The organism is Tahibacter amnicola (assembly GCF_025398735.1).
Lineage (GTDB): Bacteria > Pseudomonadota > Gammaproteobacteria > Xanthomonadales > Rhodanobacteraceae > Tahibacter > Tahibacter amnicola.
The window spans coordinates 57,672-115,342 of sequence record NZ_CP104694.1; the positions used below are offsets into that span (position 1 = coordinate 57,672).

Consider the following 57,671-nt stretch of genomic DNA (forward strand, 5'->3'; position numbering starts at 1 on the left):
TTGACAGCCTGGAGGCGGCCGTCCGCCATTACCTGGCGTCGGTGCGCGCGCAGCCCACGCGCGCGGCGATCGCCGTCGCCTGCCCGGCGGACAAGGACGACATCCAGTTCACCAATTCCGCCTGGTCGTTCAACCGGCGGCAATTGCAGCGTTCGCTGCATTTGCAGCAACTGGAGATCCTCAACGATTTCGGTGCCGTCGCCCGCGCCGTCCCGCAGCTGGCACCGTCCGACGTGGTCACGCTCCACGGCACGCTGTCGCCGCTGCGGGGGCCGGTGACGGTGCTGGGGCCTGGAACAGGGCTCGGCGTCGCCCAGTTGGTCGGCAGCAGCGCGCAAGGCTGGGCCGTGGTGGAAACCGAAGGCGGCCACGCCGGCTTTGCCCCCATCGACGAGGAGGACCGGCGCATCGCGGCCTGGCTGTCCGAACGCGTCGGGCGGGTTTCCAACGAGCGCATCCTCTGTGGAAACGGCTTGTCGCAGGTCCATGCGGCCCTGCGCGGCGATGCGGACCTTACCGATCCCGCCCGGATCGTCGCCGCTGCCCTGGCGGGCGATCCGGACTCGGCGAAAACACTACAGCGATTCTGCGCCATCCTCGGCAGCGCGGCCGGCGACGCGGTGCTGCTGCAGGGCGCCCGCACCCTGGTGATTGCAGGCGGCATCGTGCCCCGTTTCGTGGAATTTCTGCGCCAGAGCCCCTTCCACGCGCGATTCCTGGCCAAGGGACGGCTCGCGGCGTATCTGGCGGACGTGGCCATCCACGTCGTCGTGCACCCGTCGCCAGGCCTGCTCGGGGCCGCGCTGGCCTTGCCTGACCGGACGATCGACTTGCCCTGACACGCGGTGCTTCCGCCGGCGCCGGTCTGCCCCGCAGAATAGGGGATCAGCTGGCGGGGGTGTATGAAAGGCAAGGCCACTTCCTTCGATATCGCGTACCGGGCCGGTGTATCGCAGGCAACCGTGTCGCGCGCCCTGCGTGGCAGTCCACTGGTGAATGAGGAAACCCGCCGGCGTATCGAAGCCATAGCGCGAGAGCTGCATTACACGGTCGACAAGAACGCATCGAACCTGCGCCGGCAGCGCTCCGGCACCCTGGCGCTGCTGCTGTTCGAAGATCCCACCTCCGACGGCTCGCTGATCAACCCCTTCTTTTTGTCGATGCTCGGCGCCATCACCCGCGCCAGCGCACGCCAGGGGCATGACCTGCTGATTTCTTTCCAGCAGCTTTCCCACGACTGGCATGCGGACTACCACGACAGCCACAAGGCAGACGGGCTGATCCTGCTCGGTTACGGCGACTACCTGGCCTCCCGCGGCAAGCTGGAACGCCTGGAGGAACAGGGCACGCCGTTTGTGCGCTGGGGCGCGGTGGATGACGGCCAGCCCGGCATCGCGATCGGCTGCGACAACGCCGGGGGAGGCCGGGCGATCACGGAGCATCTGCTGCGGCTGGGACGCCGTCGCATTGCTTTCCTCGGCGATGCATCACCCCATTGTCCAGAGTTTCTCGACCGGTATCGTGGCCATTGCGCCGCGCTGGCAGCGGCGGGGCAGACATCCGACCAGGCCCTCCAGATCGATGCCGCCGACTCGACCGAAGAGGTCGGCTACACGGCGACGCTGGGCTTGCTCGATGCCGGGACGGCCTTCGATGCGATCTTCGCGGCCAGTGACCTGCTGGCGATCGGCGCCATGCGTGCGCTGGGCGAACGGGGCCGCCGCGTACCCGACGAGATCGCCGTTGTCGGCTTCGACGACATCCCCCTGGCCCGCCTGGCCAGCCCACCGCTGACCACGCTGCTGCAGGACACGAAGATCGCCGGTGAAATGCTGGTGGATACTCTGCTGCGCCAGATCCGCGGGGAAACCGTGCACAACCAGGTACTGCCGGCGCAGCTGGTCATCCGCCGTTCCTGCGGAACCGGTCGAGCGGCCGAAGACGGGCCACCAGATCCGGCTGCGTGACCGGCCCGTCGTGCACGAACACCGCGACCCCGTGGGCGGGCACCGTGGCCTGCAACGCTTCGCCTGCGTCCACCTGCTGCGTCGCCGCCCCCAGGACGTCCCGCCATTGCCCTGGCTCCAACGCCTCGGACACCCGGAAGGCCGCCGCCGCATCGCCCTTGTTCAACAGCACCAGCGCGATCTGTGCGGTGCCGCCCTGCTGGTAGACGCGATAGAACGCCGCGCGGTCGCCGGCAAGTTCCAGAGTGACCTGCAACCCTTTCTGTAGCGCCGGCAGCTCCCGGCGCACGGCGCCGATGCGGGAAAGCTGCTGCTGGATGGGGTGTCGCACCGCTTCCGCGATGCGCGCTTTCCCGAAGTAGTTGCGATTGCCCGCGTGTTCGGGCCGGCCGCGCATGAAGCCGATCTCCGAACCGTAGTAGATCACCGGAATGCCGCGCGCCGTGAACAACCAGTGGTGCGCATCAATGAAGCCCTCGTCCGTGGCGTCCAGGCGCGCCATGTCGTGGTTGTCGTAGAAGGTCATCAGTTCGTAGGGATTGCGGTAGACCGCATCCTCCAGGTGCAGCGCCGGCGCCAGGATCTCGAAACCACGGCCCTTTCCAAACACCTCGACCAGGCGGTCCTTGAGCGGGAAGTCCAGTACCGACATCGCCCCGCCTTCCGGATGCGTGTACGCCGCAATAGCCTCGGCCTTCGAATCGAACACCTCGCCAAACAGGAAGAATCCCGGATGCCGTTCGCGGATCCGGTTCGAGAACGCCTGCCAGAACGCCGGCGGCATGTGCCGCACCGTGTCGATGCGGAACGCTCCGGCGCCCTCGTCGATCCACTTCAGGTACGCACCGACCAGGTAGTCGAGTACCACGGGCGAGGAATCGTCGAAGTTGGATAACTGCACCAGGTCACGCTCGGCGTGGAAAAAGCGATGCAACGGCTGGCGCGGATCGAGTTGTTCGGGCGGCAGGTTCTGGTGATCGGCGACCAGTTGCCCGGATGCATCGTAGATTTCGCCGAACTTGGGCTGGTCTGTCGGCATCGTGTACGACGGCGAGCCGTGATTGGCGACGATGTCCAGCACCGTGACGAGGCCGTTGTCGCGCAAGGCTGCCGTCAGCGCACGGAAATCCATCCCCGGGCTCGGCAGGTGCTCGTCAAGCGCATAGAAATTCACGCCCCAGTAGCCGTGATATCCCGCCTTGCCCCGGTCGGTGAGGAAGCTGCCCCAGCGCACGGGGTCACCGCCGGTGAAGGCCTCGTCCGGGTTGTCCACGATGGGCGTGAGCCAGACGGCACCAAATCCCATGTCGCGGATATAGCCGGCGTGATCGGCCAGTCCCTTGAAGTCACCGCCGAGGTAGCCGATGTTGTCCGATTCACCGTCCGGACCGGAAACGGGAATATCAAACGTGCGGTTTACGCCGCCCTGTTCACGGTGATCATTGGCCGGGTCGCCATTGACGAACCGGTCAGTCACGACGAAGTACACGGCGTTCGCCGCAAACGGTTCATCCGTGCCGACATAGACGTCACGGGATACCGGTGCGGCGGCGCACCCGGCGAGCAGGCCGGCCACGACCAGGGGCAATCGCCGGCTAGTGCGCCAGGCCATGGGCCATCGTCTCCCTTCGCGTCGCGCCAATCCGCAGCATGCTCAAAGCCGCCACCACCAGGCTGACACCGCCCAGCGTCAGCGCGTGGATCGGCGCGCCGCCGAACAGGCTCTTGAGGGCAAACCCCAGCACGGTGGCGGCCACCAGCTGCGGTATCACAATAAAGAAATTGAAGATTCCCATGTACACGCCCATCTTCCGCGCCGGCAGGTGATCGGACAGTAGTGCGTAGGGCAGCGACAGGATCGAAGCCCAGGCCACGCCGATGCCCATCATCGGTACCAGCAGCCAGGTTGGCTCGGGAATCAGTCCGATCGACAGGAACGATGCCGCACCCACCAGCAGATTGACCGCATGAGCGCCGCGCGCACCGATCCGCCGGGCCAGCGGGGGAATGGCCATCGCCGCCAGCATCGCAAAGCCGTTGTAGGCGGCGAACAGCACGCCCACCCAATTGGCACCCTCGTTGTATGCCGGCGACCGCGCGTCCGTCGCTCCGAAGTGCACCTGCGCAACGGCGGCGGTGGTGTAGATCCACATGGCGAACAGGGCAAACCAGGAAAAGAACTGCACCACCGCGAGGCGGCGCATGATGTCGGGCATGTCGCGCAGGTCCGCCAGGATGGTTGCGACCATGCCGGACGAACGGCGGCGCGCCAGGACGCCGACCAGCGCGCCGTACAGCAACAGGCCGGCGCCCAGCAAATAGAGCTGGCGATCCAGTCCAAAACGGTACACCGCCGTGCACGTCGCGGCCCCTGACAGCAGCCACGGCCAGGCGCGCGGCAAGGTCGATGCCGGTCGCGACAGTGACGCGGGCAGCACCGGGTCACTCGCGTCCAGCGCCTCGGGCGTCGCCTCGCGCGTCCGCAGCACAGTCCAGCCGACGGCACCCACGAGCACGGCGGCGCCGAGATAAAAGGCGTAGCGCACCGCATCCGGAACGACGCCCGCCGGCGCCGTGTTGGCCACTCCGGCATGGGCCAGGAACCATGGCAGGGCACTGGCGACGACGGCGCCCGCGCCGATGAAGAAACTCTGCATGGAAAAGCCCGCTGCACGCTGCGCCGGGGGCATCTGGTCGCCGACGAAGGCACGGAACGGTTCCATCGCAACATTGATGGCTGCGTCGAGTACCCAGAGCAAGCCAGCCGCGACCCACAGCGTGGGCGAGTTGGGCATCGCGATCAGGGCCAGGGAGGCGACCAGGGCGCCAGCCAGAAAGTAGGGACGCCGGCGGCCCAGCCGTGTCCAGGTGCGGTCGGAAAAGTAGCCGATCACCGGCTGTACCAGCAGGCCGGTCAGCGGCGCGGCGATCCACAGGGCTGGCACATCGTCGATGGAGGCACCGAGGGTCTGGAAGATCCGGCTGACATTGGCGTTCTGCAACGCAAAACCGAACTGGATCCCCAGGAATCCGAAACACATGTTCCAGATCTGCCAGAACGTCAGCGACGGGCGCTGTATCCGCGTCGACGCGGGGTTCTGCTCCATGACCGGCTTCCTCCTGGGCGGGCGGCGTGCTGCGGCGTCTGTTCGTGGTGCGGCAAGGATTGCAGCTTGCGGCGGTGCCGGCGGCCGCGCAAGGGCGGCCGCCGGCCAGCGATCAGAACTTCGCGGCGAACTGCAGGCCGTAAGTCCGCGGCGTGTTGAGATAGCGCAGGTTGACCGAATCGTTGATAAAGCCCTTGCCGGAATAGGCCTTGTCGGTCACGTTGGCAATGTAGGCGGACAGCCGGAACTGGTCGTCATCGCCCATCGTCATGCCCGCGGAAAGGTTGAATACCGCAAAGGCGTCGACGCGATCGGAAAGGGCCAGTCCATTGGCCGCCGGGCCGATCTGCGCCGGATTCGAACCGTTGTTCACCGGCATCTGCGCCAGCGGAATCTCGATCACCTGGCCGTTGGCATCGCGACCGAAACCGCGGTTGTTGAAGGCCGTGAGGTAATAGTCCGAGCGATACAGCATGTTCATCGTCCAGTCGATGCTGTGCACGGCGCCCCACTCCACGTCGATGATCTGGCTCAGCACCAGATTCACGTTGTGCGTGGAGGTATTGGGCAGGCGGTTGCCTCCGATCGGCACGATGAGGTTCTGGCCGCCGGCACGCGTGTCGAGAATCGAGGAATCCTTGAACTGGCTGTCGAGGTAGTTGTAGTTGAGCGATACGTCAAAGCCATGCGCCAGCTTGATACCGGCCTCGATTTCAAGGCCGAGCACCTCCGCGTTCGCCGCGTTGTCGCTGAAGACCTGCAGTGTGGTCGCCGCCGGGTTCGTCGGCGTGGGGCTCGGAATCGCGATCAGGTTCTGCACGACCTTGTTCTGATAGTCGTAATAGAACAGCGAACCATTCAGGCGTACCGGGCGGCCGTTCCAGTTGAAATCGTTCTTGCTGCCGACCTCGTAGACCAGCAGCTCCTCCGGTTTCCAGGTGCGCGCCAGGACGGTACCGTCGCCCAGTACCAGCGGACGATTGATGCCGCCCGAACGCGTACCTGTGGAGATCGTGCCGTAGAGCATGGAACGGTCGGCGATGTCGTACTCGAACCCGGCACGCCAGTCGACGAAGTTATCTTTATACACATTCGCACTTCTGCCGTCGGGATAGTCGGACCGGATGATCAGCTCGATCTGGTCGCGGTAGCGCGCCAGGAAGTCATCCCAGTTGTCCTGGGTGCCGAAGCGCGCGATGCCGTCGAGGAAGTAGTCGATGGAATGGTTGCTGCCGCCATTGCAGGTCAACGCAGCGGGGCTCCAGCCCGAGCAGATGCGCGGATCATTGAGCAGCCGGCCACCCGGATCACGCAGCTGGAATCCGGATGAACCAAGGATCAGCCCCGTCGTATAGGGATTGGTCGTGAGATTCGGATCCAGCCCGAACTGCGCGAACAGTTCCTCGGGGATCACGAACTGGTACTTCATGTTGGATTCGCGCGCTGTCTTCTTGTCGTCCGTGTAGCGCAGGCCGCCGATGAAGCGCAGGTCATCGTTCCACTTGAACGTGAAGTCGCCGTAGGCCGCATTGGACCTCACGCGCGAATCGTCGCCGCGATTTTCACCACCCAGTCCATCCTGCCAGCCGCAGATGGTGCCGGGTCGATACCAGTCGCAATCGCCGAAATAGCCATTGCCCACGTCCCACGACAGATAGTCGAACTTCTCGCCGAAGAAGAAGCCGCCCGCCGACCAGATCAACCGGTCGGTTTCGCCGAAGAATCGCAGCTCATTGATGCTGGAGCTGGATTTCTCGGCCTGGTAGAACGTGTCGTACCAGGCCAGCCGTTCGGGATTGTGATACGCCTCGCGTTCGGATCCGGGATAGACGAAGCCCAGCTGCCATTCGCGCGACGCATTGCGGTTGTAGAAATCGTATTCGCGCCAGGAGCCGTTGTACTCGACCGAGAACCGGTCGAAGGACCAGGTCAGGGTTCCGGCCACGCCCTTGATGTCGTTCGCCGTCAGGCCTTCCGTCCGGAAATACTGCCGGTACGGGTCATCCAGATCGTCGATGTCATAGCCTGCCGCCAGCGCACGGTTGGCGAAGACGCCCGGGTCTCCGCTGCCGTTCTCTTCGACGCGATCAACCATCAGGTTGGCGGAGAAGGACTCAGTGGGCTGCCACAGCACGGACACCCGCGCCGCCTGGTTGTCGATCGCACCCGGTGGTTCAAAATGCGATGGATAACCGTTGGTGTAGTACGAATCGTGCTTGTCCGAGTACAGGGCGGCGCGCACGGCCAGCGTTTCGCCCAGCGGCAGGTTGACGACGCCTTCCTGCGTCTGCGCGTTGTAGTCGCCAAATCCGATCTTCACGCTGCCGCCGAACTGGCCGAGTTCCGGCAGGTTCGGAATGATGTTGATCGAGCCGCCGGTGGCGTTGCGTCCACGCACGGTGCCCTGGGGCCCCTTGTTCACTTCGATGCGTTCCACGTCGAAGAACATCGGCCCGATCGAACGCGGGCGCGGCAGGTAGATACCGTTGTAGTACGTCGCGATAGACGGATCAGAGGAGAAATCCGAGTCGGCCGCGCCAATGCCACGCAGGAAGATCTCGTACTTGCCTTCCTGGCGCGTGATCTGCAGGCCAGGCACGACCGCCTGGAGATTGGTGAAATCCGTGTTGACGCCCAGACGTTCGATATCCTCGCCCGTGAAGCTCTGGATCGTACCGGCGTACTCCTGGATGCTCTGCACGCGGCGGTTCGCCGTGACATTCACGCTTTCGAGCACCTGCGTGTCTGCCGCTTCGGCCGCGTCAGCCGCCGTGGTCGACACGTCCGCCGCGCACGCCATTCCGGCCACGCCGTAACCTGCCGCTGCCAGCGCAAGACTCAGCAGGTTTCGCTTCAGTTGCATGCTTCTCTCCCGGATGACATCGCAGTCGGGGCGGGATGCTAAGGCCGGAAATCCCGGTCGCACAGGGATTTGCATACGTATTCATGCGTGCCATCGGCCATCGTGGTGAATTTGTCGCCATGTGCGACTGCAACATCGCAACGGGCGAACACCGTCGTCCGCTGTCGCCGGGGGCGTGCTGCGCCGCGACGACGCGCAGCCCTCTGCCCCGCCGTGACGGCAGGGGCTGAATACGTTTTCACAGAGCCCGCGGAACGCGGATGTCAGAGTTTTCGTTCGAAGCTGAGCCTGATGCCGCTGCTGCCATCGCTCAGTTCTTCCTGCGAGCGCGTGGCCCGGGCGTCCTGGTGCCAGGTGGTGATGCTCTCGGGCTGTTGCAGCACATCCGATAGCGCGAGGCGCCATTGGGTACGTTCATCCGATTTCCACAGCGCGTAGATATCCAGACGTCGCTTCAGTCGCGTACGCCGGCTCACCGCCAGGTCGGTGTAGCTGAACTGGCTGCCTTCGATGCTGAAGTCCGCACCGACTGAAAACGCCGCTGTCGCACGCCAGTCGAAACCCACGCTGCCGCTCACCGGCGTCTGCGACGTCAGGCGGTTGTAGGGCGGCGGCAAGGCGTCGACCGTCGACCAGTTGCGCGTGGCGTTGCCCCGCAGGGCGATCTCCGGGCCAGCGGGCCACCAATGCCGCAACGGGATCTTCACCTCGACCGTCACACCGCGCGTGCGCGCGCTGCCGCTGTTGATGGGCATGGTGAGCCACACCCCGTCGCGTTCGAATACCGGATGCGTCGTGACATCGTCGATGCGCCGGAGGTAGCCGCTGATGCTCCACAGCCCGTCGTCACCGATGTAGTGCTCGTAGGCAACATCCAGGCCCCACGCCTTTTCCGGCCGCAGGGCCGGGTTGCCCTCTTCGTCGGGATTGGCCGGGCCATTGTTATTGTTGGACGGATAGCGCCGCGGGACCAGATTGCGCGGCTGCGGCGTCGTGTACGTGCGCGCGACGCCGATGCGGACCTGGTCCGTGTCATTGCCCGGCCGTTTCCAGACCAGCTGGCCGATCGGGCTGAGCACATCGGCATGACGGCGGGTGGTTTCGATGGTGCGGCCGGACACTGCCGATCGCCATCCTTCCCAGCGCAGGCCGAGATAGGACTGCCAGTCGGGCGTGATCTGCCATTCATCCTGGCCGTAGAACGCAAGCCAGGTCATGTCCGCGCGGAAGTCTTCGTCGATCGTGTCGAGCAGAACGCCCTCGCCGCTCCGGTCGTGCTGCAGCCGGCTTTCCGTGCGGCGCGTGCGGGCGAGATCCCATCCGGCTCCCAGATTGTGCTGGTCGCCCAGGCTGAGGCGATATTTGCCGGTGCTGAAGGTGCCCGTGTCCGTGACGCCGGAAATCACGTTTCGGTCGAGCAACAGCTGCGAAGAAGCATCGTAGCCCAGGAAATTGAGACGGGTATCGCGGTGTGCGGTGTTGAATCCCGCATTGACGTCCAGCGTGGCGCCTTCGCCGATCGGTCGGGTCCAGGTCACGTCGCTGCGCGTCGAGCGGCTGCCGGAGTCCGTGTTGCGCTGGTTGACGGGGTACATCGTCGGCCTGCCCTGCAGGGTCTGCTCGTGCATCTGGCGCTGCCAGAGGTCGTCGGTTTGCTGGAGCAGTGTCTGCCAGGCGACCGAACCGCCACCGGGCAGCTTCCAGGTGAATCGGGGCGCAAGGTTCAGCCGTCGGCTGTCGCTGTCGATGCGGTCGCGCGTGTGGCGCAGCCGGGTCGGTTTTCCCGTCTTGTCCCAGGCACGATCGATGCGCCAGCCCTCCGGCTGATTGCGTGTCTTGAGGGCGGTGCCGGTCACGCTGTAGGAGAAGTCCTCGTATTTGTCCGCTATCGCCAGCGTCAGGTCCGGATACCAGGGGCCACTGTCCTGGCCCAGGCCGACCTTCAAGGTCTGCTCGCTGCTGCGCAATTGCCGGCGTAGCACGATATTGATCGTGCCCGCGACGGCCCGCGTGCTGTACTCGGCAACGGCCGCGGGAAGAATCTCGATGCGTTCGATCAGGTCCGGCGCAATCGACTCGAGGGCAAAGTCCGGCGGCGTCGGATTGCCGTCGAGCAGGATCTGCGTATAGCGCCCGCCCAGTCCCCGAAGCCGCACGCCATTGGCAGTGACCGTGATGCCCGGCTGGCGTCGCAGTACATCCAGCAGGGTGTTGTCGCCGTACCTGGCAATGTCATCGCGCGATACGACGACACGACGGGTCGAATCCACCTTGCGCATCTGCAGGCGCGTCGGCGCCTTTACTCCGATTGCGCCCAGCGGCGTGGCCTCGGCCGGCTTCGGCGCTGCTGAACCCGCCTTGTCCGCCGCGTGCGCCACGGGCAGCAAGCTGCAGATCACGACCACCACGCTTCCACCACGAGCGCGGCGTCGCGCCCCGCCCGGGCGTCCACGCCCTTTCCCCCGATCCTTCACGCCATCCCCCTGAAAATCCGACGCCGGACGGATACCACGGCGTCGCCACCGTCCGCTGTGATGCGCTCGCGGTTGCCTTGCGGCCCCTGCTTGCGTGTACGAAATGACGCGTAGTTTGCCATGAATTCGTGGCGCCGGACGGAAAGGCCAATCCACGCCCGCCGCCCCGATCGGAGCCATGAATACGATTTCAGAAACCTTTGCGGTGGCGGACCTGCGGGTATCCTCAGCGCCTCATCGAGGTATTGAATCCCTGCCCATGAATTCGCCGGACTGGTGGCGCGGCGCCATCATCTACCAGATCTATCCGCGCAGCTTCCAGGATGCCAACGGCGACGGCGTGGGCGACCTGCGTGGCATCACGCAACGGCTGGACTATGTCGCAAGCCTCGGCGTGGACGCCATCTGGATTTCCCCGTTCTTCAAATCGCCGATGCATGACTTCGGCTACGACATCGCCGACTACCGCGCCGTCGATCCACTCTTCGGCACGCTGGCCGATTTCGACACGTTGCTCGAACGGGCACATGCGCTGGGACTGAAAGTCATCATCGACCAGGTGCTCAGCCATACCTCTGCCGAACACCCCTGGTTCCTGGAAAGCCGCGAGGACCGTCTCAACCCGCGCGCCGACTGGTACGTCTGGGCCGACGCACGCGCGGATGGCTCGCCACCGAACAACTGGCTGTCGATCTTCGGGGGCGTGGCATGGCAATGGGAGCCGCGGCGGGGCCAGTACTACCTGCACAATTTCCTGGCATCCCAGCCCGACCTGAATTTCCACCACCCGGATGTGCGACGCGCCACGCTCGAGAACGTGCGCTTCTGGCTGGAACGCGGCGTCGACGGACTGCGCCTGGATGCGATCAACTTCTGCTTCCACGACCGGCTGCTGCGCGACAATCCGCCCAAGCCGGCCAGCGAACGCAGCGGCCGCGGCTTTGGCGTGGACAATCCCTACGCGTTCCAGTACCACTGGTATAACAATACGCAAACGGAAAATATTGCTTTTCTGGCGGAACTGCGCGCCCTGATGGACGCGTTTCCCGGCACCGTGACCCTGGGCGAGATCTCCGCGGAGGATTCGATCGCCACCATGGCCGAGTACACCCGCCATGGCCGTCTGCACATGGGCTACAGCTTCGAGCTGCTCACCGAGGATGGATCGCCCGGCTATATCCGAAGCACCGTCGAACGCCTCGAAGCGCAGATGGACGAGGGCTGGCCATGCTGGGCGATCTCCAATCACGACGTGGCACGCGTCGCCAGCCGCTGGCACGGCGATGCCACCAGTCACGCGCGTGCCGCGCAGCTGACGGCGTTGGCCGCATCCCTGCGTGGATCCGTCTGCGTCTACCAGGGCGAAGAGCTGGGCCTGACGGAGGCGGAGCTGCCCTACGAGGCCATCCGTGATCCCTATGGCAGGGCGTTCTGGCCGCGGTTCAAGGGTCGTGACGGCTGTCGCACGCCCATGGTGTGGGATGACAGTGAAGACGCCGGCTTCACCGCGGCCCAACCGTGGTTGCCGATTCCCGCAGCGCACCGCGAACGCAATGTGGCGCGGCAACTGGCCAGTGCGGACTCCACGCTGCGGCGCCTTCGCCGTTTCTTGCGCTTCCGCTCCGGCCAGCCGGCATTGCGCACCGGGGCCATCACCTTCGTGCCCACGCCAGCCCCCGTGATCATGTTCTATCGCCGCAGCGCGCAGCAGACGCTGCTGGTGGCGTTCAACCTGTCGGCGCAGAGCCAGTCTGTCGTACTGCCCGGCGGCGACATAACAGGGCACCGCGGCGATCACGGCCTCGACGATGGTGTGGTGACAGATGGCGTGTTGCAGCTGCCTGCGCACGGCGCGTGGTTTGGCGAATGCGGTTCGCTACCCGTGTAGTAGCGTCGACATGACCGCGTGCGCGAGTGGATGCCGTCGGTGTAGCTGTTTAGCCTGCAGTACGTAAAATCATCCCTGCATCTGCGCCAGCGCGAAAAGAAGAAACGCGGCGATGGCGGTATCCATCGGTACCGGCTTCATCGTGGCGTGTCCCTGGGTGAATACGGGCTGCGACACTTCCGCGACGCGGTGTCCCGCCAGTAGCAGATCCGACCGGGGCGCCAGCTTGCCGCGCGGACGAAGGACGAACGCCACGGCGGCCACCTCCAGCGTCAGTTTCACGCTGTCATCGTTCGCCCGAAGCGACCAGTCCCGGCTTACCCGGGCCAGGCACTGTCCATCCTCGTGCAGCGAATAGCGCCGGCTCAGACGCGCGGCCTCGTAGATCGTGCGCAGCAGGCTGCGACCTTCGCGCGCGGCATCCGCGCCCCGGTCGTTGCGCAACAACAGCCGCCGCTCACCGAGGTACAGCCCTGATTCGCAGGGCGTCGACAACGGGCGGATCTCACCGATCTGCCCGGCCTCGCTGCGGATCACGGCTGTAGTGACAGCATCCTCGACGAGGGTGACAGTCAGCGAGGAAAGCATGCACGGTGCTCCGGCATCGGGGGCGCGGATTATAGACAGGCCACGGCACTTGATCGGATGCCGCCATTGCGCCTTTGATAGCGCGCAACGGGTGTTTCGTCGCCCGGGCGCGGCGGGTAGGCGGGCATCACGAGGCCAGCGATGGGTGAACAGGAACGGTGGGCGCACGTACGGGTGTTGTTTGACCAGGCGGTCGAGCTGTCGGGGCCTGCCCGCGACGACTTCATCCGCATCCACTGCAATAGCGACCTCGCCCTGGAGGCCGAGCTCAGAGCCCTGCTCGACGCCGATGTGGGCACCCAGGACGCGCACGGGCTGCGCCACGCCACGCCAGCGAACTACGCCGCCATCGCCGACCGCACCGATGAGGCAGCCATTCACGCCCGCATCGGTCAGCAGCTGGGCGCCTACCGGCTGGAAAGCGTGCTCGGCGTGGGTGGCATGGGCGCCGTGTACCGGGCGGTTCGTACTGACGGGCAGTTTGACCGTGCTGTCGCCATCAAGCTGATCCGGCGTGCACTGGCCGCCGCAGATCTGATGGCACGCTTTGCGGTCGAGCGCGCGGTGCTCGCGCAGCTCGATCATCCCCATATCGCCCGCCTGCTCGATGCCGGCATGAGCGCGGCCGGCGAGCCGTATCTCGTGCTGGAGCTGGTCGACGGCACGCCGCTGCACAGCTATTGCGACACGCACCAGCTGGATATCGATGCGCGGCTGGACCTGTTCCTTTCCGTCGCCGGCGCAGTCGAACATGCACACCAGCGGCTGGTCGTGCACCGGGATCTCAAGCCCTCGAATATTCTCGTCACCACGGACGGCCAGGCCAAGCTGCTGGATTTCGGCATCGCCAAGCTGCTACAGGCCGGCACGGCGACATCCCACGACACCGCTGCTACCGCCGAGCGCCTGCTCACGCCCGACTACGCCTCGCCCGAACAACTGCGTGGCGAGGCCGTCACCACCGTGACAGACGTCTACCTGCTGGGCATCGTCCTGTATGAGCTGCTCACCGGCCATCGCCTCTGCCAGGAGCGTTCGCACAGCCTCTATGAACGCGAGCAGTGGCTGGCGACCGGTGCGATCGTGCGGCCGAGCCAGCGTGTGCTCGCGGCCGATGACGCGGATGCCGTCGCGGCGCGACGCGGGCTCTCGCCGGCCCGCCTGTCACGCCGGCTGCGCGGTGACCTGGATGCCATCGTTCTCAAGGCCTTGCGCCCGGAAGCCGGCCAGCGCTACGCCTCCGTCGCTGCGATGGCCGACGACCTCCGCGCACACCGGCAGGCTCGTCCGGTACTGGCCCGGCGCGGCGGCTGGCGCTATCGCGCGGCGCGGTTTCTGCGCCGGCACGCACTGGCCAGCGCCCTGGCCGCAGCCACTGCAGCGGCGCTGGTGCTGGGTCTGGGCACAGCGCTCTGGCAGGCGGAAAACGCGCGGCGCGAAGCCGTCACCAGCCGGCAGGCGGTGGCCTTCCTGGTGGAAGCCTTCCGCCTGTCCGATCCGGAAAATACCCGGGGCGACACGGTCACCGCGCAGGAAATCCTGCAGCGGGGTGCCGAGCGGATCGGTCGCAGCTTGCAGGAGGCACCCCAGGCTCGCTTCACCCTGCAGATGGCGCTGGCCGAATCGTTCCTGGGGCTGGGGCTGCCCAAGCAGGCCATTCCACTGGCCGCCGACGCCGTGGCGCTGCAGGAGTCACTGCCCGGTCAGGACGCGACGGAACTGGGCCGCGCCCTGGTCCTGCTCGATGTCGCCCGCGGCAACGCTGGCGAACCACGCGACAACCTCGCCCTCGCCGACCGGGCCCTCGCGCTGGAGTACCCGGATACTGAGGCCGGGCAGGAGCAGCTCGTTCGCGCACAAATGCACAAAGCGACGCGACTGGCCTCGCTCACCCGCTACGACGACGCCGAACCCCTGTATCGTGCCGCGTTCCAACGCCAGCTCGCCTTGCGCGGCAAGCGCAATCCCGAGGACCTGATCACCTTCTCCGCCCTGCTCAACGGCACCGGCCGCAGCCGTGAGGCGGAAACCTTCCTGCGCGAGGCCGTCGCGACGCTGCGCGCCGATCCGGACCCGCATCCCCACGCGCTCGCATCGACGCTCGCTTCGCTGGGCACCAACCTGACGCGGCAACAACGAGCGGAGGAATCGGTCCCACTCTACGAGGAAGCGCTGGCGCTGAAGACGGCCGTATTCGGTGAGAAACACCCGAGCACCCTGATCACCATGGGCAACCTCGGGCGCGTCATGGTCGATCTGGAACGACCAGAAGCGGAAGCACTGCTGCGCAAGGCCATTGCGCTCAGTACCGAGGTGCGCGGGGCCGGGCATCCGAATACAGCAGCGTCGCAAGCCGCACTGGCGCGCTTTCTGGCCGATAGCGGACGCGCCGCGGAGGCGCTGCCGCTGTGGATGGCCGCACTTGCCAGCGCCGAGAAGGCCTTCGGCAGTCGCGATGGCGCAACCGGCATCAGTGCGGTCGGCCTGGGGCGCGCCTACCTGGCACTGGGCCGAGCCGGCGACGCCGAGCCGGTCCTGCGCAAGGCCGTGACCATCTACGAAGCCCTGGGACGGCACGGCGAGGAGCGGCTGGCCCGGGCCCGCGTGGAGTGGACGCGGGCGCAGCTGGAAATAGGCGCGCCGCCGGTTGACTGCGCCACCGTGGAGGATGCCTGGCACCGTCTGGAACGCATGGCGCATCCGGATGCCGTCGCCGTGGCCTACGCCAGTGCGGTTGCGGCGACGTGCCGCCTCCGGCGTGATCCCGGCGATCGCGATGCCCGCCAGTGGCGGGATCAGGCACGCACCGTGCTCAGTCAATCCTCACGCAGGGCCGTGCTGGAAAAGACGTACGTCGGTGCGGGCCCGCCGTAGCGCCTCAGACCGTTGCACCCGCGTCGTCGAAGATCCGCATCGTGCCGACGGAGATCACCTCGGTGACATCCTGGGCAATGTTGGCGACGCTGTGCGGCTGATGCGCATCAAAATGCAGGGAATCACCCACCGCAAGGTCATAGCGCGTGCCGGCCACGACGTAGCGCGCCTGGCCGCTGAGAACGTATACAAATTCATCGCCATCGTGCGACACCTCTTCGGAGGTGTAGCCGACCGGCATCGTCATCTTCACCGCATTGATCTGGTGACCCGGGAAGCGGCTGGAGAGCCGTTCATAGGTCTGGCGCTGGCTGCCCACCGCATAGCGCTGGCGCTGGCCCTGGTGCGAATCGGGCGCATCCTGCGAGGGTTGCTCCAGCAGCGCGCGCATCGGCACATTCAGCGCCTTGGCGATGTTGGCCAGGGACGAAATCGAAATGCCGGTGAGGTTGCGTTCGGCCTGGGACAGGAAACCCACGGAGACGCCGGCGGCGCTGGCGACATCGAGCAACGTCTTCTTGGCTTCGCGACGATAGCGCCGCAGGCGCTCGCCGATGTGCGGGTGGGACATCGCTGGGTTCCTCGCGGGCAAGGGTCGATTGTATGGCGCGGCGGCGTCCGATCCGCAGCCCTGGCCATGGAAATTCAAACGAACGACCGACTGTGATCCGGACGCCGCCCGACTCGCGCCGGTCGCCGATTTTAGCATCGCTTAAATGTCGGGTTGACACGCTATTTAAGTCCGACTAAAAAATGGCGCTCACCGGACGGACGGCGCACTATCGCCATCCCTCCGTCGTGGCGGACACGGGCCGGCCGCCTCCCCCTTTCTCCAGGAGCGCATATGACGATCGGTGTCGGCGGCAAGAGCCGCGAAGAAGCCTTGGCCAGCCTTTCCAACCGGATGGCGGGCGCCGTGCCCATTGGCCGTGAGGAGTACGAAGCGCGCATCGCGCGGGCCCAGGCGCTGATGCGCGACCAGGGCATCGCCGCGATCTACATCAACGCCGGCGCCAACCTGGCCTACTTCACCGGCACGAAATGGAAGGCCAGCGAGCGCATGGTCGGCGCCATCCTGCCTGCGAGCGGCGCACTCGAATACATCGCGCCGGCGTTCGAGGTCGGCACGCTCAATGACTTCATGGTCGTAAAGGGCACCATCAATGCCTGGCACGAACATGAAAGCCCCTACCAGCTTTTCCTCGACGCCCTTGCCCGCATGGGCGTGCGGCCGAACGGCCAGACGCCGCGCATCGGCATCTGCGAAAGCGCTGCATTCTTCATCTTCGATGGCATCCGCCAGCTTGCCGCCGGCTACGAGTTCGTCAACGCCAGCGCGGTGACGGCGCCCTGCCGCATGCGCAAGTCGCGCAATGAAATCGCCCTGATGCAGCGCGCGCATGACATCACGCTGGAAGTCCACCGCGCCGCGGCCAGCATGCTCCACGCGGGCATCACCACGACCGAAGTGGAAGAATTCATTCAGCTGGCGCATCGCCGGTCGGGCGCTTCCGGGTCGTATTTCTGCATCGTGCTGTTCGGCGCTGCCACGCAGTTCCCGCACGGCGTGAAAGATCCGCAGGTGCTCAAGGACGGCGACATGGTGCTGATCGATACCGGCTGCCTGGTGCACGGCTACATGTCCGACATCACCCGCACCTATGTGTTCGGCACGCCCACCGAGCGCCAGCGCTCGGTCTGGAACAGCGAGAAGGCCGCCCAGGCCGCCGCCTTCGCGAAGGCGCAGCTGGGCGTCCCGTGCAAGGACGTGGACGCCGAAGCACGGCGATCCCTGGCCGCCGACGGCTTCAGCGCCAACTACGACCTGCCCGGCCTGCCGCATCGCACCGGCCATGGCATCGGCCTGGACATTCACGAATGGCCCTACCTGGTCGGCAGCGACACCACGCCGCTGGACGTCGGCATGTGCTTCAGCAATGAGCCGATGATCTGCGTGCCGGGCGAATTCGGCATCCGCCATGAGGATCACTTCTACATGACGGAAGACGGCCCGCGCTGGTTCACCCAGCCGGCGCACTCGATCGACGATCCGTTCGGGCTCGCCGTCGCGAAGTGATGCCGGATACGTGGCCTGTAACGGCATATGGCCGTTACAGGCCGCTACAGCTGCGTTCCCAGCATGACCTGCGTCTCCAGCCGCGTCGATTCCGGGTAGGGCGGCACGTCAGGCCGCTCGCCCTGGGACAGCTGGCGCTGCAGGTCCAGCCACCAGCGCACGTCAAAAATATCGCCATGCACCTGCCGGAGCAGCGCCAGGTGGTCCTCGCGCAGGCCGAGGAAGCGCGGGAACTGCTCCGGAAAGACGTCGTGCGGGCCGACGTACATGGCCTCGCCATGGGGGCGTCCCTCGTCGTCGTCGTCCGGCATCGCGCGGAACCGGCATTGCTCGACCAGGCAGAGTTCGTCGTAGTCGTAGAAGATGGCCCGGCCGTTGCGCGTGATACCGAAATTCTTCAGCAACAGGTCACCCGGAAACACATTGCTGCGCGCCAGATCCTTGATCGATTGGCCGTAGTCGAGCACGGCGCGCCGCACCAGGTCCGCCTCGGCCTCGCGGATGTAGAGATTCAGCGGGCGCAGACGGCGTTCGATGTAGCAGTGGGAAATCACCAGGTCCGTGCCGTCGACATAGGCGCTCTCCCGGCATTCGGCGAGGATTTCCGCCAGCAACGGGGCATCGAAGCGCATTTTTGGAAAACGCAGGAAGCGGAACTCCTGCGCATCCACCAGGCGCCCGGCGCGATCGTGGTGGAAGACCAGGCGGTACTTCGCCATCACCTCGTCACGCACGGATTCCTTCGGAAACGCAAAGCGGTCGCGGATCAGCTTGAACACGAGTGGATACGACGGCAGCGTAAAGACCAGCATCACCATGCCGCGCTCGCCCTCGGCGTGAATCAACGGCTCATCCGGATCGCGCGCCATATGGCGGAAAAAGTGGCGGAAACGCTCCGTCTTGCCCTGCTTGGCCCGTCCCAGCACGGTATACAGCTCGTCGATCGGCTTTGACGGCAACAGCGTGCGCAGGAACACCACCGCATCGCCGACGGTCGCCAGGTCGGCGTGGAAATAGCTGCGCGCATAGCCGAATACCTGCGCCACGTGCTCGCGCTCGGTCAGCACCGCGTCGGCACGGATCCCACCCGGTTCATTCACCAGCGCGATCACCAGCGGTGCGATGCGGTCCACACCGAAGACCCGCCCCACCAGGTAGGCGCGACGCTCCCGGTAGAACACGGTCTCCATCAGTTCAATCGCGCGTACCGGGTCGCTGCCCCAGTGCTCCAGGCGCCGCGAAATCGCTTCCGCGATCCGCATAGCGCACAGGCCGGCATGGGCATAGGCCGTCGCGAACGGGTAGTCGTCCAGCACCGCCTGGCAGACGCGCGCCAGGTTGCTCCACACTGCGTAGCTGTGCCGGCTGACCGGATGCGTGATGCGGTCCGTCGGCTCGATGTCCAGCGCGACGAACTCAATGGCGGCATCGACGCCGCGAATGCGGAAGAAACGGCGCGTCAGCGTGTTGAACCAGGTTTTGTACAGTTCCTGGTCCAGGAGGTTGCCGATGGTGACGGCATAGGCGTCGCGAATGAGTCGCCATTGCTGGCGATCGGCAAGGCTCTCGCCCAGCAGGGCCTCGATCCGCCCGGCCATCTCGCCGATGCAGACGTCATAGAGTTCGATGCGTTCCACCGCGTCCGCACCGGCGCCGTTCCAGTCGCGATTCTCGAATCGCCGCTGCGCGCGCTGGGTGATGGATCGGAAACGGGCGTGGTAGTCGTCAAATCCGGCGCGCAGCGCCTGGGCAGCTTCCTGGTGCATGGACGATGCGGTCTCCGGCAAGGCCGGCCCGCAGTATTACCCAGGCCGGGGCTGCGCCGTAAAGCCGTAGTGGGGTGCCGCCTGCGGTGCGATACTGGGTCGTTCCCCACCGCCGACACTCATGCTGATCACCATAGCGACCCGCCATTCTCCGGCCACCGACCTGGGCTACCTGCTCTCCAAGCACCCGGACCGTCTCAACCAGTTCGAGCTCGCCTTCGGCAAGGCCAGCGTATTCTTTCCGCACGCCAGTCACGACTATTGCCAGGTGTGCCTGCTGCTCGAGATCGATCCCGTCAGCCTGGTCCGCGGCAGCACCAACGAAGGTGGACCTCTTGCCCAGTACGTCAACGACCGCCCATATGCCGCATCGTCATTCCTGGCCGTGGCCCTGGCGCGGGTGTTCAGCACCGCGATGAACGGCGAGTGCAAGGGTCGCCCCGAACTGGCGGCCACGGAGATTGCCTTCGAGATCGACGTCCCCGTACTGCGCAGCCGCACCGGCGAGGCCGCCATCCGCCGCTGCTTCGAACCGCTGGGCTACACCGTTCACGCCGACGCGCTGGGCGAAACGCCCGTGAACGATTCCCCTGCATCGTATTTCCGCCTCCGCATGACCGGTACGCAACGCATCAGCGCGCTGCTGCAGCACCTGTACGTGTTGCTGCCGGCCATCGACGGCGACAAGCACTACTACATCGGCAATGACGAAGTGGACAAGCTGCTGGCCAAGGCCTCCGGCTGGCTGCCGTCCCATCCAGAGCGCGAATGGATCACCCAGCGCTTCCTCAAGCGCCAGCGTTCCCTGGTGCGCGCGGCACTGGCGCAACTGCTCGAATCGGACGAAGACGACGTCGAGACGCAGGAACAGACGCGCGAAGCCCGTGAAGAAGGCATCGAGCGTCCCCTGAGTCTCAATGAGCAGCGCATCGGTACCGTACTGGCCACGCTGCGGGCCGTCGGTGCCGGCAGCGTGCTTGACCTGGGCTGCGGCGAAGGCCGCCTGCTGGAGGCCCTGCTCGACGATTCCCGCTTCACCCGCATTGCCGGCGCAGACGTATCACTGCGCGTACTCGAGCGCGCCGCCGATCGCCTCAAGCTCGAACGCATGGCGCCGCGCAAGCGCGAGCGGTTGTCCCTGTGGCAGGGCTCCCTCACCTACCGGGACGCGCGTTTCGCGGGGTTCGATGCCGCCTGCGCCGTGGAAGTGATCGAGCACATGGACCTGCCGCGACTGGATGCTTTCGAGAGCGTCGTGTTCGCGCACGCACGGCCGTCAACCGTCGTGATCACCACGCCCAATCGCGAGTACAACGTGAAATTCGAAACGCTGCCCGCCGGCCAGATGCGCCACCCCGACCACCGCTTCGAATGGGATCGGGAAACGTTCCGCCACTGGGCCGGGTGCGTCGCGCAGCGGCATGGCTATCACGTCGAATTCCTGCCGATCGGCGCGGATGATCCGGTCGTCGGAGCACCGACCCAGATGGGAGTGTTCCGCCGATGAACGTCAAGATTCCCCAACTGTCGCTGGTCGCCCTGGTGGGCGCGTCGGGCAGTGGCAAGTCGAGTTTCGCACGCCGTCACTTTGCGCCTACCGAAGTGCTTTCCTCTGACGTGTGCCGCGGCTGGGTCTGCGACGACGAGAATGACCAGTCCGCCTCGGCCGATGCCTTCGAGGTGCTCTACACGATTGCGCGCAAGCGCCTGGCCGCGGGTCGCCTGACCGTGGTCGACGCCACCCATGTTCGCGCCGAGGACCGCAAGCAGCTGGTGGCGCTCGCGCGCGAGTATCACGTCCTGCCGGTTGCTCTGGTGTTCGATCTGCCCGAATCCGTCTGCCACGAGCGCAACGCCGCGCGACCGGGCCGTCAGTTTGGTTCCCATGTCGTCCGACAGCAGACCCAGGCCATGCACCGCGGGCTGCGCGGACTGGCGAAGGAAGGGTTCCGTCACGTACATATCTTCAAGAGCGTGGCCGATGTCGACGCGGCAACGATCACGCGCGAGAAACTGTGGAACGACCGGCGCGACGACACCGGTCCGTTCGACATCATCGGCGACGTGCACGGCTGCTACGCGGAACTGTGCACACTGCTGGAAAAGCTCGGCTATTGCATCGAAGGCACCCGCCAAGCGCCTGAAGTGACGCCTCCCCGGGTCGCCGCGCGCTTTTCCTCGGGGACCTGGTCGATCGCGGCCCCGATTCGCCCGGCGTGCTGCGCCTGGTCATGCACATGGTTGGCGCCGGCACGGCGCTGTGCGTGCCCGGCAATCACGACATGAAGCTGATGCGCAAGCTCAACGGCAAGGACGTGCGCATCACCCACGGCCTGGCGGAAACGCTGGCGCAGCTGGAACACGAACCGGCGGAATTTGCCGACGCCGTGCGCCGCTTCGTCGACGGCCTGGTCAGTCATCTGGTGCTCGACGAGGGCCGGCTGGTGGTGGCGCACGCCGGCATGAAGGAATCCATGCAGGGTCGCGGATCTGCCGCCGTGCGCGAGTTCGCCCTGTACGGCGAGAGTACCGGCGAAACCGACGAGTACGGCCTGCCCGTGCGCTATGACTGGGCGCGCGACTACCGCGGCAAGGCCATGGTGATCTATGGACACACGCCAGTGCCGCAGGCCGAATGGGTCAACCGGACGCTGTGCATTGATACCGGCTGCGTCTTCGGCGGCGAGCTGACCGCGTTGCGCTATCCGGAGAGGGAGCTGGTTTCCGTGCCTGCGCAGAAGGTGTGGTACGAACCTGTCCGTCCACTCGCGGCGGAACCCGCGGCACCGCAGCGCGAGCTGACCTTGCTCGACTACGACGACGTCGGTGGCAAACGCGTGGTGAACACGCGCATTTTCCATAAAGTCACCGTCCGCGAGGAAAATGCCGCGGCCGCGCTGGAAGTGATGAGCCGGTTCGCGGTCGATCCGCGCTGGCTCGTCTACCTGCCGCCGACCATGGCGCCCCCCGAAGCCGCTCCGGACGGTGACTCGCTGGAGCGCCCGGAAGAGGTATTCGCGTACTACCGGCACGAAGGCGTCGGTCACGTCGTGTGCCAGGAAAAACACATGGGATCGCGGGCTGTGATCGTGCTGTGCCGCGACGAGTCGGTAGCCCGTCGGCGCTTCGGTATTGGCGGCGACGGCCGCGGCGTGATCTACACCCGCAGCGGCCGCCGCTTCTTCGAAGACGGTACGCTTGAACAGGCTTTGCTCGATCGTATCGACACCGCGATGGATCGATCCGGCCTGTGGGACGCGCTACAGACCGACTGGATCGTGCTCGATGCCGAACTCATGCCCTGGTCGGCCAAGGCGCAGGAGTTGTTGCGTGCGCAGTACGCACCGACGGGCATCGCCGGTTGCGCCGCCCTTTCCGTGGCCGATACTCTCCTCGCCGAAGCCGGACGACGCCTGCCGGAGATTGACGCGCTGCACACATCTGTACGCGAACGGCGGGATGCCGTCGAACGGTACGTGACGGCCTATCGCCGCTACTGCTGGACGGTCAACGGCATTGACGATCTACGCCTGGCGCCGTTCCACATTCTCGCGACGGAGAACTCCGTCGGGCTGGCCCGCGACCATCGTTGGCAGATGGAAACGCTCGCCACGCTCTGCGCCACCGATCCCGGCTTGCTAAACGTCACGCAGCATCGTTTCGTGGACCTGGCAGACCCCGCCAGCGTCGATGCGGCGGCGCAATGGTGGCTGGCGCTCACCGCCGCAGGCGGCGAAGGTATGGTGGTCAAGCCGGTGGACGCGATTGCCCGCGGCCGTCGCGGCCTGGTCCAGCCCGCACTCAAATGCCGTGGCCGCGAGTACCTGCGCATCATCTATGGCCCCGAGTACACGGATCCGAAGCAGCTGGAGCGACTGCGTCATCGACGCGTCGCGGCCAAGCGGTCGCTCGCCATCCGCGAATTTGCGCTGGGGATCGAAGCCCTGCACCGGTTTACGGAGGCAGAGCCGCTCTACCGCGTGCACGAGTGCGTGTTCAGCGTCCTGGCGCTGGAAAGCGAGCCGGTGGATGCGCGACTCTGACGCCGGCACAGGACCAGATACGAAGAAGGGCTGCCGAAGCAGCCCTTCTGGTCACAGCAGGCGTAACTGGCGAACGATCAGAGTGCCTTGATCAGCTCGTCGGCGAATTCCGAGCACTTGATCTCCTTGGCGCCGTCCATGAGACGGGCAAAGTCGTACGTGACGGTCTTGTTGCCGATGGCCTTGTCCATGGCGCCGATGATCGCGTCGGCCGCTTCGGTCCAGCCCATGTAACGCAGCATCATTTCGCCCGAGAGGATGACCGAGCCCGGGTTGACCTTGTCGAGATTCGCGTACTTCGGCGCCGTACCGTGGGTGGCTTCGAACACCGCATGGCCCGTGACGTAGTTGATGTTGCCGCCCGGCGCAATGCCGATGCCGCCGACTTGCGCGGCCAGGGCGTCGGAGAGGTAGTCGCCGTTGAGGTTGAGCGTGGCGATGACGTCGAATTCGTCCGGACGCGTGAGCACCTGCTGCAGCGTGATGTCGGCAATGGCGTCCTTGATGAGGACCTTGCCCTTGGCCAGCTCAGCCTTCTGCTCGGCGTTGGCCTCGGCCTCGCCCTTGGCAGCCTTGGTGCGCTCCCACTGTTCCCAGGTGTAGACCTGGTCGCCGAACTCTCGCTCGGCCAGGGCATAGCCCCAGTTGCGGAACGCGCCTTCGGTGAATTTCATGATGTTGCCCTTGTGCACAAGGGTGACCGAACGGCGCTTGTTGATGACGGCGTATTCGATCGCGGCGCGGATCAGTCGCTCGGAACCATCCTTGGAAACCGGCTTGATGCCGATGCCAGAGGTTTCCGGGAAGCGGATCTTGCCGAACGCCTTCGGGAAGGCTTCCTTGAGCAGCGCCTGGAACTTGGCGTTTTCTTCCGAACCGGCTTCGAACTCGATGCCGGCGTAAATGTCTTCGCAATTCTCGCGGAAGATCACCATGTCGACCTTGTCCGGCGACTTCACCGGCGAGGGCACGCCCTTGAACCAGCGCACCGGGCGCAGGCAGACGTAGAGGTCGAGCATCTGGCGCAGGGCGACGTTCAGCGAGCGGATGCCACCGCCGACCGGCGTGGTCAGCGGGCCCTTGATCGAGACGAGGTAGTCGCGGCACGCCTGGACCGTGGAGTCAGGCAGCCAGGTGCCGTACTGGTTGTTGGACTTCTCGCCGGCGTAGATCTCCATCCAGTGGATCTTGCGCTGCCCGCCATAGGCTTTCTCCACCGCCGCATCAAATACGCGGACCGAGGCGCGCCAGATATCGGCACCCGTGCCATCGCCTTCGATGAAGGGGATAATCGGGTTGTTGGGGACGTTCAACTTGCCGTTTTCGATCGTGATCTTGGCGCCACCGGCGGGGGCGGTGAGAATGGGCTCGGCCATGCGTTGCTCCAGACGAAGAGGTGGCAGCAGGCGCTGCCAGATGGGTAAGCGGGGTATTTTCCCCATTGGCCGGCACGGCGTCCATCGCTGGCGCTGCCGCGGCGCGCAACGGTACTGCCGGCAGCCGTTCGACAACCGGCAGATCCGGCCGCCCGGCGCAGCCCCGGGAACTGCACCATGACCGGACAAATCCCCGGGCCCGACACCTATGCCGTCACCACCGAGCCACGGCGGGACTACCTGCGCGTCGTGATGAGTGGCGTACGCAGCACGGTCGAGGCCAGCATCGAGGCCTGGCGCGAGATCGGCCGCCAGGTTCAGGCACACGGGGCCCGGCGCGTGCTGGTCGTGAGCAAGCTCAGCGGCCCGCTGCCGACGCCAGCGCAGCAGCTACAGATTCTCCACGCCCTGATCGGCGCAGGTTTTGAAGGGGTCCGCACCGCCTTCGTGCTGGACGATGTGGTCAATGTCGTTGCGCTGGAGTTCGGCGAGATCATCGCGCGCGAACTGGGACAGGAATCGCGGGTTTTCGGCTCCGAATCGGTCGCCGAGCTATGGCTGCGCCATGGCGAGGCCAGCAGCGACTACGATCGCTGATCGTGTCATCAGCTCGCGCCACCGCCCGCCTCCGCTGGCCGCACATGGGCGCGAGAGGCCTTCAGGCGCCAGCCGGTGCCGTCCTTCACGGCGATAGTGTGGTTGATGAACTGCCGGACCAGGATCCGTTCTCCCGACGGAAGCAGTCGCTCCAGGCGGACGTCGTTGTCGGTCAGCACAAGGTCCGGCGCCAACGCCTGCCATCGCACAATGCGCGTCACGTGGCGCAAATCATCGGACATCGCCGAGAACGACTTCTGAAAATAGATCTCAATGGCGTCGCGCAAAACCACCGTCTCGCGACCGGCAATTTGAAGGGTTGCATCGGTGGCGAACAGGGCGCTCAATCCTTGTGCGTCACGGGCATCCCAGCGGCGGTCGGTTTCGGCGGCCAGCTCGCGCAGCGCCTGTTCCAGCGTGTTGGTCGACGAACCGGCTGCCGCGGGGCGCGTTGCCACGAAGAGCATGATCAGCGCAACGAGGCAGGCCAGCAGGCGGTTCATGGCAACTCCGGACCCCAGTGATGGAAGCGTGACATTACGTCGACAGCGCCCGCCGGGCCAGGCCGGATGCGTTGAACCGAAGCAATTGCGTGCCGGGTCGAATCATCTTTCCGTGTGCTACGTACGTAGTAGCGAAATTGTGCGCGACCACGCCTCGCCCACTCGACGAAAGTCGAAATCAGTGCGGCCGGCCGGAACTCGTCTGCTGGGCGCTGTGGCCGCACAATACCGGCGCGACAGATCGTGTCGATCAAAGCAGTCCACAGGGGATATCCATGATGACGTCAATCGACCGCCTGCTTTTCCGGACCCGCGCGCTTCGTCGGCAACTGGTCCGCCTGGCGGTCGCCGGTGTGGCTGCCTGCCTTCCGTTCATGGCGCAAGGCGAGGAGCCGGCGGTCGTTGTAGCCACCTACCACTACGCCCGATACGACCGCGCCGCGGCGTTGCAACCCCTCGCCCGACACCTGGCGGACACGCTCGGCCGCCCCGTAACCGTGCACGTTTCCGACTCGCCACGGGCACTGGCCCGATCCATGGCGGAAGGCAGCGTCGACATCGCCATCACAAATACGTTCGTTCATCTTGCCACTCGCGCACTGTCCACGCTCAAGCCCGTGGCCGTGTTCGACGTCCCGCAGCACACGCTGGAGCGATATCGCGGCGTCTTGATTGGCCGGAAAGACGGTCCAGTGACCCACGCGTCGGACCTTGCCAACGCCAAGCCCGGCATCCGCTACGTTCAGACGATTCCCGGCTCGACATCCGGCGGCCTCGTGCAGGATCTCCACCTCGCCGCGATCGGTGCCGCCCACCCTTTCGGCCAACCCACCTACGCCGGCACGCACGAGGCAGTTCTGGAGCAGGTCCGCCAGGCACAGGCCGACCTCGGCGCATTGGCCGAACCGCCGTGGCAGAAATGGCAAGCGGAGAACTCCGCCGTCGCCACAGAAATCGTGGAACTGTGGCGTTCTCCACCTATTCCGCCAGGCCCTGTTGTCTGCCGTACGGACGCCGCCATCGATTGCACCGCCGTTGCAGATACGCTCCTGGCCCTGGACAAGGCAAACCCCGCCGCCCTGGCGGCGCTGACCGCCGCGTGGTCCGAAGCCAGCGGTACGACCCGGCTGCGTCCTGTCGATGAATCGGCGTATGACGCACTGGTGGCCCGATTCCGCGACGCTCAGCGGATGAAGGCGGTACTGGAGCAGTTGTTGTAGGGGACCGGGTGACGGTTCAGGCGTGGTGCGCATTTCGATGGCGCGGATGGAGCCAGGCATCGTAGGCAGACGGTGCGTAGTGGCACATGGGGCCAGGCATCGATTGGCTGGGCATCGATTGGCTGCCAGGCGTCGGTCGATGAAGGAGGGGTTGGTGCCAGGCATCGATTCGGGAACAGGGCACCGCGGAAGCGAGTTGTCCGGGCGCTTTCCATGGCGCCGGTGCATCGTTAGACGGTGACAGACATCAGTCCCCTTCCGTCCGAAGAAGTCGCGTAACGCTGCGAATCAGAAGATTCCGAGGCCACCCTCAGAATTTGGCCGATTCGCAACGCGACATGCGCTGCCACAGTGTCCGGATGAGGCAGCCCCGATACCAGCTTGTCAGCACATCAGAACGACGCTTTTATCATTGCGTCTCCCGTTGCGTACGTCGCGCCTACCTGTGCGGATTCGACACGGCAACCGGGCAATCTTTCGAGCATCGCCGTCAATGGGTCGAGGAGCGCCTTCTCGCACTGGCCGACATTTTCGCAGTCGGCATCTACGCCTACGCTGTGATGGAGAATCACGTCCACTTGGTCCTGATGGTGGATCCCGCCGTCGCAGCGACCTGGTCCGCCGAGACCGTGGCTGAACGTTGGGTGCGTCTGTGCCCCGTCCGGACAAACGGAAAGATCGACGCGGACGCATGCCGGATGCGTCAGGATCTCATCGCGTCCGATCCCGTACAGACCGCCGTCTATCGCCATCGCCTCGTCGACCTCGCCTGGTTCATGCGAAGCCTCAATGAACCCATTGCGCGACGGGCGAACAGCGAAGATGCCTGCACTGGCCATTTCTGGGAGAGCCGTTACAAATGCCAGGCGCTGCTCGATGACGCGGCGATCGTTGCCTGCATGACCTACGTCGATCTCAATCCGGTTCGTGCCGGAATCGCATCCGACCTTGCCTCATCGACACACACGTCGGTGACGCGTCGACTGCGTTCGGCACGGCCGGCAGGCCATGCACTGCGACCGATCCGCGGGATTCCCGCCAAGTCCTTTCCGATCACGACCATCGCATACATCGACCTGGTCGAATGGACAGGCCGCCAGTATCAGCCAGGCAAGCGCGGACGCATCAGCGAGGCACCGCCTTCCGCGCTGCGTCAGCTGGCGATCGACGAAGTCCAGTGGCGCCGGCAGGCCATGGCAGTTGAGTCCTGCTACTGGCGCGCCGTGGGTTCGATGCAGCGCTTGATCGATAAGGCACACGCCATTGGCCAGTCCTGGCTCAAGGGTACTGGTCGAGTCGCGCAGGCGAAGCGTTGCTGATCCTCGTGATCGTTCGGCACGCAGATTGAATTTCCCCCTGAACCCGGCCGCAAATCGAACAACAAGATCGGCACCAGATCGCCCCCCGGGCGACGCAGCTGCGGGTCCGACCGGTTTTCTGCAAGTCATCCAAGGCATCGCCACGAACGACGCGGGGCATCCGTCAGGGCCTACGCGAATAGTACCTGGCACCAACGTCGTTCATGCCTGGCACCAACCGCAATCTTGGCTGGCGCCGAATGCCTGGCTGGCACCGAATGCCTGGCTGGCGCCGAATGCCTGGCTGGCGCCGAATGCCTGGCTGGCGCCGAATGCCTGGCTGGCGCCGAATGCCTGGCTGGCACCGAATGCCGGCCACAATCCTGGCTAGCACCGAATGCACGGGTACCTAAAGCGCACCACCCGGAGCCGACAGTTCCATTGCTCCAGACGTCAAACGGCCGGAGCTTTCGCCCCGGCCGCTGGACAGGTGCCGCCGATTGCCCGGTATCCAGGGCGATTCGTCGGGTTTACGGGGTCGGATCGAAACCGTTGCGGAAGATCAGATCCGGGTCCACGCCGCACATGCCTGTACCGGTGGCACACACGGCCGGTGCAAAGCCGGCACTGAGGCGTGTACCCGGCGCGACACTGTTGGTGTTGTGTGAGTACGTGGTGAAGGTTGGACCGGTCGAGGCAGCCTGGACGCCAATCGTCGCCGCGGTACCGTTCGCCGCCGCCGCGTTGTTGTAGATCAGCTCGAATGCGTTCGAACCTTCGTGGAACAGCACGGCGAAGTTCACGGTGGTCGCCGCCGAGCTGACCAGCACGCCACGCCATTCGATCTTCAGGGTGCGATTGGGCGCGGTACCGGTGATATCGGTAAACACACCGGTGTTCGCAGGACGCGTGTCGAGATCGTCCCAGAACGCGAACAAGGTCGGAGCGGAAGCCGGGAAGCTCTGGCCGTTGTCGCCACCGCCGGCACCGGCCACCGGAAGCATGGCATTGCCCCAGGCGTTGGAACCATTCGGAGCGAACATCACGAATCCATTGGAGCTGATCGAGATCGTGCTGCCGCCGGTGACTGCCGTACCGTAGACCGAGAAGCTGAAGTCGGCCGGCAGCGTGAACGGTGCCACGACGTCGTCACCATTGCTGTTCGCCAGGAGCGTTCCGCCGGCAGGGATCGTCGCGCCAGTGCTGGAAGTGAACGCGTAATTGGTTCCCGCCGCCCGTCCAACGGGCAAGTTGTAGTTGAGCACCGTCGGCGAACCATTGCCGGCATAGGTAATGGTCTGAGTCAGCGCAATCGTGCTGAAGCAGGCCACGTTGCTGGCCGTGCTGATCTTGAAGGCCGTGCTGTTCATGCCCGTGCCACCCGGCACCACATCCGGATAATTCGAGCTCGCCTGCGTGATCGTCACGCCCGGCGTCGTCGTGCTCAAGGTGCTCGACACCGCCGTCGCGGTTCCGCCGCCACCGTTGTTGACGGACACCGTCGTGTCATTGCACTCGTTCGGTTCGATCAAATTGTTGCCCGTCGTGACCGCCGTGGTACCCAGGGTGAGCAGCGGATCGGGCACCGTCACCTGTGCAGTGAACTCATGCGTTTCCGTGCCACCGCAAGTGTCCGTGGCGCTGGCGCGGATCTTGTAGCTGCCGAACGTGGTGTTGGCATCTGTGGTCACCGTGACCGTACCGTTCGGCGCGATCGAAACCGTGCCACCGCCCGGCAAGGTCGTCGGCGAAACCGTGATGCCCACATAGTTGCTGTTGGCGTCGGCCGGAGCCTCTGTCGGCGCGACACTGCGCGTGACGTTTCGCGACAGGATCTGGTTGGCGTAGGTACCCAGCGTCGGCACCTGGTTGGCGCCGACATTGATATTTACCAGGGCCGAGGCCACCGCCCCCTGGCTGTCCGTCACTGTCACCAGGACCGGATACACCTTGTTCGCGTTGACGTTGGTCGGTGTCACCAGGCTGCATGCGGCCGTCGCCGTCAGGCTGATGTTGCCTCCGTTGTTGGCGACCGACACGCCCAGCTCCGGCGGCGCGCCGCTCACGCTGACCGAGAGATTGCCGGCGCCATCCTGCGTGTCGCTGACGGTCGCGACCGTCGCCGTCGCAGCCGGGCTGCCCTGGCGCGTGTTGACCGAGCCGGTGACGTTGATCGACGGTGCCGAGTTCACCGCCGAGGTGACTGCCAGATTGACGTCGGAGACGTCGAAGAAGATGTTGCCGACCGCTTCCACTTTGACGCGGGCCTGGGCTGTTGCCGGCGTGCTGGCAGGAATTGTCACCGTCGCCGAACCATTGTTCGGAACGCTGGCCGCCAGTTCGACCGGATGGGTGTAACCACCGTCGAGCGACAGCGTGATACGCACGTTGACCGTGCTGATCGGCGCGGCGTCGGTACTGGCCACGCTCCAGGTGACGGTCTGCTCGGAACCGGCGGCCCAGCTTACGGCGGTGTTCGGTGAGGTGACCGCGAATGGACCCGCCGTACTTACCACGCTCACGGCCGTGGAGGCTTCGTTCGTGCCGCCGGCACCGGCACGGTTGTCGCGAGCGGTAACGCGGAAATTCAACGTGCGGCTGGTAGTCGGCAAGGTTTCGCCTGTATAGACCAGCGGCGCATCGGTGCCCGGCAGGGCGGCGGTCGTCGGCGGAACGTTGGCGTTATTGAGGATGTAGCGCAGGCTTGGGAAGACACGAACGGGACTGTGCACCGGATCGAAACCGCGGAAGATCGGCCGCGTGCCGTCGTCCACGAGTGCACCACCGGTCGTTGCCGCGCCGAGGTTGAACTGCTCCCAGAGGTAGGTGAGCGTGTCGTTGTCTGCATCTGAGCCCGTAGCGGTCAGTGCGAATGGCGTGCGCGCGGGAATCGAGAAGGCAGCGGGCGTATTGACCACCGGCGGCGTGTTGCCGGTCGCCGTGGAGACGGCGCAGGCACCGCCGGAGCCGCCGATGAATCCGAGGATCGAGTTCAGGCTGGCGCGGTGGAAGTAGTCCTCGCTGTTGGGCTGAAGATTCTCCGCCCCGCAGATGCCGGCATAGGCCATGATGCTGACGCCGCTGCCACTCTCGTAGGCATTGGCGGGGCTGCGGTTGGCGCCGCCGCAGGAGCCGACCGAGCTGTTGAAGGTATGCGGGCCGCCGAACTGGTGCCCCATTTCATGGGCGACGTAGTCGACGTCGTAGGCGTCACCGGTCGGCGCGCCGGAACCGGTCACACCACGAGCCTTCGTGCTGGTGTTGCACACGGACTGGAGCGTCGCCAGGCCGCCGCCGCCGGTGCTGAAGATGTGGCCGACATCATAGTTGGCGTTGCCGATCACCGCGTCCACATTGGTCTGGTTCTCGCCGATCAGCGAACTGCCACTGGAATTGGTGTACGGATCGGTGTTGCCGTTGGTGTAGATGATCTGGTCGGTATTGCCGACCAGCACCATGCGGACAGCCAGCTCACGCTCGTAGACACCGTTGACGCGCGCCATCGTCGTGACCATGCCGGCCAGTGCGTCGGCGACGGTTCCACCGTGGAACTGCGTGTATTCACCCGTGGCGGCCAGCGCAAGGCGATAGGTGCGGAGCGTTCCGCCGGAGGAGACTTCCGGTACGGGCGACATCCCGGCATGCTCGGTTCCAACGAGCACGCCGTCGGTATCCGTCACCTCGCACCGAAGGTGCTTGCCGCTGACGGAATAGTCGCTGCGGGCGTAGGACACGTAGTGCGTCGTGTCCTTCTTCTGGTAAGGATCGATGTAGAACGCCCCGTCGGCCGACAGGATCTGGCCATGGAAGCCCTTCTGGGTAACGTCAAAACGCAACGTGGCCGTCGGGTCGGTGACGCCCTGTCCGATATACGTGTGGATATCGGGATACTTGCGCGCCAGCTCGGCGTCCATGATGGGCGATTCGACGACACGGAATTCGGCGAAGGTGCCGTCCGGCATCGGCAGCGTCATCTTGAACGGGCTGGACGTCACCGGCTGCTTTGACTCCAGTGGCGCCTGCGCCAGGCGTGCCTTGAGGCCGGCGGTATCCAGCGCCAGCGTGCGGTACGCGTTCGGCACGACGACGCGTTGCCCGTCGCGCGCGAAGCTGGCTTCCGCCACGTCCTGCCACAGACCGTCGCTCACCACCGATGGCGAAGCGCCGACGGCAAACGAATAGGTGCCAGCGCCGATTGCGGCGCAGGCGAGAATCCAGAAATGTTTAGTACGACCCAACACGTTCCCCTCCCAACCAATAGATGTGCGGCCCCAGCCGCGTCGTGGTCCGATCGGTCGCCTGCACGCAGCGCGCGACGACGAGGGCTGATAATAGTCCGGACAAGCCCTCGCCCCGCGCCCACCAGACCCTGCCGAATGTGCTTTTTTGTGTAGCGAAGCAGATCCCTGACCGTTGACCTGTACCGCAGGCACGACCAATTCTGCCGATGGATACGCTATCCACCGACAGAACTAAATTTGTCTATAAACACCGGCACTGGGCGTGGAAATTTGCCAACTATTGGGCCAACTCAATCGGTAGGTGCCGAACAGAAGCGGTTCGGTTTACGGGCTTCGCTGCCGAAGTGGTAGCGTATGGTCATGCCGAGGTGGAATATGAAGCCGTCGACTTGAAACGGAATGTGTCGGCGGGAGGGCGTTCGCATTCGGAACCTGCCGGGCGCAACCGGAAATCGGAACCGGTCCGGACAACACCGCCTGACCAAGCCGGCTGCCCGCGCGTATTTGCCCCCCTGATCACTCGCCGGCAGTTCGCCGCGCGTCCATAATCACGCGTGCCGACGGAATCGAGGTCTCGATGACTGCACGCCCGGACGACCCGCCGATCGAACTGCGTCACGCGGACGCCCTGAGCGAAGCCCTGGCGCGAGAGCTCTACCATCGTGGACTGCTGGGCCTGATTCCGACGGTGCCGGTCGTCGGACTGCTGTGGTGGATGCTGCGCGATGCCAGCCATACCCGCCCGGCCATCACCGTCGCGTTCGCCATGATTGCCGTGATCATCATCGCGCGCGCCGCGCTGGTCGGGCGGCACTACGTCACCGCGGGACGCGTCGTCGACCCGCGCCGGCGCATCCGCCTGTACGCCCTGGGTTCCGGGCTCTTCGGGCTGGGCCTGGGCGCGATGAACGCGCTGGCGGCGCCGGTGATTTCGCCGATCATGCTGGTGACGATCGCACTGGTCATTGCCGGATTCACGTCCCTGTCGACGGTCAGCAATGCGCCCAGCCCCTTGTGCCATCTCGCATTCGTGCTGCCGAGCATGGCGTCGGTGATGTACGGCGTGCTGGTCAATCCGGCGATGACGCTGCGTGGCACACAATTGACCTTCGTCATCCTGTATACCGCCGCGCTCGCCGTGCAGGGATGGAATGCGCACGTCTCAGTGCGCCGCACGCTAGCGCTCAGCCTGCAGCTGGCCCAGGCCAACCAGGACCTGTCCTTTTCGAACGAGGCCATGGCCAGAGAGATTGACGAGCGATTGCGTGCGGAAGCGACGCTGCAACAACGCAATGCCCAGCTTGCCACCGCCAACGAGAAGCTGGCGACCGCACAGAGCCAGCTGCTGCAGTCGGAGAAATTGGCGTCAGTCGGGCAATTGGCCGCAGGCGTCGCACACGAGATCAACACGCCGATCGCCTATGTACAGACCAATCTGAAAACGCTTCGCGACTATCTGGACGGTGTTTTCGCCCTTCTCGGTCTCTACCAGCGCGCGCAGGAGTCTGCCGATCCGGCTGCCTTTTCCGAACGCATCGCGCAGAAGCGCCAGGAGGCCGACATCGACTACGTCACGGGCGATGCCTTCACGCTCCTGGATGATTCCGAGTACGGTCTGCGCAAGGTGACGACGATTGTCCGCGGACTGAAGGACTTCTCGCGTATCGATGTGCCGCAGACCGAGGAAGCGGATGTGCACATGCTGCTGGACAACGCCATCAACATGGCGAGGCACGAAATCGGCCACAAGGCACGTGTGCAGAAGGTCTACGGTGAGATTCCACCGCTGCGCTGCCTGCCGTTCCAGTTGAGCCAGGTCTTTCTGAATCTCCTGGTAAACGCGGCGCACGCCATCGTCGAGCGCGGCGAGATCCGCGTCACCACGCGCCATGAGGGTGATTTCGCCCTGGTCGCCATCAGCGATACTGGCGTGGGCATCGCGCCGGAAAACCTCCCGCGCCTGTTCGAGCCATTCTTCACGACCAAGCCGATCGGGATCGGCACCGGGCTGGGCCTGTCGGTGTCCTGGGGCATCGTGAAGGCGCATGGCGGCACGATCGATGTCGATAGTGTGCCGGGCAAAGGCAGCACATTCATCGTACGTCTTCCGCTGGGAGGTCCAACCAGCGATGGGGCGTCGTGACACCGCTTGTCGTCGCCGCGACGATGTCGCAGTCTGGCCGAATGCCGACACTGATCCTGACACCCCGACAGACGCCCGATTCACGCGCACTCTGGAAGGCGGCCAGCCAGATGGGCTGGCAGACAGAACGCCTGGGCAGCTGGCGCATTCCCGAGCACGTGAGATCGGCGTCCGAGCCGGTCCTGTATGCCGAAGCGTTGTTTGGTCCGGATCTGGCGGCGGATCTCGGCCTGCGCCTGTTGCATGCGCCGGACGACTGGCTGCCGACGCTGCCGGAACGGTATCGGCGGCGCCGGGTGGAGTTGATGACACTTGCCGAATGCCGGAAGGTACCAGGCGACCATTTCATCAAGCCGCCCGGCGACAAAAGCTTTCCTGCTGCCGTATACGACGCGCAGACGCTTCCCGTTCTTGACGACGACACGCAGCCTGTCCTGGTCGCCGAAATTGTCCACTGGGCCATGGAGTACCGATGCTTTGTCCTCGACCGGCGCGTTGAAACCTGGTCCGTGTACCTGCGCGACGGTGATCTCCCCGAGGAAGGCGGCTATGGCGCCACGGCTGCCGAGGCGACCGCTGTCATCGGCTTCATGGACGCATTGCTTGCCGACCCGAGCGTCGTGCTTCCTCGTGCCTGCGTGGTCGACATCGGATACATCGCCGATCGTGGCTGGGCCTGCGTCGAACCGAACGGCGCCTGGGGCGCCGGTCTGTATGGATGCGATCCGGTCAAGGCACTGGGCGTCATCCGCCACGCGAGCGAACGCCGCTGAGCAAACGACGGCGCCGTGCGGCGCCAGCCGTCGAACGGTGCCAGCCATGGTCCGCCTGCAGGCCTGACGCACGCCGGCGTTCGGACGGTGCCAGGCATCACCGGCGATCCCGTCCGGATGACTTGCTACCCGTTTCTCAGTGGCCCTGCGCATGTGCACAGTTGCCCATGAATCCGTCGGGCTTTCCGGTTCGTGGGTGGCACCGTCCAGCCTTCCGGTTTCATGGGTGGCACCTTCCAGCCCGGCCCTGGTCTCACGGGTGGTTGGGCAGGCGCCAGTCATGCCGGCCACCGTCCGATGCCTGGCACCGTCCTTCACCGTTCTTCATGCCTGGCACCATGCGGCAGCGACACACCTCAGCGCGCAGCGCCAGAACCTGCCAAGCACGGTCATGCGGTGGACAGGACGCGCGCTCCTGATCGTGCCTGGCACCGTTCGGCAGGGTGGGGTTTCTGCAAATTCGATCACGAGTCGTGGCGATTGCGCCAAGTAGTGGCGATCGGCACGCACTGTGCAAATGGCGTGAAAACGCGGACGCGTACCGGTCGCTGCGAGGCGGCCGGGAGCGTGCTCGACCTTACCCAGGGGCAGCCCATGCTTTCGACCCGATATCTCGCCCAGCCGGACATCACCGACGCCGCGCGTGAGGCGCTGATCAACGCAGAACGTTTGCGTCTGGGCGGCTACTTTGCGGAGGCCTTCCAGGTCGCGGCGTCGCTGACCCGTCCAGGCGCCTGGGAGTGTCCGCGGGGCACGCAGAATTTCCGGCGCGCGGCGAGTCTTCTACCGACCCTTGCCTGGCTCAATGACACGTTCTGTCCGGCCGTTGGCGACAATCCACGACGCACACCGCGCGAGCTGGCGGCCTGGGCAGGCGGCATGGCGCGTCACAACCTTGACGCTCTGGTGATTGCCGGACGCCAGCAGCTACAGCCGGCCGGGACGGACTGGACCCAGGAGGGTCTGGACGCCCTCAACGGCGAGGTCTGCGACGGACGTGTCGCGCCCGCTGTGTCGGAGTTTTTGTCGGAGCTGGAATGGGTTCTCAAGGCGCGAGTCCGTCGCGCGCTTGGCCTGCGTCCGCCGGAATGGCTGCCGGTCGTCGCCCGCGGCGTGACGCCGTTCCATATCGGCGGCGGTATCCGGACGGCGCCCGCGGCGGATGGATTCCACCACCGCAATCTCATGGAAGTCCTGTTCCGCTGCATCGAACACACCGGTGGCGGCGCCTATCTGCCCGCACGGTGCGTGCTGCTGACCGTCATCCTGGAGTTGCATGAAGGCAGTCACGAGGGCGCAGCCGATGTACTGGCGCGCTGGTCGCCGTGGCTGGTCGCGCAGAGTGCGAGCGATTTCCTGCTCCAGCACTGGCAACCCTATGTCGACATGCTGCGCAGTCGCGCTTTGGCGTCGATGCTGGGTCTGGATGATGTGGTCGTGGCCAACTACATGACCACTTTCCGCAGCCGCCAGGAAAGCGCTCCGGGCACCGTAAGCCCGGCACAGGATCCACCTGCGACCGCAAGGCCACGCCTGTCGCTCGTGGTGGGATAACCCAATGCGCTGATACCGCGCAGGTCTATTGCGGCAATCGCGCGTTGGATGCCCGGCGGGTGCCCTCTTCCGCGCCAGCGCCCTACTCTTGGACGTCCCCGCCGGAGCACGTCCATGAAGGTCATCTACAGTGTATTTCTGGCTTTTGCGGCAAGCGCAGCGGTCGCCGCGGAAGCCCCGCCCCCCAAACCATGCACGGCACCCGCCTACCGCCAGTTCGATTTCTGGCTGGGCGAGTGGGATGTGTTCAATCCCGCCGGCAAGCACGTCGGCAAGAACCGCATCGAATCCATCTTGAACGGCTGCGGCGTGGCCGAACATTGGACCGGCGATACGGGCGTCCGGGGCACCAGCTACAACGCCTATGACCAGCGCCACGGCCACTGGAACCAGTACTGGGTGTCGGACGACGCCGATGTGCTGTGGTTGACGGGCAGCGCCGAGGGCAAGGGAATGCTCCTTTCCGGCGAACAGCCCGATCCCCAGTCAGGCAAACCGGTGCGCCACCGCGTGCGCTGGACGCCCCAGGACGACGGCAGCGTACGCCAGGTCTGGGAATCCTCCAGCGACGCCGGCAAATCCTGGAACACCGTCTTCGAAGGCCTTTACCGCCGCGCCGGAAAGTCCGGCTAGCGCCACGTTTCCGGCGTCAGCGGAGGCAGGCCGTAGTGGGCACGCGCCTTGTCGCACTGCGGACTGGGTTCGCCGTTCTCCCACGCGGGAAGCAGCTCGCGGCAGGGCGACGGCCGGTGCGCGTACTGGGTGCATCGGGCGTCGACGCCCACCGTTCCGGCCAGCGCGATGCAGTGCGAGGCCGGCCCGTCGGTGCCGCGCATGCACAGACGATGCGGGTCCAGTTTTTCGGTCAGGCGTACGTCCATGCCGTCGGGCGAATAGAGCGTGGACTCCGACCAGTGGAAAGCGACGCGGAAGCGGGCGCAACAGGCGCCGCAAGTCAGACAAGGATGCTGCATGGCGGATGATCGTGCGAACCTGCGCAGTATAGGGCCAGGCGCGTCTGCGCTACGCTGGTGCAACCGTCCTGGCGTGGAAACAAGGCATGTCCGAGACTTCCCAGCGGCGCGGCATCCGCCTTGCCAGCCGCGTGTTCCTGATCGGTTCGGGGATGCACGCCGTGCTGCATTACCGCTTCTATGTCGATACGGCGTCCATGGACGCCAGCCGGCGCGCCGTCATGAGGTATCTCCAGGGCGTGGTCGTCGTGCCCCGCTTCGGTACCACGATGTGGACGATCCTGTGCATGTTCAGTCTGTGCTTTGCGATCCTGCTGGCACTGACAGGCACCGCGTACTGGTGGATGGCCAAGGACCTGCCCGCTGCCCGTCTGCGCCCCCTGGCTACTGCCAGTGCCTGGCTGTGCCTGGGCAGCACCGCCCTTGTGGCAGGGCTTTACCCGGTGCTCCATGCGGTACTGATCCTGCTGCTGGCCAGTCTGGGGTTCTGCTACGCCGCCTGGTTCGCACGCCCGCGGGGGCCGTAGCGCTATTGCCGAGCGGTGCGATCGTTGGGCGGCACCCCGGGCTCGGTGGAGCGCCACGGATTGATGTCCAGGCCGCCGCGCCGTGTATAGCGTGCGTAGACCGTCAGCGCCTGCGGCGCGCAGCGCCGGGATATGTCCATGAAGACGCGTTCTACACATTGTTCGTGGAAATCGTTGTGACGGCGAAATCCCACGAGATACCGAAGCAACCCCTCGCGGTCGATCCGCGGCCCCCGGTAGGCGACCTGCACGCTGGCCCAATCCGGCTGGCCCGTCACCGGGCAATTGGATTTGAGCAGGTGCGATACCAGCGTCTCGTCCACCACCTGGCTGTCGTCTGCTGCCAGATAGTCCGCCCGTGGTGGGCCATAGTCGTGAATGGCGATATCCAGCTCGTCAATGCATTCCCCCGCTGGCTCGCTCAGGCCAAGCGCGGAGAACCGGGCGCGACCGAACACCTCTACCGCCACCGGAGCACCGGCCGCCGCGGATAGATCCCGCGTCATTCGCGCTACCAGTTCAGCAGCATCGACCAAGTGTGTCTGGGCGAAGGAATTGAGATAAAGCTTGAACGACTTGGACTCGATGATATTCGGCGACTGCGCCGGTATGCGGAACTCGGCAATGGCCACGTGTGGCTTGCCCTTTGGGTCCAGCCAGGACAATTCATAGGCATTCCAGATGTCCACGCCGTGGAACGGCAGGGCTTCTGCCAGTCCGATCTCCGCCCGCTTGCCCACGCGGGGAATCGGATAGAGCAGCGTAGGATCGTAGTCATCGCGATAGGCGACGGTCTTGCCAAGCGGGGAATGTTCGACCGGATTCATGCGCCCATTTTAGTGCAATTGCGGCCGCCGGAATCTGCCGGTCACTTTTCCCGCTCTGGCTGGTGCACAGGGGCATGGCTGCACCGTGCCAGGTCGCGCCCGCACCGTTTTCCGCTGACGGGGGCCAGTCAGGTATTGCGGTCGTGCTTGTCGCCGACGTGGCCCGCCCAAGAGCATGCCCAGAGCCGTTTCGGGCGCCGCTGTTGACGCCGACGCAGATTCACCCCGGGTGAACCCTGCGGGCTAACGCGAGCTACACAGGACGTAGCGGCCACGACTGCGTTCACTGTTGCAGTCGCTTCTGCGCGCAGGATGCGCGCCGCCTTTCCGGGGCATGCGGGTCGGCAATCCCGTGTCCACGCGCCCTATCGCGTCTTGTCCACCCAGTTCCCGAACTGCACTCCCACCACCGAATCGACCACCGGCGCCAGCTTGTCCAGCTGGTGCGCGGCCGTGCCGCTCACCCGATAGCTGACGGTGATGTCGGTTCCCGCCTCTGCCGCTTTGAGCGCGACGCTGACAACGCCCGTCACTGCCATGTCCTGCATTGGGCCGAATGCGCCGTTGATGCGCAGCAATTCATTGGTCCGTGCCATCACGACGCGGCCGTGCTCCGCCTCGCCGCCTTTCCAGCGTTCGCAAAAGCAGCCGCCCGCAGCCATCTTCAGGCTCAGATTGGCCGGATCGCCAGACCAGGTGTGTTCCTTCGGCCAGTATTTTTCCGGGTGTCCGAGCAACGCCCAGGCTTTTTCGGCGGAAGCGGAAGTGTGGTACTGCCGCTCCACGAGGAATCCGTCAGGCGTCGCAAACTTCACTTCCGCCGCGGCGGTGGTGGAGAACAGCGCGAATGCGGTGAATCCGGCAATGCGGAGCGTCATCGGCAACCTCCTGATGGATGGCTTCGAATGGTAGTGGAGAACGGCGCGGACCAGCGACGCGGCATTCGCGACGGGACGCACCCATTCCGCTGCCACGGCCGTTGCTCCGGTTTGCGCTGCCCGCGCGACTGTAGCTGATATGGCGGCGCGACGGTGCTAATCCGCGGGGCCGGTTGCCAGCGGCGGAACCGCAGTGGGCTGGCCGTGCGAATCCAGGGCGATCATGACGAAACGGCCACGCGTACAAAGGCGGGCGTCACCGGTCAGCGGATCTTCGGCGACGAGATCGACTTCCACCTGCATGGAACTGCGTCCGGTCTCCACAATCCGGGCGATCAGCTCCACCAGCTGTCCCTGCCGAACCGGCTGCCGGAAATCGACCTGTTCGGACCGCGCGGTCACGACCGTGCGACGCGCATAGCGGGTCGCGACGACGAAGGCCGCCTTGTCCATCCAGGCAAGCGCCTGGCCGCCGAACAAGGTACCCAGGTGGTTGGTGTGATCGGGAAAGACGATCTCGATCAGACGCGCCTCGCTGGCGAGGGGAGCGGGTACGGACATGGCAGCGGGCCCGGATGGTGCGTAGCATTCGCCGGCCGCGACGGGCCGGCGGTGGTCAGAAGGCGGCGTCGAACGTCACTTCACCTTCCACGGCAACCTGATACGCCGACACGCGGCGCTCGAAGAAGTTGGTCAGTTCCTGCACGTCCTGCAGGTCCATGAAGGCAAAAGGATTGCGCGCGCCGTAGCGCTTGGCCAGACCCAGCTGGGTCAGGCGCTGGTCCGCGACGTACTCCAGGTACTGACGCATATCCTTGAGCGACAGGCCGGCCACACCGCCCGAAAGCACGTCCTCGGCAAACTGCTGTTCGCAGGCGATGGCTTCGTCGAGCATGCGGCCGATCTCGGCTTCAAGGTCCGCGTCGAAAAGGCCCGGTTCCTCCTCGCGCGCCACGCGGATCACTTCGAACGCGAAAGCCATGTGGCCCGACTCGTCGCGGAACACCCAGTTGGTGCCGGAGGCCAGGCCGTGCAGCAGGCCGCGCGAGCGCAGGTAATAGACGTAGGCGAACGCCGCAAAGAAGAACAGGCCTTCAATGCAGGCGGCGAAGCAGATGAGGTTCAGCAGGAACTGGCGCCGCTGCTCGCGCGTTTCGACGCGATCGAGACGGTTGATGGAGTCCATCCAGCGGAAGCAGAACTCGGCCTTCTGCTTGATCGAGGGAATGTTCTCCACAGCGTCGAACGCCTTGGCGCGTGCCTCGGGTTCCGGCAGGTAGGTGTCGAGCAGGGTGAGGTAGAACTGCACGTGCAGGGCTTCCTCGTACAGCTGGCGCGACAGGTACATGCGCGCTTCGGGCGCATTGATGTGCTTGTAGAGATTGAGTACCAGGTTGTTCGCGACGATCGAATCGCCCGTGGCGAAGAAGGCAACGAGGCGCTCGATGAGGTGCCGCTCGGCCGGTCCGAATTTCTGGCGCAGGTCGTTCACGTCAAGGGAGAAATCGACCTCTTCCACCGTCCAGGTGTTGCGGATCGCGTCCCGGTACATGTCGTAGAAGCGCGGATAGCGCATCGGACGCAGGGTCAGGTTGAAACCGGGATCGAGCAGTTTGGCGGCAGACATAGGGCAATCCTTGGTGACGCGTGCGGCGCCGCCCCGTGGGACGACGCCTGGTGTGGACAATGACAGCGGCGGCGCCAGTGCTTACTGACAGGCCTCGCAATACTCCGGATTCTCCAGCGAGCAGAACACGGCCTTCTCCGCCTGCTCCTGCGTCGGAACCACTGCGGCCGCCGGCGCGGAGACCGTGGTCTTGGCAATCTTGGTCGCCGGACGCGAACGCAGGTAGTAGGTCGTCTTCAGACCCGCCTTCCAGGCGTACATGTACATCGACGAGAGCTGGCCGATGTTGGGGTTTTCCATGAACAGGTTCAGCGATGCCGACTGATCGATGTAAGCGCCGCGCTCGGCCATCATGTCGATCAGCGATCGCATCGGGATTTCCCACGCGGTGCGATAGATCTGGCGCAGGCGGTCGGGGATCTCGGCGATGGACTGCACCGAACCTTCCGACAGTTTGATGCGGTCGCGCATCTCGGCCGTCCAGTAGCCCAGCTGCTTGAGTTCCTCCACCAGATAGCGATTCACCTGGAGGAAGTCACCGGAGAGCGTTTCGCGTTTGAACAGGTTGGACACCTGCGGCTCGATGCATTCGTAGCAGCCCGCGATGGAGGCGATGGTCGCGGTCGGTGCGATCGCGATCAGCAGCGAATTGCGCAGGCCGCTCTGCTTGATGCGTTCGCGCAGTGCGTCCCAGCGTGCCGCATCGGACGGCGTCACGCCCCAGGCGTCGAACTGCAGTTCGCCGCTGGCCGTGCGCGTGTCAGCGAAAGCCGGGTGCATGCCCTGCTCGACGGCCAGCTCGTTCGAGGTGACCAGCGCGTGATAGTAGATTTCTTCGGCGATCTTCGCCGACAGCGAACGCGCCTCGGCCGAGTCGAACGGCAACCGCAGCTTGAAGAAGACGTCCTGCAGGCCCATCACGCCCAGGCCCACCGGGCGCCACTTCAGATTGGCCGTACGTGCGGTTTCGATGGGATAGAAGTTGAGGTCGATCACGCGGTCGAGCTGGCGCACGGCCACGCGCACCGTCTCGGCGAGCTTCACGAAGTCGAATCCGTCGTCACCCACGTGCTGGCCGAGGTTGACCGAGCCGAGATTGCACACCGCCGTCTCCGACTGCGAGGTGACTTCGATGATCTCGGTGCACAGGTTCGACAGATGGACGACGTTGCCTTCCTTCGCCGTCTGGTTGCAGGCGCGGTTGGACTTGTCCTTGAACGTCATCCAGCCGTTCCCGGTCTGCGCCAGCGAACGCATCATGCGGGCGTAGAGGTCGCGCGCACGGATCTGCTTCATCGCAAGGCCGGCGGCTTCGGCCTGCTCGTAGGCATGATCAAATGCCGGGCCGAAACGGTCGACGAGCTGCGGCACGATCTTCGGGTCGAACAGCGACCACATGCCGTCGGTCTCGACGCGGCGCATGAAGAGGTCGGGAATCCAGTTGGCGAGATTGAGGTTGTGCGTGCGACGCGCCTCGTCACCGGTGTTCTCGCGCAGCTCGAGGAATTCCTCGATATCCGCGTGCCAGGTTTCCAGGTAGACACAGGCCGCGCCCTTGCGCTTGCCGCCCTGGTTCACCGCGTTGACCGAGGCGTCCAGTGTCTTGAGCCACGGCACGATGCCGTTGGAAAGGCCATTGGTCGAGCGGATCAGCGAACCGCGCGAACGCACGCGCGTATACGACAGGCCGATGCCGCCGGAGAACTTCGACAGCATCGCCACGTCGGCATAACGCTTGTAGATCGCTTCGAGCGAGTCATCCGGCGAATCGAGCAGGAAGCAGGATGACAGCTGCTCGTGCGTGGTACCGGAATTGAACAGCGTCGGCGAGCTCGGCAGGTAGTCGAGGTTCGCCATCAGGCGGTACAGCTCCAGCGCCTCGCCCACGTCTTCGCTCAGGGCACAGGCGATGCGCAGGAAGAACTGCTGCGGCGTCTCGATGACCTTGCGCGACTGCGGATGACGCAGCAGGTAGCGGTCGTACAGCGTCCGCAGACCAAAGTAGTCAAAGCGCTTGTCCATTTCCGGATCGAGCGCGTTGTTGAGCTTGCGCGCATTGGCCTGCACGAATTCGAGCAGACGCGCATTGATCAGCCCCAGCTCATGGCCGCGCGCCACCGACTGCGAAAACGCGTGGATTTCCTGGCCACCCACTTCCTTGTCGATATAGGCCGCGAGCAGACGCGCCGCGAGACGGCCGTACTCGGGCTCTTCGGCAGTGAGCATGGCGGCGGTGCGGATCGACAGTTCGTCCAGCTCGCGCGTGGTGGCACCGTCGTACAGGCCGGAGATCGTGCGCGTGGCCACGCGCATCGGGTCCACCGAAAACAGGCCGTCCGCTGCGCGCGTGACGGCGCGGACAATCTTGTTCAGGTCAACCGGCTCGCGCTTGCCGTTGCGCTTGGTGACAGCCATGGCGCCGCTGGAGTGCGGTGGCGTCAGCGCAAACTGCGGCGCGCGGGTTTCGTTGTCACGCGCGGATCGCGCGGCGGTGGAAGTGGTGTTGTCGAGTTCGGTCGTATGCATGGCGTCCCTCCGGTGCGAGTGGGGGCACGGTCATCGTCCCGGCCCAGGGGACGACAAAACGAAGGGACGGCGACGCCGCGGTCAGGGACCGCCGCATGGCCACGCCCCCTCGGGCGTGCGGAGTGCAGGATGGTGATCGGCGGTCGCGCGCGATGAGACGGCGCAACCTTTAGGCCGACGACCTCCCCGCGGAGGCTCCGGAGCCAGTCCGCGCGGTGTGCGACGCGCGGCTGTCGGCAGGTATTCGGGCTCGCGGACCCGGCCCGACACGCGTCGAACCGCCTACACGCCGTCGCTTCCCAGCCCCGGAGGACCAGTGCATTTGACGACTGTCGTTTCCACTCACCGCTGCGGGGCAGCTCCGGAATTTCACCGGATTCCCGTTTAATCCCGGCCGAGACCGGGAACCGACGGGACACAACATATCGGGGTTGACAGAACCGGGTCAACACAAAAGGCTGTGGACTGAGCCCTTCGTCACCGAATCGGGCGAGCTCGGCGGAAGCGCCGTGTCAAGCCCGCGCCGCCGTCCTCAAGGGCACGCCAGCGCAGACGCGACGGTGCCCTCGGCAGCCGCACGCTCGGGCGCTGCGGCCCGCGCCGGGGACACTGGCCGGGCCGCGTCGACCGGCGTGGTCTGCGGAGCGAGAACGTCCGGCCGGACGATGTAGCCATGCATGAACAGCAGGTCTTTGGCGATCGAGAACTTGGCGAGGGAGAACATGGTGGGCTTCGCTTTGCGCCGAGGGCGCTGTGTTGAGGCGAATGCAAGCGTAGTCGCGCCATACCGCTGCAAAAAGCGATATCTTCGCAAGCCAGGCTTGAGGAATTCTCACAATGGCACGTCCGCCACTGGCCGCACTGCAGGCCTTCGTCCAGATCGCGCACTGGCGCAACCTGTCGCGGGCTGCCGAGCAGATGAACCTCACCGTCAGTGCCTTGAGCCACCAGATGCGCACCCTGGAAGAGCGCCTGGGCGAGCGGCTCCTGATTCGCGGGCCCCGCGGCGTTTCACTCACCCCCGAGGGCGAACGCCTGCTGGATGCCGTGGAGGCGCCGATTGCGGCCATCGAGCGGGCGCTCAAGCCGCCGCAGCGGCGTCATGCGGATGACCTGTCGATCAGCATGCTGGCAACGATCGCGTCGGGCTGGATGGTGCCGCGCCTGCCGCGGCTGTTCGCGCGTCACCCGCAACTGGAGCTTCAACTGCACTCGGGCGCTGCGCTGGTGGACTTCAGCAAGGAACCGATCGACGCCGCCATGCGCTTTGGTCCCGGCAACTGGCCCGGCCTGCACGTGGTGCATCTGTTCGACGAATGGGTCACCCCCGTGGCCAGCCCGAAACTCCTGGCGGAGCGCGGTCCGCTACGCATCGAGGAGCTGTCGCGGTGGCCACTCCTGGGCGATCCGGGCGATCGCTGGACAGACTGGTTCGCGCAATTTGGCGGAACGCCGCCAAAGCGCTTCGTGGCCAAATTTGGTGACACGGAGACACTGCATCGCGCCGCCACGGAAGGGCTGGGCATTGCGCTGGGGCGCGTCACCATGACGCGTGCCCTGATCGAGACCGGCCGGCTGGTGCCGCTCACCCCGTTGCGCCTGCGCGCGGAGTGGTCGCACTACCTGGTCTACCCGCCGCGCTCGGCCAATCACCCGGGCGTGCTCGCCTTCCGCGACTGGCTGCTGGACGAGGCACGGCTCCATGTGCAGGAGCTGGACAGCAAGACGGCGCCGAAACGGCGCCGTCCGGGGAAGTGAGTGCGGCACGCCTCAGGCGCGGGCGCGCTCGCGGATCCGCTGGAAGAACGACACCACCCGCGATGAAAACGAACCGGTCGTCTCTTCCGCACCACTGCTTTCGACCACATGCGCCTTGGCCAGCACTGGCGATGCGCTGAGCTGGCGATAACGCGCCATGGCCGAATCGACGGCCGTCTCGAGCATGTGCGGGCGCACGGGCTTGGGCAGGAAACGGTAGATCTGCGCCTGGTTGATCAGCTCGATCAGCTGCTTGGTATCGTGGAACCACGCCAGCACGACCGTGACCAGGTGCGGCGCATGCCGCTTGAGCGTCTTGAGCGCCAGCGTGATGTCGGCACCGCCCAGCTTCACGTCGGAGACGACCACGCCCACCTTTTCGCGTTCGATGATCTCGAACGCCGCATCCAGATTGTTGGCCCAGTGGACCCGTACGCGACGGCCCAGCGCACCTTCGATCAGCTTAAAGACTTCTTCGCTGTCGTCGATCACCAGCAGGTCAGCGTTGGGCGCCTTGTTGTCGGTGGCGACGGCGACCGGGTGGCGCGACTGCTCGAAGAGCTCGTTGGCAATCGAGGCGGCCTGGTCAATCGTCTTGCGGAACTCATCCGCATCCCACGGCTTGGAGATAAAACGGAAGATCTCGCCGTCGTTGATCGAACCGACGATGGCGGCCAGATCCGAGTAGCCCGTCAGCAGCACGCGCATGGTCAGCGGCGAGATCGCGCGCACTTCGCGCAGCAGGTCGACGCCGGTCACCTCGGGCATGCGCTGGTCGCTGACCACCACGTGCACGCGTTCGCGCTTGACCACGTCAAGCACTTCGCGCGGATTGGTGGTGGCGATGACGTTATAGGCCGTTTTCAGCAGGATGTTCAGCGAGCGGACGATGCGCTCTTCGTCATCGATGCAAACGATAGTGGGTTTCTCAGGCATGTCCGTACCCTCGGAACGTTCCAGAAGACGATGGGAAGCATAGACCAGACACCCGTACGGTGCCCGTCAACAAATAGTGAACAATATCGCGTCTCATGCGGCCACCTGCGCGCGTTGCTGGGTCGGCAGGCTGATGACGAACCGCGTGCCGCGACCGGGCTCGGACGCCACACGGATGTGCCCGTTGTGCTGCTGCACGATCTGATAAGTGATCGACAGCCCCAGGCCCGTGCCATGGCCGACCGGCTTGGTGGTGAAGAACGGCTCGAAGATACGCGAGATGATTTCCTTGGGAATGCCCTTGCCGTTGTCCTGCACGGCGATGTGCACGTAGCCGTCGGAATAGCTCGTCTTGATCAGGATCTTGCCGGTGGTCTCGATGGCCTGCGCGGCGTTGTTGAACAGATTGATGAAGATCTGGTTGATCTGCGACGGTGAGCAGGAAATCGTCGGGACGTCGGCGTAATCCTTGATGACCTCGACCTTGGCCTTGAGCTGGTTCCTGGCGATGTTCAAGGCACTGTCGATGCATTCGTGGATGCTTACGTCCTTGACCTTGGCTTCATCCAGTCGGCTGAAGTTGCGCAGGTTGAGCACCAGCTCGCTGATCTGCTCCACACCGTAGAGCGCGTCGGTGGCCAGCTGGGTGGTGTCTTCGGCGACCTGATCTTTGCGGATCTCCTGCGCACAGGCAATGGTCTTGGCAACATTGGCATCCGCCGTGACGGCGGCCGGGCTGCCCGCCTGTTTCTCGGCGATCTCGGCCAGCTCCAGGAAGCGTTGCTGCAATTCCTTGCCCATCAGGATGTTGTTCTTCACATAGCCCAGTGGCGTGTTGATCTCGTGCGCAATGCCCGCGACCATCTGACCGAGCGAAGCCATCTTCTCCGATTGCACCAGCTGCGCCTGGGAATTCTTCAGCTGGGTCAGCGTGCGGCTGAGTTCCTCGGTACGTTCCTGCACGCGCCGTTCCAGCATCGCGTTGGCTTCGGCCAGCTTGCCTTCGGAGGTGACGATCTCGTGCGCCAGCGTGTTGATGTGTGCGCCGAGCAGGCCAATCTCGTTGCGGCTCTTGACCTCCAGGCGGCTGTCATCCAGTTCGTGGTGGCGGCGTTCGCTGATCAGCTGTCCCATGCGGCGCACGGCGCCGGAAATCTTGGCGATCGGCCCGAGCATCCAGCGGCTGAAGATCCAGTACGCCAGCACGATGGCGAAGAGGATGGTCGCCAGCAGGTAACCGATCAGCAGCCGGGTGATGGAATCGGCCACGGCTACCGTTTCGGCAACAGGCTTGACCACGCCCAGCTTCCAGTACGGGCCGGGCACATGGAAGAGGAACAGGGTCGAAGGCTGCTTGAGCACCGGGTCGGTCGACAGCGGCGTGGTGCGATAGAGCGTGCCCTTGTCCAGGGTGAGCTGGTTCTTGAGCGGATCAGTCAGCACGGCAGCGGTCAGGAGCGCCTGGGAAGCGTCGATCTGGTAGCTGGCCTCGTCGATCTGCTTGGCCACGGCGTCGATCTTGTCGCCGGCGTTCTTGCGCGCCAGCGCCAGCAATTCATCGTTCATCGCAGCCAGCGCGCGCTCGGCCTCGGCAAAGCCCGGCTCGGCCTTCGCGTACTCGGCGGCGAGAATGAACTCCTCCGTGCGATCGCCCTTGTCGTTCTTGCCGATGCGCTTGACCTTGGTGGGGTCGGCGTAGGTGATGAACCGGTTGTAGCGGTCGACCAGGAAGATATAGCCGCCAGTGCGCTGGGCCCATTCGCGTGCGAAATTGGCCAGGCCTTCCAGGCGCATGTCGATCGTGGTGACGCCCGTCAGCGCTTCGCCTTCGCGCACTGGCACGGTGCAGGTCACCATCGGCTGGAAGGAGTAGGGATCGGTGTAGGACTGGCTCCAGTAGCAGGTGTCGTTGCGCACGAAGCGCGCCGGTACGTACCACTCTTCGTTGTGATAGCCCGGTCCCGGCTGGTTGTAGTCGTCGAAGTAGTTGAGCTGGTCTTTGTCGTCACGGCCCCAGAAGAAGCTGCGTCGTTCGCGATCGGGTGTGAAACGGAACGGCTCGGGCCAGAAACCGCCGCCGGCAACGCCGCGGTCGCCGCCGAAGTCGATCAGGCGCGGCAGGTCGGCCATGAAACGCGCTTCGTCTTTGGGCAGCACCTGGCTGGCGGTCGCGACCGAACGCGTCAGCGCCGAAACCTCGTCCAGGCGTGCGTCCAGCCCTGTCACCACGGTATTGCCCATCTGTTCGATCAGGCGATACGCCTCGCGTTCCAGATGCGTCTTGCCTTCGCGATTCATCACGATGACGATGCCCGCGACGATCCAGGCCGTCAGCAGGATGCCGGCGGCCAGTGCACGAAATTTCAGACCCCGGTGCCAGGCTACCGACCAGGACTGGTCCGGTGCTGCCGCGGTATCAGCAACGGCCGGCACCGTGGCCGGCGTGCCCGAATGAAGATGGTCGGCGCTGTCGCCCATACATCCGCCCCTGTATTGATGCTTTTGTAAATAGTCGCGGTTTTGCACGGGCTCGTGTCGAGGCCGGGTGTCACGAAATGTGACGACAGTCGCGCAATTGACGTGACGGACCGCACATTGGTACGGATCTGACAAGACACGCCGCGAAACACATCTGGCCGGATGCCGCAGTATTTTCAGCAATAACGTCCGCTGCGCCGCTCCGTCCCGGACCCGGCCGTGGCCGCTGGGTGCCACTATGTGACACGGCGCCAGTGGTCCTAGACTTTGGTCGTAATGCGCAGCGGGGCGCCGCTTTCCGGTGTTCTCGCGGCAGCGGAACGACCAGATCTGCGCAGATTCACGCCCGACCGCGCAGCCGCCCGCCCCGGAGGGGACGCTACCGCCCAGTCGTGCGAAATACGCGCCATGCCGTTGAGGGACGGCACGCCCCCGGTCGCGTCATCGCAGAGGGGCGTGGTAGCGTCGGCGGTCTGGCCGTTCCCCCTCTGCTTCCCCGTGGGTCAAGGAGATCCCCCATGCACAAGCTCGCGTTGGCATTGACCATTTCGCTCACCCTGGCCGCCTGCGGCGGCCAGGGCGAATCGCCCAAGCCGGTCGCACCGGCTGCACCGGCTGCACCCGCTGCCAAGCCGGTCGACCAGCCCGCCACCCCCACCCCGCCGCAGGCGGCCGGCGCGTCGCTCGATGCGCGCCTGGATACCGTACTCGCCGGCAGCTGGCGTTCGGCCGAGAACAAGGCACGCGACGCGCATCGCCATCCCAAGGAGACGCTCGCCTTCTTCGGCCTGCAGCCGGGGATGACGGTGATCGAGCTCACGCCAGGCGGCGGCTGGTACACGGAAATTCTCGCGCCGCTGGTCAAGGGCAACGGCAAGCTCGTGGCGGCCGTGCTCGACCCCGCCACGGCGGCTAGCGAGAAAGGCAAGGCCTACCACACCAAGTCGCTCGACAACTTCCGCGCCAAGCTGGCGCAGGACGGCGAGCGCTACGCCGATGTCGAGGTGCGTCCGTTCGCCCTGACGACGCCAAGCTTTGGCGCGCCGGGAAGCGCCGACATGGTGCTGACGTTCCGCAACGTTCACAATTTCATGATGTGGAACAATGACGCGGCCATGTTCAAGGCGGCGTTCGACGTCCTCAAGCCCGGCGGCGTGCTCGGCGTGACCGACCACCGCGCGGCAGCCGGTGCGGACCTGGCCAAGATCAAGGACTCGGGCTACATCCCCGAGGAATACGTGATCAAGCTCGCCACCGACGCCGGTTTCACGCTCGAGGGCAAGAGCGAGATCAACGCCAACCCGAAGGACACGAAGGACTACCCCGGCGGCGTCTGGTCGCTGCCGCCAACCCTCGACCAGGGCGACAAGGACCGCGAGAAGTACGTCGCCATCGGCGAGTCGGATCGCATGACGCTCAAGTTCGTCAAGCCCGCCGCGGCCGGTGACAAGGTGTTCCAGGCCAGCGATTCCGCGCGCTGAGTGTCACCCGGGCGATCGCAGCGACCGCTGCGATCGCCCGCTGCGTATGCTGATCGCCTTCAACAAGCCCTACGGCGTGCTGTGTCAGTTCACCGACCGCAGCGATCCGCCGCGCGCCACGCTGGCCGACTACATCGACCGGCCGGGTGTCTACGCCGCCGGCCGCCTCGACTACGACTCCGAAGGCCTGTTGCTGCTGACCGACGAAGGCCCACTGGCACACCGGCTGACCGACCCGCGCCACAAGCTGCCCAAGACCTATCTGGTCCAGGTGGAAGGCATCGTTACCGAAGAGGCATTGGAGCACCTGCGCCGCGGCGTGGCGCTCAATGACGGCCGCACGCTTCCTGCGCAGGCGCGCGCGCTGCCCGCGCCACCGGCTCTGTGGCCGCGCGATCCACCGGTCCGCTTCCGCAAACAGGTACCGGACGCCTGGCTCGAACTGACCATCACCGAGGGCCGCAATCGCCAGGTCCGCCGCATGACCGCGGCCGTCGGGCTGCCCACCTTGCGCCTGGTCCGCCAGCGCGTGGGCGACTACGCCCTGGATACGCTGCTACCCGGTCAATGGCGCCAGGAGCACGCGGCAGTACCCGATACACCGCGGGCAGTGCCGCCGCGCAACCGGCGTCGCCGGTGAGGCCGTGCTTCCGGCCTCTGCGGTGACAGGCCGGAAGCGAGTAGGATGGTGCGTACCGTGTACTGCCCGATCGGATGTGGTCTTGCCATGACGTTCAAGGATCATTTCTCGACCCAGGCTGCTATCTATCGCGAAGCACGTCCGCACTACGACCCGGCGCTTTTTGCCTGGCTGGCGGGTCTGTCGCCCGGTGCGCAGCTGGCCTGGGATGCCGGTTGCGGCAACGGCCAGGCCAGTGTCGCGCTGGCTGCCCACTTCCGGCGCGTGTACGCCAGCGACCCCAGCGCCGCGCAGATCACGGCGGCCGAACCCGCAGCCGGCGTCGAATACCACGTCGAACGGGCCGAAGACTGCGCCCTCCCCGATCACAGCACCGACCTGGTGACGGTCGCCCAGGCCCTGCACTGGTTCGATCTGGCGCGCTTCCACGATCAGGTGCGCCGCGTGCTGCGTCCTGGTGGCGTCATCGCCCAGTGGTGTTACGGCGACTGCACCATCGACAGCGCGGTCGACACCGTCAAGCACCGGCTCTACGAGACGATCCTGGGCGATTACTGGCCGCCGGAGCGGCGCCTGGTGGAAACTGGCTATGCCAGTCTCGATTTCCCGTTCACGCGACGCGAGGCACCCGATTTCGCGCTGCGTGCCGAATGGAATCTCGCTCAGTTCCTCGCGTACCTGCGCTCCTGGTCGGCCACCCAGCGCTATATCGCGGCCCGCGGCGAGGATCCGGTGTCGCTGGTCGAGCCGGACTTTGCACGCACATGGGGCGACGCACAGGCGATACGCCCGATCCAGTGGCAGCTGACGGTGCGCGTAGGTCGCGTCTGAAACACTACCCTTCCCCGACGGTCTCCAGCGCATCGCTGTCAAACATTGCCTGCGGCGAGATCACGTCCTCCCCGCGCGGCACGCCGGTGCCATAGCGTTCGCGCAGTTTCGCCTTCACCGCCGGATCATCCAGCCGGAAGCTGCCGAGCTTCTGCAGCTCGCCCAGTCGCACGCCAAACGCGCGCTCGTAGAGTTTCCAGGCCAGCTCGGAGCAGTAGATGCGCTCATCCGACCAGCCGAAGTACAGGTCGTAGGGCTTGCCGCGCAGCGTCTGTGCCACGGCACGCAGCCGCGCGACACCCTTGGCATCGAGGCGGCGATCCGCATCGCGCCAGCGCTTGACCACGTAATGCCCGCCCGCACCGCGCGCCACCCATTCCTTGAGCGGTGTGTCGCGTACGGTGGAGACGGCTTCGAACACGTAGGGTTTGCCCTGGCGCAGGAAGATCACGCCCATGTGGCTGTAGCGCGATCCCGTGGCGCGCTGGACCGCAGTGCTCTGGGCGGAACGGGACGTGTGGAAGATCAGGTCGCCGTCGCGCCATGACGGTTCGCCACGGCCGCAACCGGCCGCGAGCAGCGAGAAGACCAGGAGGAATCCACGCATTCGATAGTCGGGTCAGTACCGCCGATGCGGCGGAGCGCCAGACCCGCGGCCAGCCGTCGAAGTTCCGGCGGAGCCTGTCCGGGCGGCGTCGCTATCCGGTCTGTGCGTCAATGACTTTTCGCCGAAGCAGCCGGAACTGCGCGTGCTACTGTGCAGTCGTGGCAGAACCGATCTGTCGGAAAGCGCAATTGCCACTCATGAACGAAGGCAGGTGTCTTGCAAGTCGCTCCCCACGAGGCCGACCGCACAGGGCGGTCGACCGACGTTTGCCGGCCCGCCGCTGCCGGCAGGGAGGACACCATGTCGCTTTCTAGAAAAGTGCTCGCGCTCCTCGCCCTTCCCCTTGTGGCGTACGTCATTTACCTGGCCTTCCTGTACGCGATGCAGCGCTCGATGCTGTTTCCGATCGCCACGGCCGAACGGTACCCCTATCGCGGAACGCTGACCCCCAACGCGGAACTGGTGGAAGCACCGGTGTCCTTCGGCAAGATGCGCGGCGTGTTCCTGCGCGGACCGCAGGAAAAGGCGCCCGTCGTGATCTACTGCCACGGCAACGGCGAGATCGTCGACTACCACCTGACAACCTTCCAGTTCGTGCAGGCACTGGGCGTGCATGTGTTCCTGCTCGAATTGCCCGGCTATGCCGGTGCCGACGGGGAGCCGACGCTCGCCAGCATCCGCGAAGTGGTGGTCACCGCCTACGACTGGCTGATCAAGCAGCCACTGGTCGATCCGGCGCGCGTGATCGCGATGGGCACGTCGATCGGCGGCGCGCCCGCAGCGGAACTGTCGCACCACCGTGCGGTGCGCGCGCTGGTCGTCCTGTCCACGTTCACGTCGGTGGCAGACCTGGCCGGCGGGTACTACGTGCCGGCCTGGTTCGTGCGCGATCCCTTCGATACCGCGCAACGCCTGCGCGAGTTCGTGGGCCCCGTCTTCATCGCCCACGGGCGCTTCGACGAGATGATTCCGTTCGCGCACGGACAGATGCTCGCCCGCTCCGCGCGGCAGTCGCATTTCCAGGCCTACGACTGTGGCCACAATGACTGCCCGTACCGTGAACCCCAGTTTGCGGCCGTCCTGGGCGAATTCCTGCGCACGCATGGCATCCTGGGCGCAACCACCATGGCAGGTACTCCATGATCCGTATTGTCGCCGGCGCGATCCTCGCGCTGGCATCGGCGCCAGCCCTCGCCGCTACCGCGCGCTTTCCCGACACCCTCATCACGGCGGCTACGGCCCAGATCGGCGTGACGCTCGCCTACGATCCGCAGTACCGAAAGCTCGCCTACCCCATGGGTGATGTCCCTATCGATCGCGGCGTGTGCACCGACGTGGTGATCCGTGCGTATCGCGCGCTCGGCGTCGATCTGCAGCAGCGCGTCCACGAGGACATGCGCACCCACTGGAATGCCTATCCCAAGCTCTGGGGATTACGCGGCACCGACCGCAACATCGACCACCGCCGCGTACCGAACCTCGCCGTGTTTTTCCGGCGCCACGGCCGCGAACTGCGCGTTTCGCAGACCGATGCCTCGACCTACAAGCCCGGCGACATCGTCACCTGGCGCCTGGCCAGCGGCGTACCCCATATCGGCATCGTTTCCGGCGAGTCGGTCCACGGCCGCCCGCTGGTGATCCACAACATCGGCGCCGGAACGCAGAGCGAGGATGTGTTGTTTGCGTACGAGGTGACGGGGCACTACCGGTACGAGCCGGAAGCGCAGCAAAGCCTGCGTAGAGGAAGCCGCTGAGGTGATGTTCCTTCCCCAGTACCACGGTCGATGGCAAGCTGGTCGATACCGTGACGGTACGCGCGCCATCGAGCTGACCTTACGGACGCACGAATAGCCGCGTCAGTCAGCACGGCCTGGAGGGTTCCACGCTAAGAATCCGCTGCGATGCGATAACCCACCTTGATGTCCGCCAGCGCCGCGCGGATCGCGTCCCAATTCCCGACGGACACCTCGACAGTGACAGACCTGCCTGCGAGCACCTCGTCGGTCACCCCTTTGGCAACCTCGCGGCGATAGCCCAGTTCATCGCGGAGCAATTGCGTCATCGATACCTTCTTGAACCCGCGCTCCCATCCGCTTAGCACGATCCGAATCACAGCTATCTCCAGGGCAATCGGTCAGGTGCCGCTTCGGCATCACCAGGGATAGGTGAACCCCAGCGTCTCACCAAGATAGCGTCGCGCTGTCTCCAGGTTCTGTTCTGTTGATGTGATCCCGCTGGAGGATCGCGGTGGAACGGCGGCGCCAAGATCTTCCAGCGCATACAGGAGTTGCGAAACAGCGCCATTGTGTTCCAGGAGAAGCCGCAAGTGGCGATCAAGCCATATGGTGAGAAGCGGGACGAGACGCTTGTCGCCAAACTTCGACAGCGCAAAAGCAATGGCGCTCATCTGGCGCGTTTGGCACCGACCGGTGACGACGATGTCGACCAACACCTGTTTCACTGCGGTGAGATCCTCCGCCGTGATGGTTTCGTCAACCAGGAGTTCTGCAAACGCTGGACCCGCACAGTCGGGGCGCCGCCCTTGCGAACACTCACTGTAAGTCACTGCTTCGAGCAGCAGATCGTCGCTGACGGATCCGCCGGCCTGGAGGCCGGCTATCAGGTGAGCCAGGGCTAGCTTCGACACGGCTTGACCCTCGCATTCATCGTAGTGCGCTCAGCCACGGGCACACACCGGCTGGCGTGCGCCTTTCGGCTGCCCAGCAGCAGGTGTTTCGCGGTGACTACGAAAGCTGTAGCGGACGGGTGAAGGTCACGCCACCGGAACCCCATGCTTGCGCCGCACCTCGTCAATGCGTGTCTGCACCGCCGGCGGCAGTGCGCTCTTCTCGGCTTCCGAGAAGACTTTGGCCAGCACGCGGCGCTCGTCGTCGTCGATGGTCTGGTCGCGCAGGGCAAGGCCCAGCAGGAAGTTGATCTCGCCCACATCCAGCTGACCGTCGTCGGCAAACACATTGATCGAACGGAATGCAATTTCGATGTGGCTCTTGGGCTCAACCATGGCGACTCCTGAGGTTGCCTGGACCGACCGGGGCGGCCGGCCCGTACATGACCGGGACAGGGGGATATCCTATCCCGATTGGCTGCTCGCGGTGCGGGTCGGGGCGCTGGAGTCCGGGGCAGTGCCCACTCCCGCTTGGCGCCATCGGGATAAGACCGGCGCCCGGCCGGCGAACCGGCCGGGCGTCGTGCCACGTTACTGCGTTGCGACGTGCAGGCCGCCGAGCACCGGCGACAGGTCCACGGCCAGCTCGCGCGCCTGGCCCTCGGCGGTGCGGTAGCGCAACACCAGCTGGTGCGGCGCGGCGACCACGGGGAAGAACACCGACCCCTCGCGCTCGCCGTTGGCCGGTACCGGATCCTGGTTCAACGTGCGCGCGTCGAGCGCGTGCTGGATCTTGCCGTTCTGGATGGCGCGATCAATACCCACGCCCACCAGCGTGACGCCACCCAGTGCCGCACCCGCGCCGACTGCCAGCACCGTGCTGCTGCCGCTGGCGCCCATGAAGCCGGTGGCCGCCACGCTGCCGGCCACCGCCGTACCGCCCAGGGCGAGGCCGGTGCCGACCGCGATCGAGGCCGCCGGCGCCGCGCCAGGTTTCACCTTCATGCCCGAGTCCCGGTAGCGGCGGATATTGCGCTTGCTCTGGCTGGCCAGCTCACGGCGCTCGGACGTGGCCGCGACCGTGGTGCCCAGCGGATCAACCAGGCTCACGCCTTCGATGCGCAACGGCATGTCGGTGTGGTTTTCCACCGAGACGCGGTATTCGTCCCAGTAGGCCTTCCGGCTCCACGAGCCAGGACCGTTGCGCCATACGACGTGATCGATGCGCAGGCTCACCTCCTCGGTGCTGGCAGTGCCAAACACGGCGGGGGTCGATTCATCCTGCGCCACGGGCGCCTTGAGCATGCGGGTCGATGCGCAGCCGCTGCCCAGTGTCATCAGCACCGCCAGGAACAGCGCGTTGTAGCTTCGCTTCATTCTCGTTTTCTCCTTTGTCATCGGCAGACGGTACGTGCGTTGGCGGTGCAGTCCGCCACGCCGGCACGCGCTCGTACTCGGCGCGACGGCGCCCGGCGTGCCACGTAAACGAAGAGCGACGTACGTTTATACGGGTATCGTTCTGTGTGACCGCCAGAAACGCACCGGGAGGAGACTCTCCCTACGCCTCAAGGCCCAGGTGAATAGTCGCTTTTGCGCGGTTGTG

Annotated in this window: 46 protein-coding genes and 1 riboswitch (1 of these 47 only partly in view); of the genes, 22 read left to right on the forward strand and 24 right to left on the reverse strand. The window is 65.3% G+C overall.

All coding sequences use genetic code 11. The features are described from left to right. Both glk and N4264_RS00235 read left to right on the forward strand, forming a co-directional pair. Positions 1 to 839, forward strand: the 3' portion of a protein-coding gene (gene glk / locus N4264_RS00230) for a glucokinase (protein WP_261695077.1). The gene continues 145 nt to the left of window position 1, outside the view; the window shows 839 of its 984 coding nt (coding positions 146–984); the start codon falls outside the window, past its left edge; its stop codon occupies positions 837 to 839. A 63-nt stretch (positions 840 to 902) separates the two neighbouring features. Beyond that, the gene (locus N4264_RS00235) at positions 903 to 1,967 is read left to right on the forward strand and encodes a LacI family DNA-binding transcriptional regulator (RefSeq protein WP_261695078.1); all 1,065 of its coding nucleotides are present in this window, start codon (positions 903 to 905) and stop codon (positions 1,965 to 1,967) included. On the opposite strand, the gene N4264_RS00240 is transcribed toward N4264_RS00235, so the two are convergent. The 4 genes from N4264_RS00240 to N4264_RS00255 form a co-directional block, all read right to left on the reverse strand. Further along, on the reverse strand, positions 1,903 to 3,579 hold the full coding sequence (locus tag N4264_RS00240) for an alpha-amylase family glycosyl hydrolase (protein ID WP_261695079.1): 1,677 nt from the start codon (positions 3,577 to 3,579) through the stop codon (positions 1,903 to 1,905). The genes N4264_RS00235 and N4264_RS00240 overlap by 65 nt on opposite strands. Further along, on the reverse strand, positions 3,563 to 5,074 hold the full coding sequence (locus N4264_RS00245) for an MFS transporter (RefSeq protein WP_261695080.1): 1,512 nt from the start codon (positions 5,072 to 5,074) through the stop codon (positions 3,563 to 3,565). The genes N4264_RS00240 and N4264_RS00245 overlap by 17 nt, the downstream gene beginning before the upstream one ends. A gap of 112 nt (positions 5,075 to 5,186) precedes the next feature. Further along, positions 5,187 to 7,937, reverse strand: coding sequence for a TonB-dependent receptor (locus N4264_RS00250; RefSeq protein ID WP_261695081.1), 2,751 nt, complete (start codon positions 7,935 to 7,937; stop codon positions 5,187 to 5,189). A gap of 263 nt (positions 7,938 to 8,200) precedes the next feature. After that, positions 8,201 to 10,336, reverse strand: coding sequence for a TonB-dependent receptor plug domain-containing protein (locus tag N4264_RS00255; RefSeq protein ID WP_261695082.1), 2,136 nt, complete (start codon positions 10,334 to 10,336; stop codon positions 8,201 to 8,203). A 334-nt stretch (positions 10,337 to 10,670) separates the two neighbouring features. Here N4264_RS00255 and N4264_RS00260 point away from each other — a divergent pair, with 334 nt between their 5' ends. Beyond that, entirely contained in the window at positions 10,671 to 12,299 is a 1,629-nt protein-coding gene (locus tag N4264_RS00260) for an alpha-glucosidase (protein ID WP_261697708.1), read from the forward strand. A 69-nt stretch (positions 12,300 to 12,368) separates the two neighbouring features. Here the strand turns inward: N4264_RS00260 and N4264_RS00265 are convergent, their stop codons facing one another. Beyond that, entirely contained in the window at positions 12,369 to 12,887 is a 519-nt protein-coding gene (locus N4264_RS00265) for a hypothetical protein (protein ID WP_261695083.1), read from the reverse strand. Positions 12,888 to 13,028: 141 nt separating this feature from the next. Here N4264_RS00265 and N4264_RS00270 point away from each other — a divergent pair, with 141 nt between their 5' ends. Further along, positions 13,029 to 15,761: a serine/threonine-protein kinase gene (locus tag N4264_RS00270; protein WP_261695084.1), complete on the forward strand. Its 2,733-nt coding sequence runs from the start codon at positions 13,029 to 13,031 to the stop codon at positions 15,759 to 15,761. Positions 15,762 to 15,765: 4 nt separating this feature from the next. Here the strand turns inward: N4264_RS00270 and N4264_RS00275 are convergent, their stop codons facing one another. Continuing rightward, positions 15,766 to 16,332 (reverse strand): helix-turn-helix domain-containing protein, encoded by a 567-nt coding sequence (locus N4264_RS00275; protein WP_261695085.1) that lies wholly within the window; start codon positions 16,330 to 16,332, stop codon positions 15,766 to 15,768. Positions 16,333 to 16,605: 273 nt separating this feature from the next. On the opposite strand from N4264_RS00275, the gene N4264_RS00280 reads away from it, so the two are divergent. Beyond that, entirely contained in the window at positions 16,606 to 17,838 is a 1,233-nt protein-coding gene (locus N4264_RS00280; protein WP_261695086.1) for a M24 family metallopeptidase, read from the forward strand. Positions 17,839 to 17,882: 44 nt separating this feature from the next. Here N4264_RS00280 and aceK read toward each other — a convergent pair whose 3' ends face one another. Further along, positions 17,883 to 19,604, reverse strand: coding sequence for a bifunctional isocitrate dehydrogenase kinase/phosphatase (aceK, locus tag N4264_RS00285; RefSeq protein ID WP_261695087.1), 1,722 nt, complete (start codon positions 19,602 to 19,604; stop codon positions 17,883 to 17,885). Positions 19,605 to 19,725: 121 nt separating this feature from the next. Here aceK and N4264_RS00290 point away from each other — a divergent pair, with 121 nt between their 5' ends. The 3 genes from N4264_RS00290 to N4264_RS00300 are packed head-to-tail and all read left to right on the forward strand — an operon-like array spanning position 19,726 to position 23,647. Then, positions 19,726 to 21,111 (forward strand): 3' terminal RNA ribose 2'-O-methyltransferase Hen1, encoded by a 1,386-nt coding sequence (locus N4264_RS00290; protein WP_261695088.1) that lies wholly within the window; start codon positions 19,726 to 19,728, stop codon positions 21,109 to 21,111. Further along, positions 21,108 to 21,890 carry an AAA family ATPase gene (locus tag N4264_RS00295; protein ID WP_261695089.1) on the forward strand — a complete coding sequence of 261 codons (783 nt, stop codon included), beginning with the start codon at positions 21,108 to 21,110 and terminating at the stop codon, positions 21,888 to 21,890. Before N4264_RS00290 ends, N4264_RS00295 begins: the two co-directional genes overlap by 4 nt. Continuing rightward, positions 21,821 to 23,647, forward strand: coding sequence for a polynucleotide kinase-phosphatase (locus tag N4264_RS00300; RefSeq protein WP_261695090.1), 1,827 nt, complete (start codon positions 21,821 to 21,823; stop codon positions 23,645 to 23,647). Before N4264_RS00295 ends, N4264_RS00300 begins: the two co-directional genes overlap by 70 nt. 77 nt (positions 23,648 to 23,724) lie before the next feature. Here the strand turns inward: N4264_RS00300 and icd are convergent, their stop codons facing one another. Further along, on the reverse strand, positions 23,725 to 25,023 hold the full coding sequence (gene icd, locus N4264_RS00305) for an NADP-dependent isocitrate dehydrogenase (RefSeq protein ID WP_261695091.1): 1,299 nt from the start codon (positions 25,021 to 25,023) through the stop codon (positions 23,725 to 23,727). 177 nt (positions 25,024 to 25,200) lie between these two features. On the opposite strand from icd, the gene N4264_RS00310 reads away from it, so the two are divergent. After that, positions 25,201 to 25,620 carry a hypothetical protein gene (locus N4264_RS00310; protein ID WP_261695092.1) on the forward strand — a complete coding sequence of 140 codons (420 nt, stop codon included), beginning with the start codon at positions 25,201 to 25,203 and terminating at the stop codon, positions 25,618 to 25,620. An 8-nt stretch (positions 25,621 to 25,628) separates the two neighbouring features. Here the strand turns inward: N4264_RS00310 and N4264_RS00315 are convergent, their stop codons facing one another. Next, positions 25,629 to 26,123 (reverse strand): YybH family protein, encoded by a 495-nt coding sequence (locus N4264_RS00315; protein ID WP_261695093.1) that lies wholly within the window; start codon positions 26,121 to 26,123, stop codon positions 25,629 to 25,631. A gap of 275 nt (positions 26,124 to 26,398) precedes the next feature. Here N4264_RS00315 and N4264_RS00320 point away from each other — a divergent pair, with 275 nt between their 5' ends. Next, positions 26,399 to 27,343 carry a phosphate/phosphite/phosphonate ABC transporter substrate-binding protein gene (locus N4264_RS00320; protein WP_261695094.1) on the forward strand — a complete coding sequence of 315 codons (945 nt, stop codon included), beginning with the start codon at positions 26,399 to 26,401 and terminating at the stop codon, positions 27,341 to 27,343. A 359-nt stretch (positions 27,344 to 27,702) separates the two neighbouring features. Continuing rightward, complete coding sequence (locus N4264_RS00325) at positions 27,703 to 28,662, forward strand: transposase (RefSeq protein WP_261695095.1); 960 nt, start codon at positions 27,703 to 27,705, stop codon at positions 28,660 to 28,662. A 509-nt stretch (positions 28,663 to 29,171) separates the two neighbouring features. Here N4264_RS00325 and N4264_RS00330 read toward each other — a convergent pair. Continuing rightward, entirely contained in the window at positions 29,172 to 32,879 is a 3,708-nt protein-coding gene (locus N4264_RS00330) for a reprolysin-like metallopeptidase (RefSeq protein WP_261695096.1), read from the reverse strand. Between the two features lie 580 nt (positions 32,880 to 33,459). On the opposite strand from N4264_RS00330, the gene N4264_RS00335 reads away from it, so the two are divergent. The 4 genes from N4264_RS00335 (at position 33,460) to N4264_RS00350 (ending at position 37,985) form a co-directional block, all read left to right on the forward strand. Beyond that, positions 33,460 to 35,025 carry a sensor histidine kinase gene (locus N4264_RS00335; RefSeq protein ID WP_261695097.1) on the forward strand — a complete coding sequence of 522 codons (1,566 nt, stop codon included), beginning with the start codon at positions 33,460 to 33,462 and terminating at the stop codon, positions 35,023 to 35,025. A gap of 41 nt (positions 35,026 to 35,066) precedes the next feature. Beyond that, positions 35,067 to 35,798 carry an ATP-grasp domain-containing protein gene (locus N4264_RS00340; RefSeq protein WP_261695098.1) on the forward strand — a complete coding sequence of 244 codons (732 nt, stop codon included), beginning with the start codon at positions 35,067 to 35,069 and terminating at the stop codon, positions 35,796 to 35,798. A gap of 594 nt (positions 35,799 to 36,392) precedes the next feature. Continuing rightward, positions 36,393 to 37,352: a hypothetical protein gene (locus N4264_RS00345; protein WP_261695099.1), complete on the forward strand. Its 960-nt coding sequence runs from the start codon at positions 36,393 to 36,395 to the stop codon at positions 37,350 to 37,352. 114 nt (positions 37,353 to 37,466) lie between these two features. Then, positions 37,467 to 37,985, forward strand: coding sequence for a DUF1579 family protein (locus N4264_RS00350; RefSeq protein ID WP_261695100.1), 519 nt, complete (start codon positions 37,467 to 37,469; stop codon positions 37,983 to 37,985). Here the strand turns inward: N4264_RS00350 and N4264_RS00355 are convergent. Continuing rightward, entirely contained in the window at positions 37,982 to 38,326 is a 345-nt protein-coding gene (locus N4264_RS00355; RefSeq protein WP_261695101.1) for a YkgJ family cysteine cluster protein, read from the reverse strand. The two genes, N4264_RS00350 and N4264_RS00355, sit on opposite strands and share 4 nt — an antisense overlap. Positions 38,327 to 38,412: 86 nt before the next feature. On the opposite strand from N4264_RS00355, the gene N4264_RS00360 reads away from it, so the two are divergent. Further along, positions 38,413 to 38,853, forward strand: coding sequence for a hypothetical protein (locus N4264_RS00360; protein WP_261695102.1), 441 nt, complete (start codon positions 38,413 to 38,415; stop codon positions 38,851 to 38,853). A 2-nt stretch (positions 38,854 to 38,855) separates the two neighbouring features. Here N4264_RS00360 and queF read toward each other — a convergent pair whose 3' ends face one another. The 6 genes from queF to N4264_RS00390 all read right to left on the reverse strand — a co-directional run bounded on the left by queF (position 38,856) and on the right by N4264_RS00390 (position 45,435). Continuing rightward, positions 38,856 to 39,680 carry an NADPH-dependent 7-cyano-7-deazaguanine reductase QueF gene (gene queF / locus N4264_RS00365; RefSeq protein WP_261695103.1) on the reverse strand — a complete coding sequence of 275 codons (825 nt, stop codon included), beginning with the start codon at positions 39,678 to 39,680 and terminating at the stop codon, positions 38,856 to 38,858. A gap of 365 nt (positions 39,681 to 40,045) precedes the next feature. After that, the gene (locus N4264_RS00370; RefSeq protein ID WP_261695104.1) at positions 40,046 to 40,558 is read right to left on the reverse strand and encodes a hypothetical protein; all 513 of its coding nucleotides are present in this window, start codon (positions 40,556 to 40,558) and stop codon (positions 40,046 to 40,048) included. A gap of 156 nt (positions 40,559 to 40,714) precedes the next feature. Next, complete coding sequence (locus N4264_RS00375) at positions 40,715 to 41,119, reverse strand: acyl-CoA thioesterase (RefSeq protein ID WP_261695105.1); 405 nt, start codon at positions 41,117 to 41,119, stop codon at positions 40,715 to 40,717. A gap of 55 nt (positions 41,120 to 41,174) precedes the next feature. Continuing rightward, positions 41,175 to 42,185, reverse strand: coding sequence for a ribonucleotide-diphosphate reductase subunit beta (locus N4264_RS00380; RefSeq protein WP_261695106.1), 1,011 nt, complete (start codon positions 42,183 to 42,185; stop codon positions 41,175 to 41,177). 81 nt (positions 42,186 to 42,266) lie between these two features. After that, positions 42,267 to 44,711, reverse strand: a complete 2,445-nt coding sequence (locus N4264_RS00385) for a ribonucleoside-diphosphate reductase subunit alpha (protein ID WP_261695107.1) — start codon at positions 44,709 to 44,711, stop codon at positions 42,267 to 42,269. A gap of 217 nt (positions 44,712 to 44,928) precedes the next feature. Continuing rightward, positions 44,929 to 45,138, reverse strand: a riboswitch (cobalamin riboswitch). 105 nt (positions 45,139 to 45,243) lie between these two features. Further along, on the reverse strand, positions 45,244 to 45,435 hold the full coding sequence (locus N4264_RS00390; protein ID WP_261695108.1) for a hypothetical protein: 192 nt from the start codon (positions 45,433 to 45,435) through the stop codon (positions 45,244 to 45,246). A 113-nt stretch (positions 45,436 to 45,548) separates the two neighbouring features. Between N4264_RS00390 and N4264_RS00395 the strand changes: the two genes are divergently transcribed. Further along, on the forward strand, positions 45,549 to 46,469 hold the full coding sequence (locus N4264_RS00395) for a LysR substrate-binding domain-containing protein (protein ID WP_261695109.1): 921 nt from the start codon (positions 45,549 to 45,551) through the stop codon (positions 46,467 to 46,469). 12 nt (positions 46,470 to 46,481) lie between these two features. On the opposite strand, the gene N4264_RS00400 is transcribed toward N4264_RS00395, so the two are convergent. Further along, entirely contained in the window at positions 46,482 to 47,405 is a 924-nt protein-coding gene (locus N4264_RS00400) for a response regulator (RefSeq protein ID WP_261695110.1), read from the reverse strand. Positions 47,406 to 47,498: 93 nt separating this feature from the next. Further along, a complete protein-coding gene (locus tag N4264_RS00405; RefSeq protein WP_261695111.1) occupies positions 47,499 to 49,931 on the reverse strand; it encodes a sensor histidine kinase in 2,433 nt (810 codons plus the stop codon). Positions 49,932 to 50,401: 470 nt separating this feature from the next. Between N4264_RS00405 and N4264_RS00410 the strand changes: the two genes are divergently transcribed. From N4264_RS00410 to N4264_RS00420, 3 genes are all read left to right on the forward strand, one after another. Beyond that, positions 50,402 to 51,364, forward strand: coding sequence for a class I SAM-dependent methyltransferase (locus N4264_RS00410; protein ID WP_261695112.1), 963 nt, complete (start codon positions 50,402 to 50,404; stop codon positions 51,362 to 51,364). Positions 51,365 to 51,410: 46 nt separating this feature from the next. Beyond that, positions 51,411 to 52,004 (forward strand): pseudouridine synthase, encoded by a 594-nt coding sequence (locus N4264_RS00415; protein WP_261695113.1) that lies wholly within the window; start codon positions 51,411 to 51,413, stop codon positions 52,002 to 52,004. A gap of 87 nt (positions 52,005 to 52,091) precedes the next feature. Further along, positions 52,092 to 52,835, forward strand: a complete 744-nt coding sequence (locus N4264_RS00420; RefSeq protein WP_261695114.1) for a class I SAM-dependent methyltransferase — start codon at positions 52,092 to 52,094, stop codon at positions 52,833 to 52,835. A 4-nt stretch (positions 52,836 to 52,839) separates the two neighbouring features. On the opposite strand, the gene N4264_RS00425 is transcribed toward N4264_RS00420, so the two are convergent. After that, positions 52,840 to 53,442, reverse strand: a complete 603-nt coding sequence (locus tag N4264_RS00425; RefSeq protein ID WP_261695115.1) for a YiiX family permuted papain-like enzyme — start codon at positions 53,440 to 53,442, stop codon at positions 52,840 to 52,842. A gap of 300 nt (positions 53,443 to 53,742) precedes the next feature. Here N4264_RS00425 and N4264_RS00430 point away from each other — a divergent pair, with 300 nt between their 5' ends. Beyond that, the gene (locus tag N4264_RS00430) at positions 53,743 to 54,585 is read left to right on the forward strand and encodes an alpha/beta hydrolase (RefSeq protein WP_261695116.1); all 843 of its coding nucleotides are present in this window, start codon (positions 53,743 to 53,745) and stop codon (positions 54,583 to 54,585) included. Beyond that, on the forward strand, positions 54,582 to 55,196 hold the full coding sequence (locus N4264_RS00435; protein WP_261695117.1) for a DUF1287 domain-containing protein: 615 nt from the start codon (positions 54,582 to 54,584) through the stop codon (positions 55,194 to 55,196). Before N4264_RS00430 ends, N4264_RS00435 begins: the two co-directional genes overlap by 4 nt. Positions 55,197 to 55,327: 131 nt before the next feature. On the opposite strand, the gene N4264_RS00440 is transcribed toward N4264_RS00435, so the two are convergent. The 4 genes from N4264_RS00440 to N4264_RS00455 form a co-directional block, all read right to left on the reverse strand. Next, entirely contained in the window at positions 55,328 to 55,504 is a 177-nt protein-coding gene (locus N4264_RS00440; protein ID WP_261695118.1) for a hypothetical protein, read from the reverse strand. Between the two features lie 90 nt (positions 55,505 to 55,594). Beyond that, positions 55,595 to 56,089: a hypothetical protein gene (locus N4264_RS00445; protein ID WP_261695119.1), complete on the reverse strand. Its 495-nt coding sequence runs from the start codon at positions 56,087 to 56,089 to the stop codon at positions 55,595 to 55,597. Positions 56,090 to 56,215: 126 nt separating this feature from the next. Continuing rightward, positions 56,216 to 56,464 carry a hypothetical protein gene (locus N4264_RS00450; protein WP_261695120.1) on the reverse strand — a complete coding sequence of 83 codons (249 nt, stop codon included), beginning with the start codon at positions 56,462 to 56,464 and terminating at the stop codon, positions 56,216 to 56,218. Positions 56,465 to 56,659: 195 nt separating this feature from the next. Continuing rightward, on the reverse strand, positions 56,660 to 57,445 hold the full coding sequence (locus N4264_RS00455; RefSeq protein WP_261695121.1) for a hypothetical protein: 786 nt from the start codon (positions 57,443 to 57,445) through the stop codon (positions 56,660 to 56,662). Positions 57,446 to 57,671: the final 226 nt, after the last annotated feature.

Coding starts and splice junctions, on each gene's coding strand:
- N4264_RS00235 (WP_261695078.1), top strand. CDS start 903: ATGAAAGGCAAGGCCACTTCCTTCGATATCGCGTACCGGGCCGGTGTA.
- N4264_RS00240 (WP_261695079.1), bottom strand. CDS start 3,579: ATGGCCTGGCGCACTAGCCGGCGATTGCCCCTGGTCGTGGCCGGCCTG.
- N4264_RS00245 (WP_261695080.1), bottom strand. CDS start 5,074: ATGGAGCAGAACCCCGCGTCGACGCGGATACAGCGCCCGTCGCTGACG.
- N4264_RS00250 (WP_261695081.1), bottom strand. CDS start 7,937: ATGCAACTGAAGCGAAACCTGCTGAGTCTTGCGCTGGCAGCGGCAGGT.
- N4264_RS00260 (WP_261697708.1), top strand. CDS start 10,671: ATGAATTCGCCGGACTGGTGGCGCGGCGCCATCATCTACCAGATCTAT.
- N4264_RS00265 (WP_261695083.1), bottom strand. CDS start 12,887: ATGCTTTCCTCGCTGACTGTCACCCTCGTCGAGGATGCTGTCACTACA.
- N4264_RS00270 (WP_261695084.1), top strand. CDS start 13,029: ATGGGTGAACAGGAACGGTGGGCGCACGTACGGGTGTTGTTTGACCAG.
- N4264_RS00275 (WP_261695085.1), bottom strand. CDS start 16,332: ATGTCCCACCCGCACATCGGCGAGCGCCTGCGGCGCTATCGTCGCGAA.
- N4264_RS00280 (WP_261695086.1), top strand. CDS start 16,606: ATGACGATCGGTGTCGGCGGCAAGAGCCGCGAAGAAGCCTTGGCCAGC.
- aceK (WP_261695087.1), bottom strand. CDS start 19,604: ATGCACCAGGAAGCTGCCCAGGCGCTGCGCGCCGGATTTGACGACTAC.
- N4264_RS00290 (WP_261695088.1), top strand. CDS start 19,726: ATGCTGATCACCATAGCGACCCGCCATTCTCCGGCCACCGACCTGGGC.
- N4264_RS00295 (WP_261695089.1), top strand. CDS start 21,108: ATGAACGTCAAGATTCCCCAACTGTCGCTGGTCGCCCTGGTGGGCGCG.
- icd (WP_261695091.1), bottom strand. CDS start 25,023: ATGGCCGAGCCCATTCTCACCGCCCCCGCCGGTGGCGCCAAGATCACG.
- N4264_RS00310 (WP_261695092.1), top strand. CDS start 25,201: ATGACCGGACAAATCCCCGGGCCCGACACCTATGCCGTCACCACCGAG.
- N4264_RS00315 (WP_261695093.1), bottom strand. CDS start 26,123: ATGAACCGCCTGCTGGCCTGCCTCGTTGCGCTGATCATGCTCTTCGTG.
- N4264_RS00320 (WP_261695094.1), top strand. CDS start 26,399: ATGATGACGTCAATCGACCGCCTGCTTTTCCGGACCCGCGCGCTTCGT.
- N4264_RS00325 (WP_261695095.1), top strand. CDS start 27,703: ATGAGGCAGCCCCGATACCAGCTTGTCAGCACATCAGAACGACGCTTT.
- N4264_RS00335 (WP_261695097.1), top strand. CDS start 33,460: ATGACTGCACGCCCGGACGACCCGCCGATCGAACTGCGTCACGCGGAC.
- N4264_RS00340 (WP_261695098.1), top strand. CDS start 35,067: ATGCCGACACTGATCCTGACACCCCGACAGACGCCCGATTCACGCGCA.
- N4264_RS00345 (WP_261695099.1), top strand. CDS start 36,393: ATGCTTTCGACCCGATATCTCGCCCAGCCGGACATCACCGACGCCGCG.
- N4264_RS00350 (WP_261695100.1), top strand. CDS start 37,467: ATGAAGGTCATCTACAGTGTATTTCTGGCTTTTGCGGCAAGCGCAGCG.
- N4264_RS00355 (WP_261695101.1), bottom strand. CDS start 38,326: ATGCAGCATCCTTGTCTGACTTGCGGCGCCTGTTGCGCCCGCTTCCGC.
- N4264_RS00360 (WP_261695102.1), top strand. CDS start 38,413: ATGTCCGAGACTTCCCAGCGGCGCGGCATCCGCCTTGCCAGCCGCGTG.
- queF (WP_261695103.1), bottom strand. CDS start 39,680: ATGAATCCGGTCGAACATTCCCCGCTTGGCAAGACCGTCGCCTATCGC.
- N4264_RS00370 (WP_261695104.1), bottom strand. CDS start 40,558: ATGACGCTCCGCATTGCCGGATTCACCGCATTCGCGCTGTTCTCCACC.
- N4264_RS00375 (WP_261695105.1), bottom strand. CDS start 41,119: ATGTCCGTACCCGCTCCCCTCGCCAGCGAGGCGCGTCTGATCGAGATC.
- N4264_RS00380 (WP_261695106.1), bottom strand. CDS start 42,185: ATGTCTGCCGCCAAACTGCTCGATCCCGGTTTCAACCTGACCCTGCGT.
- N4264_RS00385 (WP_261695107.1), bottom strand. CDS start 44,711: ATGCATACGACCGAACTCGACAACACCACTTCCACCGCCGCGCGATCC.
- N4264_RS00390 (WP_261695108.1), bottom strand. CDS start 45,435: ATGTTCTCCCTCGCCAAGTTCTCGATCGCCAAAGACCTGCTGTTCATG.
- N4264_RS00395 (WP_261695109.1), top strand. CDS start 45,549: ATGGCACGTCCGCCACTGGCCGCACTGCAGGCCTTCGTCCAGATCGCG.
- N4264_RS00400 (WP_261695110.1), bottom strand. CDS start 47,405: ATGCCTGAGAAACCCACTATCGTTTGCATCGATGACGAAGAGCGCATC.
- N4264_RS00410 (WP_261695112.1), top strand. CDS start 50,402: ATGCACAAGCTCGCGTTGGCATTGACCATTTCGCTCACCCTGGCCGCC.
- N4264_RS00415 (WP_261695113.1), top strand. CDS start 51,411: ATGCTGATCGCCTTCAACAAGCCCTACGGCGTGCTGTGTCAGTTCACC.
- N4264_RS00420 (WP_261695114.1), top strand. CDS start 52,092: ATGACGTTCAAGGATCATTTCTCGACCCAGGCTGCTATCTATCGCGAA.
- N4264_RS00425 (WP_261695115.1), bottom strand. CDS start 53,442: ATGCGTGGATTCCTCCTGGTCTTCTCGCTGCTCGCGGCCGGTTGCGGC.
- N4264_RS00430 (WP_261695116.1), top strand. CDS start 53,743: ATGTCGCTTTCTAGAAAAGTGCTCGCGCTCCTCGCCCTTCCCCTTGTG.
- N4264_RS00435 (WP_261695117.1), top strand. CDS start 54,582: ATGATCCGTATTGTCGCCGGCGCGATCCTCGCGCTGGCATCGGCGCCA.
- N4264_RS00440 (WP_261695118.1), bottom strand. CDS start 55,504: ATGACGCAATTGCTCCGCGATGAACTGGGCTATCGCCGCGAGGTTGCC.
- N4264_RS00450 (WP_261695120.1), bottom strand. CDS start 56,464: ATGGTTGAGCCCAAGAGCCACATCGAAATTGCATTCCGTTCGATCAAT.
- N4264_RS00455 (WP_261695121.1), bottom strand. CDS start 57,445: ATGAAGCGAAGCTACAACGCGCTGTTCCTGGCGGTGCTGATGACACTG.